The following is a 57671-nucleotide window of genomic DNA, read 5'->3' on the forward strand; positions in this document are numbered from 1 at the left end:
CGTCGACGCGGCGCGCGGCCCCCACCCCGACGCGCTCTCGTCGTTCGTCGACGCGGCGCGCGCCGCCGCCGACCGCTCCGGCCTCCGCACGCCGCCGCCGCCGTGGCTGCCTGCGCTGCCGGCACGCGTGCGCGCCGCCGAGCTCGGCCCGCGGTCGCGCGACGACCGGCCCGGCACGCTCCCGTCGCGCTCGGGGACGACCCGGCGCACCAGCGGCGCGCCGTCGTGCGGTGGGACCCCGCCGACGGTCACCTCGCCGTGCTCGGCGCGCGCGCTCCGGGCGCACCACGGTGCTGCGCGCCGTCGCGCGGGCCGCCCTCGAGCGGGGCTGGCACGTGCACGCGATCGGCGCGGGCCTCGCCGACCTGGCCGACCACCCCGGCACGGGCACGGTGGTGGACCGCACCGACGCGCGCCGCACCGCCCGGCTCCTGCGGCTCCTCGCCGGGCACGACGACGGCCAGGCACGCCCCGGCGGGCTGCCGGCGGCGACCGGCCGGCGCACGCTCGTGGTCGTCGACGACGTCGAGGCGGTGCGCGCGGCGCTCTCGGCGCTGGGCAACGGCGCAGGAGGAGACGTCCTCGCCGACACCCTCGCGGACTCGCCCGTCGCGTTCGCGCTCGCGGGCTCCGGCCCGACGGTCGCCGGCCTCGCCGCCCACGTCGGCGTGCGCGCCGTCCTCGCGTCGCGCGACCGGCACGACGACGTGTCGCTCGGCGTGCCGACCGGGCTCGCCGGGCAGGGCGGGCCGCCCGGGCGGGCCGTGTGGCTCGGGCCGGGCGAGCCCGTGCTCTGCCAGGTCGTCCTGCCGGACGACGACCCCGGCGTGCCCGCCGACGCCGCCGCGGCCGAGCAGCCGGCTGACGCGCCGGTCCGCCTCGCGGCGGTCCCGGAGCGGGTCGCGGGCGAGGCGCTGCCGCAGGGAGCAGGAGCCGTCGTGGTCGGCGCGGGCGGCGACGACGCCGGACCGGTCGCCCTCGCGCCGGGCGGGGGCGTCCTCGTCGTCGGGCCACCGGGCAGCGGGCGGTCCACGACCCTGCGCCTGCTGGCGCGCCACGCGGCCGCGGCGGGGGCGCTGCGCGGGGTCATCGCCCGGGACGGGTCGGTGGGCGACGCGGTCCGCGCGGTGGCCGGTGCCCGCGTGACGGTCGTGCGGCGGTTCACGCCCGCCGACGTGACCGCGCTGCTCGACGAGGTGGCCGGCACCGTGCCGGCCGCCGCGGGCGGCGAGCGACCCGTCGTCGTCGTCGACGACCTCGACCAGCTCGCACAGCTGTGCGTCCTCGAGGCGGAGCGGCTCGCGGCGCTGTGCCGCGACGACGTCGCGCTCGTGGCGAGCTCCACGACCGCGTCGGCCGCCATGGCGCTGCGCGGCCCGCTCGCCGAGCTGCGCGCGCTGCGGCGCGGGGTCGTGCTCGCACCGGCCGAGCGGGGCAGCGCCGACGTGTTCGGCCACGAGCTCGCGTGGCTCACGGACCCGGGCCGGCCCCGCGCGGGTCGCGGCGTCGTCGTGGAGGGCGCGCGCCTCGTGCCCGTGCAGGTCGCGAGGGCGCCGTGACCCGCCGGGCGGGTGGCGTCAGCCCGTAGGTCGTGCGTCGCGCGTCGTCGCCTCCACGACCGGGCGCAGCATGAGCAGCACGAGCACGACGACGGCGAGCACGAGCGCGACGACGACCCACGGCGTGGCGCCGACCTGGAGAGAGCTGACGGCGACGACGCCCTGGAGTATCTGCCAGGTCGCGACCGGCGAGCGCGCCCAGCGCCGCCCCTGGAGCAGGCCGCGCACGGCCGCGGCGAGCAGCGCCGCGACACCGAGCGCGAAGACCACGATGAACAGGCTCACGCCGACCGACCCGGAGCCGCCGGAGAAGAGCTCGACAAGGAGGACGACGGCACCGACGACGAGAGCGACCACCTCGATCGCGACACCGGCGACGACAGCCGTCAGCGCGACCGGAGGCCGTGCACCGGGAGCGGGTTCCCGTCCCTCCGGGACGGGCTCGGACGGGGGCACGGAAGCGCTGCGGGACGGCACGGTCACCCAGGGTACGCCGCCACCTGCGGCTTCACACCTGTGTGACGAAGGCCTCACGATTCACCCCGGGGAAACTTTCCCGTAACCACTTGTGCGGCGGTTCACGAGGTGTGACGCTGGTTCAAGCATCAATCATTCCCCCGTCCGAGCCTGGTCCCGCGCGCCCGTCGCGCCGCACCACGACCCGATGCACCAGGCTCCATCCTCGTGCCAAGGAGATCATCATGGACTGGCGTCACCGCGCAGCCTGCCTGGACGAAGACCCCGAGCTGTTCTTCCCGATCGGGAACACGGGCCCGGCCCTCCTGCAGATCGAGGAGGCGAAGGCCGTGTGCCGCCGCTGCGACGTCGTCGACACGTGCCTGAAGTGGGCGATCGAGTCCGGCCAGGACGCGGGCGTCTGGGGCGGCCTGTCCGAGGACGAGCGCCGCGCGCTCAAGCGCCGCACGGCGCGCGCACGCCGCGCCGGCTGACTCGCCGCACGGGCGGCACGGCCGCCCGCCGCGACCTCACGAAGGGCCTCCACCCACCCGGGCGGGGGCCCTTCGCTCACCCCTGGCGCGTACCCGCGCCGTCGCGCAGGACGAGCTGGAGCACCACCTGCGTGCCGCCGCCGGGCCGCGGCTCCCAGGTGATCGTCCCGCCGAGCTCGTTCGTCACGAGCGTCTGGACGATCTGCGTGCCGAGCCCGCTCTTCGACGCGCGGCCCGCGCTCGCGACGTCGCCGTCGGGCATCCCCACGCCGTCGTCGGCGACGACCACGCGCACCGCGGACCCGTCGCGCTCCGCCGCCACCTCGACCGTCCCGGCCTCGCGCTTGGCGAGGCCGTGCTCGACGGCGTTCGTCACCAGCTCGGTGAGCACGAGCGCGAGGGGCGTCGCGTCCTCGGCCGGGACGAGCCCGAAGGTCCCGGTACGCACCGTGCGGACGCTGGTGTCCGCCGAGGCGACGTCGGCCGCGAGCCGCAGCGCCCGCCCGACCATGTCGTCGAACTCGACCTCCTCGTCGAGGGTCTGGGAGAGGCTCTCGTGCACGAGCGCGATCGTGGCGACGCGACGCATCGCCTCCTCGAGCGCGGCGCGCGCCTCGGGCACGTCCATGCGCCGGGCCTGGAGGCGCAGGAGGGCGGCGACGGTCTGGAGGTTGTTCTTGACGCGGTGGTGGATCTCGCGGATCGTCGCGTCCTTGGTGATGAGCTCGCGCTCGCGGCGACGCAGCTCCGACACGTCGCGGCACAGCAGCACCGCGCCGATGCGCTGGCCCGACTCGGTGAGCGGCAGCGCGCGCAGCGACAGGGCGGTGCGCTGGGCCTCGATGTCCGTGCGCCACGGCGCCCGGCCCATGACGACGAGCGGGAGCGACTCGTCGACCGGCGTCTGGTGCTCGACGAGGTCCGCCGTGACCTCGATGAGCGAGCGGCCGACGAGCGGCCCGATCACGCCGAGGCGGTGGAAGCAGCTCAGGGCGTTCGGGCTCGCGTACAGCACCTCGCCCTCGGAGTTCAGCCGGATGAGCCCGTCGCCCACGCGCGGCGCGCCCCGCCGCGGCCCGGTCGCCGCGTTGGGGAACGGGAACTCCCCGCGCGAGATCATGGCGACGAGGTCGTCGGCCGCCTCGACGTAGTTGAGCTCGAGCCGGCTCGGCGTGCGACCGCTGCCGAGGTTCGTCTGCCGCGCGACCACGGCGACGGCCCGTCCCTCGTGCACGACCGGGATCGCCTCCTCGCGCACGGCGTACGCGCCGAACCACCGGGGCTCGCGCGAGCGCTGCGACCGCGCCTCGGCGAGCGCGCGCTCGAGCTGCGGGCGCTGCCCCTCCGGCGCGAACGACCCGACGATGTCGTCGTAGTGCACCGTCGCCCCGGTCGAGGGCCGGCACTGCGACAGGGCGACGAAGTTGCCGTCCTGCGTCGGGAGCCAGAGCACGAGGTCCGCGAACGCGAGGTCGGAGATCACCTGCCAGTCGCCCACGAGCAGGTGGAGCCACTCGTTGTCCGCGGCGCTGAGGTCGGCGTGGCGGGAGATGAGGTCACTCATGGCAGACACACCCCCCAGGGTAGAGGGATGCCGCTCGTGGGCGTGCCCGTTAGAGTCCGGCGTGAGCGCTCCACGACCGGGGCGCACCCGAGGAGGTCCCGTGCACCTGCGCGTCGAGCTGCGTTTCCCCGCGTCCGTCCAGGACGTCGGCGCGATGCTCGCCGACGAGTCGTTCGTCCGCTGGCGCGCCGAGCGGTCGGGAGGGCCGGGCGGCGAGGTCCAGCAGGTCGACGTGACGGGTGACGCCGACGGCGCCTTCACCGTCGCGGTGCGCCGCACGCTGCCGACCGACCAGATCCCCGCGCACGTGCGCTCGTTCGTCGGCGGGGGGCTCGAGATCCGCCAGGCGGAGGCCTGGGAGGCCGAGCACGACGCGTCCGCCGGGGCACCGTCTCGCTCGAGATCGCGGGCGCGCCGGTGCGTCTGACGGGCACCGTCCTGCTCGCGCCGGGCGGCACGTCCGGCAGCACGGGGGGCGGCACAGGGGGCGCCACCGTCCAGACCTACGAGGGCGAGGTCCGTGCCTCGGTACCGCTCTTCGGGAGCGCGATCGAGGAGGCGGCGGCCGACGCCGTGCGCACCGCGCTCGCCGCGGAGGAGCGCGCGGGGCGCGAGTGGCTCGCCCGCTGAGCCGACGACCGGTCTCGAACCGGTAACGATTCGACCCCTCAGCACTACCCTCGTCACGCAGCGACAACGCTGTGACCTGCGAAAACGTGGCGATGGGAGCGCGGCCACGCGTCCGGCGGCATCGCGGCGGCTTGACACCTCCGCGCGCTCGCCGCCACCATCTGAGCACTTTATGGAAGCGCTACCACTTGCGGGTGGGAGCGCTGCCACCGTCACGACAAGGGAGTCACCGTGCAGAGCAGCACCCGTACGACCCGCCGGTCCCGCCAGGCGATGTCCGCCGCCGCGGGCCTGGCGGCCATCACCCTCGCCCTGACCGCGTGCTCGAGCGGGTCCGGGTCCGACGACGAGACGACGACCGGGGACGAGAAGATCACCCTCACCGTCGCGACGTTCAACGACTTCGGCTACACCGACGAGCTGCTCGCGCGGTACACCGAGGAGCACCCGAACGTGGAGGTCAAGCAGACCAAGGCCGCCAAGTCGGAGGACGCCCGCACCAACCTCACGACCAAGCTCGCCGCCGGCGGCGAGGGCCTCGCCGACATCGAGGCGATCGAGGTGGACTGGCTGCCCGAGCTCATGCAGTACCCCGACCTCTTCACCGACCTGAGCGACCCCGAGCTCGAGGGCCGCTGGGTCGACTGGAAGGTCCAGCAGGCGACGACGCCCGACGGCATGGTCATCGGCTACGGCACCGACATCGGCCCGAGCGCCATCTGCTACCGCCAGGACCTGCTCGAGGCGGCCGGGCTGCCGAGCGACCCCGCCGGGGTGGCCGAGCTCCTCGGCGGCGAGGACGCGACGTGGGACGACTACTTCGCGGCCGGCGCCACGTTCACCGAGGCGAGCGACGCCGCCTGGTACGACTCCGCCATGGCCCTGTCGCAGGCGATGGTCAACCAGATCGACAACGCCTACGAGGAGTCCGACGGCACGCCGAAGGACCTCGCCTCGAACGCCGAGATCAAGGACATCTACGACACCGTCCTCGAGCAGTCGACGACCAACGGCCTCTCCGCAGGTCTCGAGCAGTGGTCGGGCGACTGGGACGCCGCGTTCCAGAACGACGGCTTCGCGACGATGATCTGCCCGGCGTGGATGACGGGCCCGATCGAGGAGCGCTCGGGCGGCGTCGCCGGCTGGAACGTGGCCGACGTCTTCCCCGGCGGCGGTCTGAACTGGGGCGGTTCGTTCCTCACCGTCCCGGCGTCCGGCCCGAACGTCGAGGCGGCGCAGGAGCTGGCCGCGTGGCTGACCGACCCGGCCCAGCAGACCGAGGCGTTCGAGAACGCCGGCACCTTCCCCTCGCAGGTCGAGGCGCAGGAGTCCGAAGCCGTCCAGTCGTTCACGAACGAGTTCTTCAACGCGGCCCCGGTGGGCGAGATCTTCGTCAACCGCGCGCTCGCGATCGAGGGCGCCCCGTTCAAGGGCGCGAACTACTTCGCGATCCACACCACGGTGCAGGACGGCATCAAGCGTGTCGACGTCGAGAAGACCGACGACGCCGCGTCCTCCTGGGACAAGACGATCCAGGCCTACCAGGACCTGGGCCTGTGAGCTGACGGGGCCGGGCCGGCGCGCGAGCGTCGGCCCGGCCCCCGCCGTGCCCCCGCCGCGCCGCTGCCGTGCCGGCGGCACGGCCCCGTCCACCGCCCGGCGTCGCCCGGACCGCGACCCGCGCCGACGCACCTGAAGACCAGGAATCCACATGGCCGTCCTCACGCCCACCCAGCCCCCGCCGGGGCTCGAGGGACCGACCGAGCGCACCCCCCGCCGCGTCGGCCTCACCCAGCGCCTGAGCCGCTGGGACGTCAAGGTCTCCCCCTACCTCTACATCTCGCCGTTCTTCGTCCTCTTCGCGATCACCGGCCTGTTCCCGCTCGTCTACACCGCCGTCGTGTCGGTGTACGACTGGAACCTGCTGGGCGGCCAGGGCGACTTCGTGGGCCTCCAGAACTACACGGACGTCCTCGCCCAGCCGACGTTCTGGAAGTCGCTGCGCAACACGCTGTCGATCTTCGTCCTGTCGTCGGTGCCGCAGGTGATCGTCGCGATCACCATCGCCGCCCTGCTGGACCAGAACCTGCGCGCCGCGACGTTCTGGCGCATGGGCGTGCTGCTGCCGTACGTCGTGGCGCCGGTCGCGGTGTCGATGATCTTCGGTCGCCTCTTCGCCGACCAGTACGGACTGATCAACGAGCTGCTCGGCGTGGTCGGCATCGAGCCGATCCGCTGGCACGCCGACACCTTCGCGAGCCACGTCGCCATCTCCAGCATGGTGAACTTCCGCTGGACGGGCTACAACGCCCTGATCTTCCTCGCGGCGATGCAGGCGGTGCCGCGCGAGCTGTACGAGGCCGCGATCATCGACGGCGCCGGGCGCGTGCGCCAGTTCTTCTCCGTCACCGTCCCGCAGATCCGCGCGACGATCATCTTCGTCGTCATCACGTCGACGATCGGTGGCCTGCAGATCTTCGACGAGCCGCGCATGTTCGACGCGCAGGGCCTCGGCGGAGCCGACCGCCAGTGGATGACCACCGTGCTCTACCTCTACGACGTCGCGTGGGGCAACCAGAAGAACTTCGGGCGGGCAGCGGCCGTCGCCTGGCTCCTGTTCCTCATCATCCTCGCGATCGGCATGGTCAACTTCCTCGTCACCCGGCGGATCTCGACGTCCTCGACCCGGCCCGGCCCGTCCCGCCGTGCACGGCGGCACGTCCGCTCCCGCCGGCGTGCCGGGGCCGGCAGGGCGATGGCGGTCCGCCCGCCCGCCGCCGGCGACAACGCCGCCGTGCCGATGCCCAGCTCCACCGATCGGAGGAAGCGATGAGCTCCGTCCCCGTCGCCGCCCAGACCGCCGGCACGGGTGCGGCCCGCGCCGCCGCCCGCCGCCGCAACGCGGGCAAGAACGTCGGCGGCACGCAGCGCCGGCCCCGCTGGGTCACCTACACGATCCTCGGCGTCGCCCTGCTCGTGTCGGTGTTCCCGCTGTACTTCACCCTGATCCTCGGGTCCTCGACGCCCGACGAGATCTCGCGCAGCGCGCTGCCCCAGCTCCTGCCCGACGCGAGCCTGTTCGACCGGTTCGCCGACGTGATGAGCTCGGACGCCATCAACTTCTGGAAGGCCGCGTTCAACTCGGTCGTCATCTCGGTGGTGACCGCCGCGTCGGTCGTGCTCTTCTCGACGCTCGCCGGGTTCTCGTTCGCCAAGCTCCGGTTCCGGGGCCGGGGGCCGCTGCTCGTGTTCGTCATCGCGACGATGGCGGTGCCGACCCAGCTCGGCGTCATCCCGCTGTACATCCTCATGTCGGACATCGGCTGGATCGGCAAGCTCCAGGCAGTGATCGTGCCCGCGCTCGTCACCGCGTTCGGCGTGTTCTGGATGACGCAGTACCTGGGTGAGGCGCTGCCGTACGAGCTCATCGAGGCGGCCCGCGTGGACGGCGCGTCGATGTTCCGCACGTTCTGGTCGATCGCTCTGCCCGCGGCGCGGCCCGCCGCGGCCATGCTCGGGCTGTTCACGTTCGTGCAGCAGTGGACGAACTTCTTCTGGCCGTCGATCGTGCTCAACCAGAACAACCCGACGCTGCCGCTCGTCGTGCGGTCCCTGCAGTCCAACTACTTCGTCGACTACTCGCTCGTCATGGCGGGGGTCTTCCTCGTGACGCTGCCGCTCATCGTGATCTTCCTGTTCACCGGCCGCCAGCTCGTCGCGGGCATCATGCAGGGCGCCGTGAAGGGCTGACGCCCTGCCCCGGGGTGCCCGGGGCGGCCGCGCTCGTGCCCGGCCGCCCCCGCCCGACCATGCCACCGCACCACCTTCGAAGGACAATCGACCCATGAGCATCTTCGTCCCGTCCACGCCGCTCGCGCCGAACCCCGAGACCGCCACCGGTCGCGTGGAGATGCCGCGAGGCTTCCTGTGGGGTGCCGCCACCGCGGCGTTCCAGGTGGAGGGCGCGGGGCACACCGACGGCCGCACGGACTCGATCTGGGACACGTTCTGCCGCGTCCCGGGCGCGGTCGTGAACGGCGACGACGGCGAGGTCGCCTGCGACCACTACCACCGGTACCGCGACGACGTCGCCCTGATGCGCGAGCTGAACCTCGGGGCGTACCGCTTCTCCAGCTCGTGGGCGCGCGTGCGGCCCGACGGCGGCGCGGTGAACCCGGCCGGCGTCGCGTTCTACGACCGGCTCGTCGACGAGCTTCTCGCGGCCGAGATCCTGCCGTGGATCACGCTCTACCACTGGGACCTGCCCCAGGCGCTCGAGGAGAAGGGCGGGTGGACGAACCGCGACACCGCGTTCCGGTTCGCCGACTACGCGGTGTCGATGCACGAGGCGCTCGGCGACCGCGTGGGCGTGTGGACCACGCTCAACGAGCCGTGGTGCTCGGCGTTCCTCGGCTACACCGCGGGCGTGCACGCGCCCGGCCGGCAGTCGCGCGAGGACGGCCTCGCCGCCGCCCACCACCTGCTCCTCGGGCACGGGCTCGCCGTGCAGGCGCTGCGCGAGCGCGCCCCGCAGGCGAACCTCGGCATCACGCTGAACTTCACGGTGTCCGACCCGGTCGACCCCGCCGACCCGGCCGACGTCGACGCGGCGCGCCGGATCGACGGGCAGTTCAACCGGATCTTCCTCGACCCGCTGCTGCGGGGCGAATACCCGCAGGACGTCCTGGACGACGTCGCGCCATACGGCCTGCTCGACCACGTGCGGGACGGCGACCTCGAGATCGTCTCCACCCCGATCGACACGCTCGGCGTGAACTACTACAACGGCGGCGCCGTCACCGGCCACGCCCCGGCACCGACCGAGGACGAGGCCGGGGGTACCGACGGCGGCACGCGCCCGGAGGGCGTGCGCGAGGGCGAGGGCGACGACGCGCCCGTGCGCGCGACGTCGTCCCCGTACCCGGCCGCCGACGACGCCCACGGCCGCTCGCGCGGCCTGCCCACCACGGACATGGGCTGGGAGGTGCAGCCGGAGGGGCTGACCCGGCTCCTCACGCGCTGCAGGAGGACTACACCGGGCCGCGCGGCATGGCCATGTACGTCACCGAGAACGGCGCGGCCTACCCCGACGCGGTGGCGGCGGACGGCTCGGTCGACGACCAGGACCGGCTCGCCTTCCTCGACGCGCACCTGCGGGCGACGAAGGACGCGATCGACGCCGGCGCGGACGTGCGGGGCTACTTCGCGTGGTCGCTCATGGACAACTTCGAGTGGGCGCTCGGGTACACGAAGCGCTTCGGGATCGTCCGGGTCGACTACGCGACGCAGGAGCGGACCGTCAAGGCCAGCGGGCGCTGGTACGCGCAGGTCGCGCGCGACAACGTCGTGCCGGCCCGTGACGGCGCGCAGGACGACGCCGCGCGCTGATGAGCACCGCGACACCGCCGGTCCCCGTGCCCCACCGGTCGAGGCGGCCGTCGCCGCGGCCCCGGGGGCAGCGGGCCGGGACCGGTGCGCGCGATGCCGGGCGGGCAGGAACGGGTGGGGCGATACTGGGAGGATGACCATCCCGAGCCCCGCACCCACCCTGGACGAGGTCGCCCAGGCGGCGGGTGTCTCGCGCTCGACCGCGTCCCGCGCGATCAACGGCGGGCTGCGCGTCTCGCCCGAGGCGCAGGCGGCCGTGGACGCGGCCGTCGCGACGCTCGGCTACACGCCCAACCGCGCGGCGCGCTCCCTCGTCACGCGGCGTACGGACTCGATCGCGCTCGTCGTGCCGGAGCCGGACGAGCGCATCCTCACGGACCCGTTCCTCGCGGGGACGATGCGCGGCGTCAGCGCGGCCCTCGTGGGCACGGACCTGCAGCTCGTGCTGCTGTTCGCCCGGCCGGACGAGAAGCCGGGCCGGATCGTGCGCTACCTGCGCAGCGGGCACGTGGACGGGGCGATCGTCGCCTCGCACCACCGGGACGACGAGCTCGAGGACGCGCTGCTCGCGACGCGCCTGCCCGCCGTCTTCGTCGGCCGCCCGTTCCATCCGACGCCGGACCTGCTGTACGTCGACGTGGACAACGTCGAGGGCGGCCGGCTCGCCGCCCGCCGCCTCGTCGACGCGGGGTGCCGGCGGGTCGCGACGATCGCGGGACCGCAGGACATGACGGCGGGCGTCGACCGGCTCGCTGGCTGGCGCGAGGTGCTCGAGGAGGCGGGCCTGCCCCACGACGCGGTGGCCGTGGGCGACTTCGCCGTCTCGGGCGGTGCCGCGGCGATGGAAACCATCCTCGCCGAGCACCCCGACGTGGACGGGCTGTTCGCCGCGTCCGACCTCATGGCCGAGGGCGCGATGCGCGTCCTGGCGCAGCACGGCCGCCGCGTGCCGGGCGACGTCGCCGTCGTCGGGTTCGACGACCTCGCGACCGCCGCGACGTCGTCTCCCCCGCTGACGACCGTGCAGAACCCGATGATCGAGATGGTGCGCGACGCGACCGACATGCTGCTCGACCTCGTCGCGCACGGCCGCGCCGACGTCACCTCCCGCGTGCTCGCGCCCCGGCTCGTCGAGCGCGACTCGGTCTGAGCCCCTCCCTGGCAGCTCGGCACCGGCCCGGCGGCTCGGCGCCGGCGCACGGTCAGCGGCGCACGTGCCCGTACCGGTGGGTCGTGCGGCTCACGGCCTGCTCGTGCAGGACGGCGAGCAGCTCGCGCCGCCCGCTCGCGACGACCTCGTGGTCGAGGACCGTCACGTCCCCCACCCGCTCGGCCGCGGCCTCGAGGAGCCCCGGCGAGGAGCCGACGACCCGGACCCGGCCGCGGACCCGGCCGTCGCGCACGCGCGCGGCGAGCTCGGCGTCGTCGACGGTCTCCGGGTCCTCGCCGGCGGCCCCGGCGACCGCGCGCAGCCCGGCGGGAGCACCCGGTGCCGGCACGACGACGACCGGCACGCCCGCCGTGCGCGCCGCGTGCAGGACGCGCTCGACCTCGACGGGTCGCGCGTCGGCGCCCGCGCGCACGGTGAGCAGGTCGACCGGCCGGTAGCGGAAGACGTTCGCCTCCGCGTGCAGCCCGGACGGGTCGTGCTCGCGCGAGAACTCCCGCTCCCACCACCGGGCGTCGTCGGCCCGCGCCCACGCGAGCCACTGCTCGGGCGAGGTGTCGCGCGCGGGCGGGCCGTCGCCGTCGGGCCGCGCGCCCGCGTCGGCGGCGTCCCCGGCGGCGGCCGCGTCCCCGCCACCGGCCACCACGTCGTCGCGCCACCGCCCGAGCTGCGCCACGTAGCTCGGGCCGCCGGCCTTGGAGCCCGGTCCGACCACGGACTGCTTCCACCCGCCGAAGGACTGCCGCTGCACGATCGCGCCGGTGATGTGGCGGTTGACGTAGCGTTGCCGACCTCGACGGCGTCGAGCCAGCGCGCCACCTCGTCGTCGTCGAGGCTGTGGATGCCGCCGGTGAGACCGAACGGCACGGCGTTCTGGAGCGCGACCGCCTCGTCGAGCGTCGCCGCGGTCATGATCCCGAGCACGGGGCCGAAGTACTCGGTGAGGTGGAACGCCGAGCCGGGGCGCACGCCCTCCTTGAGGCCCGGGCTCCACAGGCGACCGGTGCCGTCCGGCCCGGCGTCGAGGCAGCGCGGCTCGACGAGCCACGACTCGCCCTCCTCGAGCGTCGTCAGCGCGCGCAGCAGCTTGCCCGACGCCGGCTCGGTGAGCGGCCCCATGGTCGTGGACAGGTCCGTCGCCGGCCCGACCGCGAGCGAGCGCACCGCGTCGACCAGCTGGCGCCGCACGCGCCGGCCGGTCTCCGTGCGCGGGTCGCCCGCCGGCCCGACGAGGATCAGCAGCGACGCCGCGGAGCACTTCTGGCCCGCGTGGCCGAACGCCGAGCGCACGGCGTCCGCGACGGCGAGGTCGAGGTCGGCCGAGGGCGTCACGACGAGCGCGTTCTTGCCCGAGGTCTCGGCGAGGACCGGCCGCTCTGGCCGCCAGCGCGCGAACAGCTGCGCCGTCTCGATGGACCCGGTGAGCACGACGCGCGCGACGCCCTCGTGCGTGACGAGGTGGCGGCCGCGGTCGTCGTCGGGCACGCGCACGTACTGCACGACGTCGGTGACCTCGACGCCGGCGTCCGCGAGGGGGCGCAGGCCCTCGGCGTCCGCCGCGGCCGCGTCGCGCAGCCCGGCGTGCACCGCGTCGACCGCGACCTCGAGGCAGCGCGGGGTCGGCGGCGCGGGCTTGGCGACGACGGCCGAGCCCGCCGCGAGCGCCGCGAGCACCCCGCCGACGGGAATCGCGACGGGGAAGTTCCAGGGCGGGGTGACGAGCGTGACGCCGTCGGGCTCGAAGCGCGCCCCTGGCACAGCGCCCGGGGCGAGGTCGTCGGCGCGGTCGGCGTAGTAGCGCGCGAAGTCGACGGCCTCGCTGACCTCGGGGTCGGCCTCCGCGACGGTCTTGCCGGGCTCGTGCACCATGGCGGCGACGAGGTCGGTGCGCGCTTCCTCGAGCCGGCGGGCGACGGCGCGCAGCACCCGGCCGCGGGCGACCGGCGCGACCTGCGCCCACGCCGCGGTGGCGCGCCCGGCGCGCGCGACGACGTCGTCCACGTCCGCGGTGGAGGCGAGCTCGGGCGTGCGGACGGGGACGTACCCGCTGTCCGGGCCGGTGACGCGGCGCGCCCACGCGCGGTGGGCGGCGACGGCGGGGTCGGTGTCGGCGGCGTTGGCGAACCCGTGGTCGTCGACCGATCGGCTCCCGGACCGGTCGCCGACCCGGGGTTCGTCCGCTGCCGGCGACGTGGTCGGGGCGGTCGCCGGGAGGTCGGTGCGTGCCCGACGCCGCGGGGTCACGTCCTCCTCGGCGTACCGGACCCCGTGCCGCACGGAGGCGCGGAAGGCGTCCTCCTGGCGCTGCATGGCGGTGCGGCCGTCGCCCGCGAACATCGCGTGCAGGAAGTTCTGCTCGGCGGCGTTCTCCTCGAGGCGGCGCACGAGGTAGGAGATCGCGACGTCGAAGTCCTCGTCGCGCACCACGGGCGTGTAGAGCACGACGCGACCGCCGCGACCGGCGTGCGGCCCGTCGGCGGCGCGGTCGCGCGCGACCTCGTCGCGCACGGCGCGCGCCTCGCCGGGCGCCATGCCCTGGAGCATCTCGACGTCGAGCGCGTGGCTCACGCCACGGGCCCGGCCGAGGAGCACGGCGAGCGCGACGTGGAAGAGGTTGTGGCTCGCGACGCCGATCCGGACCGCGTCGGTGCGGGGCGCGCGCAGCGCGTGGTCGAGCAGGCGCACGTAGTTCGCGTCGACGTCGGGCTTCGTCGGGTACGGCGCCCGCGGCCAGCCGTGCACCTCGGCCTCGACCGCCTCCATCGCGAGGTTCGCGCCCTTGACGAGCCGGACCTTGACCGGCGCCCCGCCGGCCGCGACACGTTCGGCGGCGAACGCGGTGAGCTCGTCGAGCGCGCCGAGCGCGTCCGGGAGGTACGCCTGGAGCACGATCCCGGCCTCGAGCCCGCGGAGCTCGTCGTGCGCGAGGACGGCGCGGAAGACCTCGGTGGTGAGCGCGAGGTCGCGGTACTCCTCCATGTCGAGGTTGAGGAACACGCCGTGGTCGCGTGCCGCGCGGTACAGCGGCAGGAGCCGCTCGACGACGCGGTCGCGCGACCCCTCGAGGTCCCACGTGACGAGCTGCGACGCGACCGAGGACACCTTGACCGAGACGTAGTCGACGTCGGGCCGCTCGACCAGCGCGATCGTCCGCTCGAGCCGCGCGCGGGCCTCGTCCTCGCCGAGCACCGCCTCGCCGAGCAGGTTGACGTTGAGCGCGTAGCCCTCGGCCCGCGTCCGGGCGAGGTGCGCGCCGAGCCCGGCACCGGCGTCGGCCACGAGGTGCCCGACGAGCTGGCGCAGGCGCACGCGCGCGGCCGGCACGACCACGCGCGGCAGCACGGGAGCGACCCCCGCGCCGACGCGCAGGAGCGCGCGGTCGACCGGGCCGAGGAACGAGCCCGCGCGTCCCGCGAGGCCGCCGAGCCGGCCGAGGGCGCGCGCGGCCACGTGCGGGTCCTGGGGGCGGGCGACGTCGTCGACGAACCGCACGGCGAGCTCCAGCCCCGCCGGGTCGGAGACGAGGGAGCCGAGCCGCTCCGCCGTACGGCGCTCCCGGGACTGCGCACGCCCGCTTCCCGCGCCGTCGCTCGCGGCGAGCCAGCGGCGCGCGAGGTCGGCGGCCTCGTCGACGAGGTCCTCGTCGACGAGGTCCTCGGGGACGGGGTGCGTCTCGGTGGCGGCGGCTCCGGGGGTGGGGAGAGGCCGCGCGGTGGCGTCGTCGCTCATCCCCCCAGCGTGCCTCGCCGCGCGCGACCTGTCTTGTACGATCCGGGTCGACATGGCAGCCGTTCGCGACAACTCGTGGCCCGAGGCCGAGGCGCTGCTCGCGGCGCTCAGCCCCGCGATGGTGGCCCTCATGGACGAGCTGCCCGGCACGATGTTCTGCGCGAAGGACGTCACGGGGCGGTACGTCGCGGTCAACCCGGTGTTCGTGGCACGCACCACGGAGCGCTCGCGCCGGGCCGTGGTCGGGCGACGCGCCGGCGACCTCTTCGTCCCCCAGCTCGCGGAGCGCTACGAGCAGCAGGACGCGGAGGTGCTGCGCACCGGCCGGCCGCTGCGCGGGGAGCTCGAGCGCATCCGGCGCCTCGGGGGCACGGCGGGCTGGTTCCTCACGGCGAAGCTCCCCGTGCACGACGACGCGGGCCGCCTCCTCGGGCTCGTGTCCGTGTCGCACGACCTGCGGGCCGGCGAGGCCGACGACGCGACGATGGCGTCGGTGTCCGCGCTCGTCGCGGCGCTCGAGGCCGACCCCGCGGCGCGGTGGACGACGGGACTGCTCGCGGACGCCGCCGGCTGCTCGTCCGCGACGCTCGAGCGGCGCGTGCGCCGCGTGTACGGCGTCACCCCGCGCCAGCTCGTGCTGCGCACGCGGGTGGACCGCGCGACCCGGCTGCTCGCCGCGGGCGAGGGCACGCTCGCGCACGTGGCGGCGGCGTCGGGGTTCTACGACCAGCCGTCGTTCACGCGCACGTTCGCGCGCCTGACCGGCGAGACGCCGGCGCAGTACCGCCGTCGCACCGCCCGCTGAGCCTCCCGCGCCGCCCGCAGCACGGACCGACGGGGTCCACCGGTGGCGAGGGTCGGCGTCGGGCACGAAGACTGGTGCCCATGACCACTGCACCCGGAACCCCCGGACCCGACACCTCCGGCATCCCCACCGCGACGCTCCCCGGCGGCGCCATCCCGCTGCTCGGCATCGGCACGTGGCAGTCCGAGGGCGACGACTGCTACCGCGCCGTGCGGCACGCGCTCGACGTCGGCTACCGCCACGTCGACACCGCGACCGGCTACGGCAACGAGTCGCAGGTGGGACGCGCTCTCGCCGACTCGGGCGTCGACCGCGACGACGTGTTCGTCACGACGAAGCTCCCGCCGGACGCGGCGGGCAAGGAGCGCGAGACGCTCGAGGCCTCGCTGCGCGACCTCGGCACCGACCACGTCGACCTCTGGCTCATCCACTGGCCGCCGTCCGGCGAGGCGTCCCCGTGGGTGTGGGAGCGGTTCGTCGAGCTGCGCGACGAGGGCAAGGTCCGCTCGATCGGCGTGAGCAACTACTCCGTCGAGCAGGTCGACATCCTCTCCGAGCAGGTCGGCGAGACGCCCGCGGTGGACCAGATCCCGTGGAGCCCCGCGGACTACGACGCGAAGACCGCGTCCGAGCTCGCGCGGCGCGGCGTCGTGCTCGAGGGGTACAGCCCGTTCAAGCGCACCGACCTCGACGCGCCCGTGCTCGCCGAGGTCGCGTCCGCACACGGGGTCACCCCGACGCAGGTCGTGCTGCGCTGGCACCTCGACCACGGCTTCGTCGTCATCCCCAAGTCGGTGACGCCCTCGCGCATCGAGGAGAACTTCCGCGTCACGGGGTTCTCCCTCACCGAGGACGAGCGCGCGGCGGTCGACGGCCTCGCCGGCTGACGACGGTTCCTCCCGCCGGTCCGCGGGGCGCGCCGCTGCGCGCCCCGCGGACCGCGGTACGTTGTGGTCCGGGCACGGCACACCCCCGCCGCGCCCGGACCACCTCGGACCGGAGGACCCGTGACGACGACGTCAGCACCCCAGACGACCCCACCCACCCCGACCGACGCGAGCACCCCGGCGCCTACCGACGCGACCGCCCCAGCGCCTGCCGACGCGATGCCCGTCGGCCGCGAGCCGGACCCCGGCTCACCGCTCGCCACCGCGCACGCCCAGCTCGCCGGTGCCGCCGCGTTCCTCGGCTACGACGACGGCCTGCACCGCATGCTCGCGACCCCGCGCCGCGAGGTGCACGTCGCCGTGCCGCTGCGCCGCGACGACGGCACGACCGTGCTCTTCCACGGCTACCGCGTGCAGCACAACGTCTCGCGCGGCCCCGGCAAGGGCGGCCTGCGCTACGCCCCCTCGGTCGACATCGACGAGGTCCGGGCGCTCGCCATGTGGATGACCTGGAAGTGCGCCGTCGTCGACCTGCCCTACGGCGGGGCGAAGGGCGGCGTGGCGATCGACCCGCGCGCGCACACCGACGCCGAGCTCGAGCGCGTCACCCGCCGCTACACGTCCGAGATCATGCCGGTCGTCGGCCCGGAGCGGGACATCATGGCGCCCGACATGGGGACCGACGAGCGCACCATGGCCTGGGTCATGGACACGTACTCGGTCAACCAGGGCTACACGATCCCCGCCGTCGTGACGGGCAAGCCCATCACCGTGGGCGGATCGCTCGGCCGCACGACGCGACGTCCGCCGGCGTCGTGCACGTCACCGCCGCCGCGCTCGCCGAGGCGGGTGCCGACCTGTCGGAGGTGACCGTCGCCATCCAGGGCTTCGGGAAGGTCGGGTCCCACGCGGCGGCGATCTTCGCGGCGCGCGGGGCGCGGGTCGTCGCCGTCTCCGACCAGTACGGCGGGGTCCGCGACCCGGGCGGCCTCGACGTGCGCGGCCTGCTCGAGCACGCGGAGCGCACGGGCAGCGTCGTGGGCTTCGAGCGCGCCGAGCCGATCGCGAACGACGACCTCCTCGCGCTCGACGTGGACGTCCTCGTCCCGGCCGCGGTCGGCGGCGTGCTCGACGGCGCGTCCGCCGCGCGCGTGCGGGCCCGGTGGGTCGTCGAGGGAGCGAACGGGCCGACGACCGCCGACGGCGACCGCGTCCTGGCCGAGCGCGGCGTGACCGTGGTGCCGGACGTCGTCGCCAACGCGGGCGGCGTCGTCGTGTCGTACTTCGAGTGGGTCCAGGCCAACCAGGCCTACTGGTGGACCGCGCAGGAGATCGACGAGAAGCTCGAGCACCGCATGCAGCACGCGTACGACGAGGTGTCGGGCCTCGCGCGCCGCGAGGGGCTGAGCCTGCGCGACGCCGCGCTGGTCATCGGCGTGCAGCGCGTCGCGGAGGCCCACCAGATCCGGGGCCTGTACCCCTGAGCCACCGCTGACCCACGTCCCCGGCAGCATCACCGCGTCCAACCGAGCGAGCGGCCGTGCGCACGGGCACCCTGGTGCCATGACGAAGGACGTGCACGAGGACGCGGACCAGATCCGGCACGACTTCTCCGAGGCCGTCACCATGACGGCCTCGGAGCTCGAGTCGTGGCTCGAGACCGACGAGTCGCGGTCGGTGGGGCAGAAGTCGTCGGACGGGTCGGAGAGCACCGGCCACGCGTCCGGCCGGCGGATCGTCGAGCTGCTGCGCACGAAGAAGGACGACCTGAGCGAGTCGGACCTTGAGCACATGCGGAAGGTCACCGGCTACGTCGCCCGGCACTCCGCCCAGCGGCCCGACGGCGACGTCCGCGACACCGCGTGGCGGTACTCCCTCATGAACTGGGGTCACGACCCGCTCGCGACGGACTGAACGCCCCGCGGCACCGAGACGCCCGGCTGCGTCCGAGCGTGCTCAGGCGCTCCGACGGCGCAGGACGGCGACGAGGCCGGCCGTGAGCGCGACCGCCGACGCCGCCGCGGCCGCCCACGCGACCGTCGTGTCCTCGAGCGGACCGGCGAACCGCCCCACCGCGACCCAGGCCAGCCCCCACGACATCGCGAGCGCGATCCCGAGCGCCACGCCGCGACGCCGGCCCGCGAAGGCGGCCCACGCGACGGACAGCGCGGCCGCGAGCGCCACGACGACGACGCCCCAGCCGGTCGCGCCGAGACCGAGGCCGCCCACCCCGGCGTCCGCGAGCACCGCGGCGACGTTCGCGAGCGTCGCGACGCTCACCCAGCCCGTGTACAGCCCGACGGTGCCGTCGAGCACGACGGCCTGCGCCGCGCCGTCGGGCACCGACCGCACGAGTCGCACGACGAGGACCGCGAGCACGGCGAGCAGCGCGGCGATCACGACGACGCTCGCGACGAGCCAGCCCGCCTGCACGACGCCGATCCAGGCGGCGTTGAGCACCATCGAAGCGAGCACCCACCACGCCGTGGCCCGCAGGCGGGGCGTCGCGGCGTGCCGCGGCAGCACCTGGTACACCGCGAACGCGAAGAGCCCCAGGTAGATGACCGACCAGATGCGGAAGGCCGGGTTGTCGGGGGCCACGGGGGTGGCCGTCGCGGACAGCGCTCCCCCGGCGGTCTGCTCGACGGCGGTGCCGCCGAACGCGCCGGCGCCGTAGGCGGCGGCGCCGGCGGCGACGAGCGAGCCGATCAGGACCACGACCTGCCGGACGCGGTCGCCCGACGTCGGCGGGACGGCGAGGTGCGGGGAGGCGGCTGCGGTCGTCATGCCCCCACCATGACATCGCTCAGCATGCTGAGCATCCCGGGGCGCCGGCCGGGCACGAAGAACGCGGCCCGGAGGGACCCGGGTCAGGCGACCGGCTGGCGGTCCGCCCAGGCGGTCAGGCTCGTGCGCGGGCCCGTGAAGAAGGGGACCTCCTCGCGCACGTGGCGCCGGGCCTCGGTGTTCCGCAGCTCGCGCATGAGGTCGACGATGCGGTGCAGCTCGTCGGCCTCGAACGCGAGGATCCACTCGTAGTCGCCGAGCGCGAACGACGAGACGGTGTTCGCCCGGACGTCGGGGTAGTCCTTGGCGGCGAGACCGTGGTCGCGCAGCATCGTGCGACGCTCGGCGTCCGGGAGCAGGTACCACTCGTAGGACCGCACGAACGGGTACACGCACAGGTAGCCGCGCGGGTCCTCCCCCGCGAGGAACGCCGGGACGTGGCCGCGGTTGAACTCCGCGGGGCGGTGCAGCGCCGCGTTGGACCACACGGGCTCGAGGTGCGCGCCGAGACCGCTGCGGCGCAGCCGCTGGTAGGCGCCCTGCACCGACTCGATCGTCGGTCCGTGCCACCACACCATGAGGTCCGCGTCCGAGCGCAGGCCCGCGACGTCGTACCAGCCGCGCACGACGAGCTCGCCGTCGGTGGCGGCCGGGGCGTCGCCACCGCCCACCGCGTCGAGGGCCTCCGTGACGAGCGCGGCCCGCTCGTCGGCGTTCGCGGGCAGCGGGGCGGCCGTCGCGAACACCGACCACATCGCGTAGCGGATGGTGGCGTTGATCTGCTCGTGGTCGGCGGGGACGCGGGCGGCGCCGGGTCCGTGCTCCTCGGTCATCGGGTCCAGGGCTCCTCGTGCGGGGTCGGTGCGGGACGTCGTGCGTCGTCGGGTCCGGGACGACGCAGGGTCACGAGTACAGGTCGGTGCTGCACAGCGCGGGGACGCCGCTCGGCTCGCCGTCGCGGCGCAGGCAGCAGCCGGGCGCGCACACCGAGCGGAACGGGGGCAGGTCGCCCACGGTCGCCTGCGCGACGTCCTCGCCGCGGGCCAGCGCGGCGCGCTCGAGCAGCAGGTCGACGAGACCGCGGACGAACGGCTCGCGCGTGCTCACCGTGCCCGCCCGGACGGCCGTCATGCCGAGCTCCCCGGCCGTCTCGAGCGCCTCCGTGTCGAGGTCGTAGGCGACCTCCATGTGGTCCGAGATGAACCCGATGGGCGCTAGCACGACGTCGCGCACACCGTCCCCGGCGAGCGCCTCGAGGTGGTCGTTGACGTCGGGCTCGAGCCACGGCTGGCTCGGCGGCCCGGAGCGCGAGCAGTACGCGAGGTCCCACGCGACGTCGTGCCCGAGCCGCGCGGAGACCTCGGCGACGATCACGCGCGCCAGGTCGAGGTGCTGCTCGGAGTAGGTCGCCATCGCGACGCGCGAGGCCGCCTCCATCGTGTCCGGGATCGAGTGCGTGACGAACACGAGACGCGCGGCCGCGCCGTCGCCGCCCCGCTCCGCGAGCGCCGCGTACCCGTCGAGGACGGCGTCGACGTTCGCCTGCGCGAAGCCGGGGTGGTTGAAGTAGGAGCGGATCTTGTCGAACTGCACGCCCGTGGAACCGGTCGCCCCGAGCTGGCCGCGCTTCTCGAGCACGACCGCGAGGTCCTCGCGGTACTGGCGGCAGCCGGAGTACGACGAGTACGCGGACGTCACCAGGCGACGGCACGCTGCGCGCCGAGGGCCTCGAGCTCGCTGATCGCGTCGTCGGTGTACGGCTCCCAGTTCCGGTTGCCCCACACCACCGGCAGCTCGACGCCCCGGCGTGCGAGCTCGGCCTCGAGCGCCGCCTTGAGCGCGAGGTTCTGCTCGTTGATCGGGCTCCTGCCGCCGAACCCGTAGTAGTGCTCCCCGACCTCCTCGAGGCGCGCGTCCGGGATCCCCTTGCCGGCGGTCACGTTCCGCAGGACGGCACGACGTCCTCGGGCTCGTTCGGGCCGCCGAACGAGTAGAGGAACAGCGCGTCGTAGGGGCGGACGTCAGGCGTGTCGCGGACGGCGTGGGCGTCGTGGGCCGCGGGGGCGACGTCGGCAGCGGTGTCCTGGGGGGAGAACGGGGGCATGGTCTCGATGATGTCACCACCGCGGGCACGCACCAGCCGCGAACGCGACGCCGCGGACGTGACATCGAACGGACACTGTGTCACCTCCCTCGGTCCACGCCGACTGGTGAGGCCGGGCACCCGTCCTAGCGTGGTGAGGTCGGCGGCATCGGCGCCGCCGTCGGGTCTCGAAGGAGGACTCATGGACGCACGACGCACCACATGGAGGTCGGGAGCGGCCGGGGCCGCCGCCGCCGCGGCGCTCGCGGCGCTCCTGCCGCTGGGCGGCTGGGGGCAGGGCGGCGACGGCGGGGACGGCCACGGCCGTCCTGACGACCGCGGCCGGGGCGACCGCGCCAGGAACGTCATCTTCATCCAGGGGGACGGCCTCGGGCTGTCCCACCGCGAGGTCGTCCGCCTCGCCACCGTCGGCAAGGACGGGCAGCTCGCCATGGACTCGCTCGAGCACGCGGGCTGGACCACCACCGACTCCGCCGACCCCGAGGAGGCCGTCACCGACTCCGCCGCGGGCGCGACCGCGTTCGCGTCCGGCGTCCGGACCTACAACGGGGCGGTCGGCGTCGACGCCGCGGGGAACCCCGTGCCGACGCTCCTCGAGCGGGCGCGCGGAGCGGGCAAGGCCACCGGTCTCGTCACGACGGCGCAGGTCACCGACGCGACGCCCGGTGCGTTCGGGGCGCACGTGCCCGACCGCGGGGACCAGAGCGAGATCGCCCGCCAGTTCCTCGAGAGCTCGCGGCCGGACGTCGTCCTGGGCGGCGGCGAGGACTGGTGGTACCCCGAGGGAGACCCGGGCGCGTGGCCGGACAACCCGGCCAAGGACCCGACCGAGCAGAGCCGCGGCACCGCCGGCAACCTCGTCGAGCGGGCGCAAGAGCTCGGCTACACGTACGTGACCGACGCCGAGGGCCTCGCCGCCGCCGGCCGCGGGCGCCTGCTCGGGCTGTTCGCCAACGAGGAGATGTTCGAGCAGCGCAACGAGGGCGAGGGCGACCTGTACGAGCCGGAGGTGCCGCTCGTCGACATGACGGCCAAGGCGCTCGACGTGCTCTCGCGCGACCGCGACGGGTTCTTCCTGCTGGTCGAGGAGGAGGCCGTCGACGAGTTCGCGCACCGCAGCAACGCCACACGCACCATCCAGGCGGGCCAGGCGCTCGACGAGACGGTCGCGCTCGCGCTCGACTTCGCGTCGCGCCACCGGGGCACGCTCGTGCTCGTCGTCGGCGACCACGCGACGGGCGGCCTCGCGATCGAGAACGTCGACGACGAGGACGAGTCCGGCGAGGGCGCGACGACCGAGGACGGCCCGTTCGACCTCGCGGGTTCCGACCTGCAGTTCACGGTGGACTGGACCACGGGCGGCCACACCGGCGAGGCGACGCCGCTGACCGCGCAGGGGCCCGGCGCCGAGGACCTCACCGGGGCGCAGCGCAACACCGACGTCCACGACGTCGTGCTGCGGGCGATGCTGGGCCGCGGACGCGGCTGAGCGCCGACCGGTCCGGCGGCCGACGCGCACGGCGCGGCCGCCGGACCGCGGGGGCCGGCCCGTCACCGGACGGACGGGGTGCCACGTGCAGCGGGGGCGTCCGTCCTCAGCCGGCGAGCCGGCCGGCGAGGATCCGCTTGCCCTGCTCGGCGCCCTTCTGGCTCTCGTGCTGCGCGCGCCGGAAGAAGTCCGCGAGCTCCGCGTCGCCGTCGCGCTCCGCGTCCTGGACGTACTCCTCCAGGCGCAGCACGTTGCTCAGGCACTGCTCGACGAACCAGATGATGTCGTAGTCCTTGTCCTTCGTGCCGGTGACCCCACCGGTCTCCTCGTTCTGCGCCACGTCGGTCTCCTCCACTTCGGTCCAGCGTTCCGTCGGGTCGGGCGATCCGCGGCCCTGCCGGGTCGCGGCGCTGTCCCCAGGCCGTGCCGGCACGAGTCGTAGCACCCACGCTCCGCCGGTCCGGGCGGGATCGCAACCGCCCGCGGCCGTGACCGTCGGCACCGGGTGAGGGGGGCGAGATCGACGACGAGGTCGAGTCGTGCTGCAACCGTGACGAGCGATCGGCGGTGGACGATGCTGCGTCCCGAGCGCGCGGGCCGCTCAGGCCGAGGAACGCTCCCGGGCGTCGTCGGAGGGCTCCACCGGAGCCGGCGGGAGGTGCGGGCGCGACGCCAGCACGAGGCTCGTCACGGTCGCGGCGAGGTCGGTCAGGCGCGGCCGGGTCCGCCCCATGAGCTCCTCGAGCTCGACCGGGCCGGGGGCGATGCTGAACGCCGCGGCGATGCCCGCGGCGCGCGCCCGCTCCGCGGGTAGCAGCACGCGCCCTGCGAGCACGACGACGGGCGGGCGGTGCGGCGCCTGCGCCGCGAGCGCCCCGACGGCGTCCGCGACCTTCCCCTCGACCGACTGCGAGTCGAACGAGCCCTCGCCCGTGATGACGAGGTCGGCGCGCTCCAGCGCGTCCCGCAGGCCGATCGCGTCGGCCACCAGGCGTGCGCCGGGCTCGAGCTGCGCCCCGAGCACCGCGACGAGCCCGGCGGGGACGCCGCCGGCGGCGCCGGCACCGGGGACGTGCGCGACGGCGACCCCGGCCTCGCGCTCGAGCAGCCCCGCCCAGCGCTGCAGCGCGTCGTCGAGGAACGCGACGTCCGCCGGGGCCGCGCCCTTCTGCGGGCCGAACACGTGCGCGGCACCGCGCTCGCCGTGCAGGGGGTTCGTCACGTCGACCGCGAGCCGCCAGGACACGTCGCGCGCCCGCGGGTGCAGCCCCGCCAGGTCGAGGTGCGCGACGCGCGCGAGGCCCTCGCCGCCGTCGGGCACCGGCTCGCCGCGGTCGTCGAGGAGGCGCACGCCCAGCCCCGTGAGGATGCCCGAACCGCCGTCCGTCGAGGCGGAGCCGCCGAGGCACACGAGCACCTCGTCGACCCCCGCGTCGAGGACCGCCGCGGCCACCTCGCCCGTTCCGCGCGTGTGCGCGCGCAGCGGCTGGGGTGCCACGTCGCTCACGTGGGGCAGCCCGCTCGCCTCGGCGAGCTCGACCACGCCGAGCCGGCCGTCGGGCGAGACGCCGTAGCGGGCGGTGCGCGGACGGCCGATCGCGTCGACCGTGACGACGTCGCGCGCCGGGACGCCCCAGACGGCGAGCAGCGCGTCGAGCGTGCCCTCGCCGCCGTCGGCCATGGGCAGCTCGCTGACGTGCGCGTCCGGGACGACGGCGCGGACCCCGGCGGCGACGGCGCTCGCGACCTCCGCGGCGCTCAGGCTGCCCTTGAACGAGTCGGGGCGACGACGACGCGCAGCGGGTCGCCGCTCGGCCGGGCCGTCGGGAGGTCCGTCGGCAGAGACGTGGGCGCGGTGGTGCTCGACGATGAGGACACGGCGCGATCCTAGTGGTGGCTCCCCGGGAGACGGCGCTGCCCGACGGGGTCCTGCGCGGCGCGGAGCCGGTCGAGGAGCGCCCCGAGCGTGGCCAGCTCCGTCTCGTCCAGCACTCCCCCGACGTGCCGCGCGATGGTCCGCGCGTGGGCACGGCCGATGTCGCGCTGCACGCGCGCGCCCTCGTCGGTGAGGCGCACGAGGACGCCGCGCGCGTCGTCCGTCGCGACGGTCCGCTCCACGAGGCCGCGCTGCGCGAGCCGGTCGACCATCCGGCTGAGCGACGGCTGGCTGAGGAGGATGAGCGCGTTGAGGTCGCGCAGCCGCATCCCGTCCGCGGGCCCTTCGTCAGCGAGAACAGCACGTCGTACTCGCGCATCGTCAGCTCGTCCCAGATCGGGTCGGCCTGGAACCGGCGCATGAGCGCCACCTGGGTACGGAACAGCGACTCCCACGTCTCGACGGCGAGACGGGCGCCGGCGCCGTGCGGGCGGGCCACGTCCCCGCCGCCCACGTCCCCGCCGGGCGAGTCGTCACCGGGCGCGTCGTCGCCCTCGGGCGTCCTCGCGTCGTCGGCCATGCGCCCTCCCGTCGCTGCGTCGCGGTCGACTGTAGTGCCGGCGACTCGTGGGCCGCGCGTGCTGGACGCGAGCGCCTCAGCGGCCGAGGCGCCGCTCGCGCTGCGAGTACGCGCGCAGCGCGCGCAGGTAGTCGACGCGCCGGAAGTCCGGCCAGTACGCCTCGCAGAAGTAGAACTCCGAGTGCGCGCTCTGCCACAGCAGGAACCCGCCGAGCCGCTGCTCGCCCGACGTGCGGATGACGAGCTCCGGGTCCGGCTGCCCCTTCGTGTACAGGTGCTCCTCGATGTGCTCGACGTCGAGGTTCTCCGCGAGGTCCTCCAGCCGCGCGCCCGCGTCGGCCTGCTCGCGCAGGTAGGACCGCACGGCGTCGGCGATCTCGTGCCGGCCCCCGTACCCGATCGCGACGTTCACCTGCAGGCCGTCGACGGCGGCCGTGCGCTGCTGCGCGTCGCGCAGGGCACCGGCGAGGCGCTCGGGCAGCAGGTCGAGGCGACCCATGACACGCAGCCGCCAGCGGCCGGTCTCCGCGAGGTCGCGCACGGCGTCCTCGATGATGTCGAGCAGCGCCGCGAGCTCCTCCTGGGAGCGCGCCAGGTTGTCGGTGGACAGCATCCACAGCGTCACGACCTCGACGCCGAGATCCTCGCTCCAGCCGAGGAACTCGTCGATCTTGTCGGCCCCACGGCGGTGCCCGGTCGCGGCGGTCTCCCCGAAGGACCGGGCCCAGCGACGGTTGCCGTCCAGGATGACGCCCACGTGCCGCGGGATGCCCTCGTGCGAGAGCGACGCGGCCAGGCGACGCTCGTAGAGCCGGTAGACGGGGTGGGGCAGGCGCACGACTCTTCCTCGGCGGTGGCTCGGCGACGGGTTCGACGGCGGCGGGCGCGGGCGCGCCTGCGCCCCGGCCGGACCGGCCTGCCACACCGTACTCCCACCGCCACCGCGGACGGGCCCGTCGTGCGAGCCGCGCAGCGCTCTGCCCAGGATCTTCACAGCGCTCGACACCGTCGACGCGCAGACCTACGCCCGCGTAACCTACGATGGCGTAGGTTCGCGACCGGGCCGCCCCCGCCTCGCGACCACGACCGTGCGAGCACCCCAGGAGGACCGGTGGCAGGACCGACGCCCGAGCGACCGCACGCGCACGCGACGGGCGCGGAGCCACGTCACGACGCGTCGACGACGGAGGACGGTTCCCACGCCCTCGACGCGGTCCGCGGCACCCTGACCGACGCGGTGACGCACGTCGCCGACGCCGTCAAGCCGCGGCTGCGCGGCTGGATCCACGCCGGCACGTTCCCCGTCGTGCTCGTCGCCAGCATCGTCCTCGTCGTGATCGCCCCGCCGGTCGCGGGCAAGGTCTCGTGCGCGATCTTCGGACTCACCGCGTGCCTGCTCTTCGGCACGAGCGCGGTGTACCACCGCGGCAGGTGGTCGCCCCGGGTCGCCGGCATCCTGCGCCGCGCCGACCACGCGAACATCTTCCTCATCATCGCGGGGACCTACACGCCGCTCGCGGTGCTCCTGCTGCCGCAGCGCACGGCCACGACCCTCCTGCTGGTCGTGTGGGGCGGCGCCCTGCTCGGCCTGCTCGCCCGCATCCTGTGGCTCCACGCGCCGCGGTGGGTCTACGTGCCGGTCTACGTCGCGCTCGGCTGGGTCGCCGTGGGCTACATGCCCCAGTTCTGGACCACCACGAACGGCCCGGCGATCGTGTGGCTCGTCGCCGCGGGCGGCCTGGCCTACACGCTCGGCGCCGTCGTCTACGGCATCAAGCGCCCGAACCCGAGCCCGCGCTGGTTCGGGTTCCACGAGATCTTCCACGTGCTCACCGTCATCGGGTTCGCGTGCCACTTCGTCGCGATCACCCTCGCGGCCGTCGCCGCGCGCTGACTCCCCTGCCCCCGGCGCGGGCGGGGTCCGCGCGGTCGGGTGCCACGGCGAACCCCGGCTTGTGCGCCTCTCAGGGTCGGATTCGGCAGACAACCCGGGGTTCGGCAACGCCCCCGGCGCACAATCCGGGCTCGGCGGCTCGACCGTCGACCGGCACCTCGAACCCCGGCTTGTGTACCTCTCAGGGTCGAGTTCGGCAGCCAACCCGGGGTTCGGAAACGCCCCCGGCGCACAACCCCGGGTTCGGCGGTCGACGGCGCCCGCGGCCGGTCAGTCCCGGGGGACGACGACGTAGCGGCGGTTCGCGAGGGACGGGTTCTGCTCCCGCACGGCGGCGAGCGCCGCGGGATCGAGGTCGGCCGTGCGCAGCTCGGCGCGCTCGCCGAGCTCGATCCCGACCTGACCGTCGGGGCCGACGAGGAGGGAGCGGCCGGTCACGCCCCGGCCCGCCTGCCCGACGGCCAGGACGACCGCGGTGTTCTCGATCGCGCGGGCGCGGGCGAGCGTGCGCCAGTGGTCGGCCTTCAGCGGGCCCGCGGCCCACGCCGCCGGGACGACGAGGACGTCGGCCCCCGCGTCGACGAGCCGGCGGGCGCTCTCCGGGAAGCGCAGGTCGTAGCACGTCATGACGCCGAAGGTGAGCCCGCCGACGTCGAGCACGAGCGGCGGCGCCGCCGGGTCGCCCGGCTCGAGCCGTTCGGACTCGCGGTGGCCGAACGCGTCGTAGAGGTGGACCTTGCGGTAGACGCCGACGAGACCGCCGTCGGCGTCGACCCCGACGACGGCGTTCACCGCGCGCGCCGGGTCGGACCCCGGCAGCAGGGTCCCGGCGACCGCCGCCACCCCGTGCTGCCGGGCCAGCCGGCGCAGCGTCGTGACGAACGGTCCGTCGAGGGGCTCGGCATTCTCGGGGCCGGTGCCGTGCGGGTCGAAGGCCGCGGCGTACTCGGGCAGCACGAGGAGGTCGGTGCCGACGCGGGCCGCGTCGCGGAAGACCGCGCCGACGGCGACGAGGTTCGCGGCGTGGTCCGCCGAGACCTCGACCTGGCCGATCGTGACCCGCACGCCACCCGTCACGTCAGCGTCCGCGGCCGGTGGACGTGCCCTCGCCGGGGTCGGCGTCGCCGGGCGCGTCGCCCGCCGGGCCTGCGTCGTCGGCGGGCCCCGCACCGCCGGGCCTCCGGGCGCCGCGCCGGTCCTCGACCGGGATGCCCCGGTCCTCGGCGTTGCGCCGCATGCGGCGCAGCTGGCGCGACAGCCCGAAGAACAGCGCGACGGCGGCCAGCGCGACGGCGAAGATCGCGAGGAAGCCCGCGAGCCCCGGCGAGACGTCGGTGGGCTCGAGCTCGGGGCGCAGCGGGTCCTCGGACGGGCTCGGGGCGGGCGTCGCGGTCTCGGCGACGACGTCCGCGGCCCAGCCGGGGCCGCCCGCGCCGGTGGACGCGTCGAGCTGCCCGCCGAGCAGCGGGACGGCGCCCGCCGCCGGGCTCACGCGGCGCTCCCGGAGCCCGTGGCGACGAGCTCCCGCACGCCCGCGAACAGGTCGTCCTCGGGCAGCTCGGTCGGGACGCGCGACTCCGCGAGCTCGTACTCCTCGAAGGGCCACACCTGGGCCTCGAGGTCGCGCGGGATGGCGAAGAAGAACCCCTCGGGGTCGATCTGCGAGGCGTGCGCGACGAGCGCGGCGTCGCGCTGGGGGTAGTACCGCGCCACCTCGACGCGCGTGGTGACCTCGCGCTCGGGGATCTCGCGCGCCGAGCGGGACTCGACCCAGTCGCCGAAGGGCGACTCGAGGCCGGCGCCCTGCATCGCCTCGTGCAGCGTGCGGATCCGGTTCATCGAGAAGTCGTGGTTGTAGTAGAGCTTGAGCGGCGACCAGGGCGCCGCGCCGCCGTCGCGGCGGTAGCGCTCGGGGTCGCCCGCGGCGTGGAACGCCTCGTACGCGACGCGGTGGCACATGACGTGGTCGGGGTGCGGGTAGCCGCCGGACGGGTCGTACGTCGTCACGACGTGGGGCCGGAACTCGCGCACCAGCTCGACGAGGGGCGCGGCCGCCTCCTCGAGCGGGACGAGACCGAACGAGCCCTCGGGCAGCGGGGGCAGCGGGTCGCCCTCCGGCAGGCCCGAGTCCACGAAGCCGATCCACTGCTGGCGCACGCCGAGCGCCCGCGCCGCGGCCGCCATCTCCTCCCGGCGCAGCGCCCGCATGCCCTCGACGTCCTGCGGCCCCTGCCCGAAGCTCGGGTTGAGGATGTCGCCGCGCTCCCCGCCGGTGCACGTCGCGACGAGCACGTCGACGCCCTCCGCCGCGTACCGCGCCGTCGTCGCGGCACCCTTGCTCGACTCGTCGTCGGGGTGCGCGTGGACGGCGAGGAGCCGCAGGCGCTCCGGCCCCTGCTCGCGGACGGGCGTCGGTCCGGCCGTGGGTTCGGCCACTGGTCCTCCCGGGTAGGTCGTGCGTCGCCGCACGGGCCCGCGCGCGCGGGCAGCGGCCTGTCGCGGCCGTGCCCCGGCACCCGCCGGGCTCTGCGAAGATGGTCGTGGACCATGATCCCTCACCCCGCCCACCGCTGACGAACCCCGGCCGCCGCCCCGAGCCGACGGTCGTCGCACCGGCCCCGACCCTGGACCGCACCGTGACGAACGAGACCACCGCCCCGCAGCCCGCACCGGGCGCCCCCGCGCGTCCGCCCGCGGGCCGCTACGGCCCGGAGCCGTCGGCGGCACGACGACGGCTCGCCGTCGTCGCGATCGCAGCCGCGGCGGTCGTGGGCCTGGCCGTGGTCGTCGTCATCGGCCTGCGCCTCGCCAGCGAGCCCGTGCGGCACGACATGGTCGGGTTCGACGTCGAGGGGCCCGAGCGCATCGAGGTGACCTTCGACGTGTCGATGGCCCCGGGCACCACGGCGCGCTGCACGATCGACGCGCTGGCCGAGAGCTATGCGCAGGTGGGCACGGTGGACGTCACCGTCGGGCCCGTCGAGACGCTCGAGTCGCGCTGGACGGTGGGGGTCGCCACGTCGGAGCTCGCCACGACAGGGGTCGTCGAGTCCTGCCGCGTCGTGGAGTGACCCGACGGGGCGGCTCGTGGCGTGACCCGTCCGGTCGCGGCCGGTGGCGCCGCCCCGGCGCGACGGCCCGGGACGCCGCCCGCCCTTTGCTATCCTGAGGGATTCCTGCGCAGGACCGCGCCCCGGACGCGCTCGGAACCGTCGTGACGACACCGTCGTGGCGGCGCCCGGCGTCCCGGCGTCCCCGGCGTCCAGGACCAGCCACGACGCGCTGCCACCCGGGCAGCGTCACCGACCCGGGCAGGCAGGCGCACCGCGAACCGCACGCGCCCTGGCTGCCCGCACCTGCACGGCCGCCCTGGCGCGGTCGTCGACCACGCAAGGAAGGAGCGGACCGTGACCGACACCTCTGTCACCTGGCTGACCCAGGAGGCGTACGACAGGCTGCAGGCGGAGCTGACCCACCTGTCCGGCGAGGGCCGCACCGAGATCGCCGAGCGCATCGCCGCGGCGCGCGACGAGGGCGACCTCAAGGAGAACGGCGGCTACCACGCGGCCCGCGAGGAGCAGGCGAAGAACGAGGCCCGCATCCGCGAGCTGACCGAGAAGCTGCGCAACGTGCAGATCGGCACGCCCCCGGACGACGGCAAGGTCGAGCCCGGCATGGTCGTCACCGCGCTCATCGCGGGCGACGAGATGACGTTCCTGCTCGGCTCGCGGGAGATCGCGGACACCACGGACCTCGACGTGTACTCCCCCACCTCGCCGCTCGGTTCCGCCATCGACGGCAGGTCGGTCGGCGAGGAGACGAGCTACACGGCGCCCAACGGCAACGAGATCGCCGTGAAGATCACGGACGCGAAGCCCTTCGAGGGCTGACGCCCGGCGCATGACGCCCGGCACCCGCTGCGGGTGCCGGGCCGTCGTGCGTCCCGGCCGGCTACGGTCCCGGTCGCTACGCCCCGGGCGCGCGACCGGACCGCTCGACGCGGTACCCGTCCGTCCGCAGGCGCGCCAGGAGCTCGTCGCAGTGCTCCGGCCCCTTGGTCTCGACCTGCATGCGCACCCACGCCTCGCCGAACCCCAGGCCGACGTCGGTGCGGTCGTGGTGGATGTGCATGACGTTGCCGCGCAGCGCGGAGATGACCTCGAGCAGGCCGGCGAGCGCGCCCGGGCGGTCGTCGAGCAGCACCTGGAGCTGGACGTACCGCCCGGCGGCGGTGAGGCCGTGGCGCACGACCCGCAGCAGGACGAGCGGGTCCACGTTCCCGCCCGAGAGCACGACGACGACCGGCCCCTCGAGCGGGCGGGGCACGTCCGGCGCGGGGGCCGGGTCCGTGGCGTCGAGCGCACGGGACGCCGCGAGCAGCGCCGCCACGCCCGCCGCCCCGGCGGGCTCGACGAGGAGCTTCGCGCGCTCGGCGACCATGAGCAGGGAGCGCGAGATGTCGTCCTCGCTCACCGTGCGCACCTCGACCCCGAGGCGTCGCAGGATGCCGAACGGCACCGCGCCCGGGGTGCCCACCGCGATCCCGTCGGCCATCGTGGCGGCGGCCCGGGACGTCGTCGGCTCGCCGGCGGCGAGGGACACCGGGTAGGCCGCGGCCCGCTCGGCCTGGACGCCGACGACGCGCACGTGCGGAGCCGCCTCGGCGAGCGTCGCGGCGAGGCCTGCGACGAGGCCGCCGCCGCCCAGCGGGGCGACCACGGTGCGCACGTCCGGGACCTGCTCGAGGATCTCCAGGGCGATCGTGCCCTGGCCCGCGACGACATCCGGGTGGTCGAACGGGTGCACGACGACCGCCCCGGTGCGCGCGGCCTCGGCGTGCGCGGCGGCGAGGGTCTCGTCGACGTCCTCGCCCACGAGGCGCACCTCGGCGCCGTACTGCCGTGTCGCCGCCACCTTCGGCAGCGCCGCGTCCACGGGCATGTAGACCACGGCACGGATGCCGAGCAGACCGGCGGCGAGCGCCACGCCCTGCGCGTGGTTGCCCGCGCTCGCGGCGACGACCCCGCGGGCCCGCTCGGCGGCGGACAGCCGGGCCATGCGCACGTACGCGCCGCGCACCTTGAACGACCCCGCGCGCTGGAGGTTCTCGCACTTGAGCAGCACCTCGACGCCGGCGGCCTCGCTGACCGCGCGCGACGTCTGGACGGGCGTCACCGTGGCGACGCCGTCGAGCAGCCGTGCCGCGTCGCGGACGTCGTCGAGCGCCGTCGGGGCGAGGGGTCCGCCGTCGGTCACGACGGGACGTCCTCGTCCGGCGCCTCGCCGGGCAGCGCGTCGCGACGCGCCGCCGCGGCGTCGCGCCAGCGGTAGCGGCGGCGCAGCACGGGCCCGGCCAGGTCGTCCTCCGCGCTCTCGACCACGGGTGGCTGGGGACTCCCCCGCACGACGACGCGGTCGTCGGTGCCGAGCTCGGGGAACTTGTCGTGGCCGTGCAGGTAGAGGACCACGGTGTTGAGGACCGCGGCGATCGGCACGGCGAAGAGCGCGCCCACGATGCCGGCGGCGAAGCTGCCGGCGGCGACCACGAGGATGACGGCGACGGGGTGCAGCGACACCGCGTGGCCCATGAGGAAAGGCTGCAGCACGTGCCCCTCGATCTGCTGGACGAGCAGCACGATGGCGAGCATGATCAGCGCCTGCGCCCAGCCCTGCGCCACGAGCACGACCAGCACCGCGATGGAGCCGGTGACGATGGCGCCGACGATCGGGATGAACGACCCGACGAACACGAGGATCCCGAGCGGCAGCGCGAGGCTCGGCACGAAGAACGCGGCGCCGACGCCGATGCCGACGGCGTCCACGGCGGCGACGAGGATCTGCGTGCGCGCGTAGGCGGACAGCGTGACGACCCCGCGACGGCCCGCCTGGTGCACGCGGTCGCGGGCGCGCAGCGGCAGGACGCCGACCACCCAGGACCAGATGCGCTTGCCGTCGAGCAGGAAGAAGAACGTGCAGAACAGCGCGATGAGCGCCCCCGCGAGCACGTGCCCGATGGTCGTGGCCGCGCCGAGCGCGCCGGACACGATGCTGTCCTGGTTCTCGGTGAGCGCCGACTGCGCCTGGTCGAGGTATGAGTTCAGCGTCACCGAGTCGACGCTCAGGGGTCCGTCGGCGAGCCAGTCGGTGAACTGCTCGAAGCCCTGCACGGCCTGGTCGCGCAGGTCCTGGAAGCCGCCGACGATCGACCGTCCGGCGACGGTCACGAGCGCCGCGACGACGACGACCAGCCCGAGGAGCGACAGCCCCGAGGCCCACCCGCGCGACATCCGCAGGCGCCGCTGGAGGACGCGCTGGACGGGCGTGAGCAGCACCGTCAGCAGCAGCGCGACGGCGACCGGGACGACGATGACCTTGAGCTGCACGACGAGCCAGCCGCCCGCCGCGATGGCGCCCCCGACGAGGAGCAGCCGCCACGACCACGACGCCGCGGAGCGGACCGACTCGGGGACCGTCACGGTGTCCGGACCGGCGGGCGGCAGCGGGGCGGGTTCGTCGTGCGGGCCGTTCTGCGAGGTCACAGCCACACCCTACGGGGAGGGCGGGGACGACCGCCCCGGCCCGCGGCGACGCGCCGTCGCCGCCACCGTCAGGACAGGGCGCGGTCGAGGTCCGCGAGGAGGTCGTCCACGTCCTCGATCCCCACCGAGAGGCGCACCAGGTCGTCGGGCACCTCGAGCGCGGACCCGGCGACCGACGCGTGCGTCATGCGGCCCGGGTGCTCGACGAGCGACTCCACCCCTCCGAGCGACTCCGCGAGCGTGAACACGCGCGTGCGCGAGCACACCTCGAGGGCCTTCGCCTCGCCGCCGGTGCGGAACGACACCATGCCGCCGAACCCGCTCATCTGGCGCGCGGCGGTCTCGTGCCCGGGGTGCGACGCGAGCCCGGGGTAGATCACCTGCGTCACCCCCGGGTGCTCGTCGAGGAACGCGGCGACGGCGGCGGCGTTCGCCTGGTGTCGGTCCATGCGCACGGCGAGCGTCTTGAGCCCCCGCAGGGTGAGCCACGCGTCGAAGGGGCCGGCGACAGCGCCCGACGAGTTCTGGTGGAAGCCGACGGCACCCGCCACGTCCGTCCCGCCCGCGGGCGAGCCCAGGCCGCCGGGGAGCTGTGCACCCGTGGCGACGACGAGGGCCCCGCCGACCACGTCGCTGTGCCCGCCGACGTATTTGGTCGTCGAGTGCACGACGACGTCCGCGCCGAGCGCGAGCGGCTGCTGGAGGTACGGCGTGGCGAACGTGTTGTCGACGACGAGCAGCGCCCCGGCGTCGTGCGCGAGGTCCGCGAGCGCCGAGATGTCGCTGATGCCGAGGAGCGGGTTGGTCGGCGTCTCGACCCACACGACCTTGGTCGCGCCGGGCCGCACGGCGGCCCGCACGCCGGACAGCGCCGCCTGCGCGTCTCCGGTGCCCGTCATGTCGACGGGCGTGTGCTCGACGCCCCACGGGCCGAAGACGCGGTGGACGAGCCGGTACGTGCCGCCGTACGCGTCGCCGGGGAACACGACGTGGTCGCCGGGCCGCAGCACGGCGCGCAGCAGCGTGTCCTCCGCGGCGAGGCCCGAGGCGAAGGCGAACCCGCGCGCAGGGGGCGTCCCGTCCGCGGCCGGGCGCAGCCCGCCGGACTCGGCGGCGGCGAGCGCCTCCTCGAGAGCGGTGCGCGTGGGGTTGGCCGAGCGGGAGTACTCGTAGCCGCCGCGCAGGCCGCCGACGCGTCCTGCTTGTACGTCGAGACCTGGTGGATGGGCGGCACGACGGCGCCCGTCGTCGGGTCCGGGTCCTGGCCGGCGTGGATCGCGCGCGTCGAGAAGCCGGTGGTGGTCCAGTCGGGGTGCTCGCTGCTCACCCGTCCAGCCTACGTGCCGTCCGGTCGCCTCCCGGGTGGGGGCCGCCGGCCTGGGCGGGACGGTGGGCCGACGGCACCGTGGGCCGCCGGGACGGACGGAGGCAGGCATGAGGATCGACCTCGAGGGCAGGACGGCGCTGGTCACGGGCTCGGCGCAGGGCATCGGGCTGGCGATCGCGCGCACGCTCGCCGCGTGCGGGGCGAGCGTTGTCGTGAACGGGCGGTCGGCCGGGACGGCGCAGCGCGCCGCGCGGGACGTGCGCGCGCACGTGCCGGGCGCGCAGGTCACCGGGATCGCCGCGGACCTCGCCACCGACGACGGTTCGGCCGCGATGCTCGACGCGGTGCCCGACGTCGACGTGCTGGTCAACAACCTGGGGATCTTCGCGAGCGAGGACCCGCTGGAGATCGACGACGACACGTGGCGCCGGTACCTGGAGGTGAACGTGCTCGCGGGCGTGCGGCTGACCCGCGCGTACCTGCCGGGGATGATGGAGCGCGGCTGGGGCCGGGTGCAGTTCATCGGCAGCGACTCGGCGGTCGCGATCCCCGCGGAGATGATCCACTACGGCGTGACGAAGACGGCGCTCCTCGCGTCTCGCGCGGGTTCGCGAAGGCGGCCGCCGGGACGGGCGTCACGGTGAACAGCGTGCTCGCCGGTCCGACGCACACCGGTGGCGTCGAGACGTTCGCGCGCGAGCTCGTCGGCGACGACCTGCCGTGGGACGAGGCGCAGCGCGTGTTCATGCGCGAGCACCGGCCGCAGTCGCTGCTGCAGCGGCTCATCGAGCCCGAGGAGATCGCCCACATGGTCGCCTACCTCGCGTCGCCGCTCGCGTCCGCGACGACGGGCGCCGCCGTGCGCGTCGACGGCGGCTACGTCGACGCGATCGTCCCGTAGCGTCCCGTCCCCGGGGACGGAACACCCCGGGGCCCCCGGGCGTTCACCCTGGTGCCGGCCGATGCGTCGTGGGCCCGGATCCGCGAGACGCTCGTCGAGGTCCCCCGTCACCGCCCCGGTCGACCGGCACCCCGTGGAGGAAGGTAAGCGATGAACTCGATCTTCGACGCCCTGTTCGGCGGCTCGGCCAAGACCACCATGGTCGCGCCGGAGGACACGCTCCCCGGCCGCCAGTCCCCCGTGCTGCACAACCCCGCCCCGCACACCGTGCTCGGCACGTCGATCACCGGCCCGTGGCCGGAGGGCACGCGCGTGCTGTACCTCGCGATGGGCTGCTTCTGGGGCGCGGAGGAGATCTACTGGCAGGTCCCGGGCGTGGTGAGCACCGCCGTCGGCTACATGGGCGGCACGACGCCGAACCCCACCTACGAGGAGGCGTGCTCCGCCCGCACGGGCCACACCGAGACGGCGCTCGTGGCGTACGACCCGACGAAGGTCTCGGAGGAGGAGCTGCTCAAGATCTTCTGGGAGCGCCACGACCCGACCCAGGCTACCGCCAGGGCAACGACGTCGGCACGCAGTACCGGTCCGCCGTGTACTGGACGACGCCCGAGCAGGAGCAGGCGGTCCGCGAGACGGCCGAGCGCTACGGCGAGGTGCTCGCCGCGAAGGGCTACGACCCGATCACGACGGAGATGAAGCCCGCCGCCGAGGCCGGCCCGTTCTACTACGCCGAGGACTACCACCAGCAGTACCTCGACAAGAACCCGAACGGCTACCGCTGCCACGCGACGACGGGCGTGCCGTTCCCGGACGCCGCCTGACCGCGACGGCCGGCCCGCCCGACGTGGCGCCTCAGCCGGGCCGGCCGTCGCGCGGGCCGAACACGCGCAGCGCCTCGGCGTCGCTCGCGGCGGACCGCACGAAGTACGCGGCCCACTCCGCGACGTCCGGGTAGCGGCTCCCGGCGACGACCTCGGCGACCGCCGCGTCGACGTCGACCTCGGTGTGCCGCAGCGACACCTGCCCGTCGTGCAGGAGCGCCCACGCACCGCCGGCACGCCCGTACGGCATCCCGACGCTGCCCGGGTTGACGACGAGGCGCCGGTCGACGAGCCGCACGAACGGCATGTGCGTGTGGCCGCACACGACCGTCCGGACGTCGGGGTCCAGGTCGGCGAGGACCTCGGCCCACCGGTCGAGCGAGGAGTCGACGAGGACCACCTCCTCGTCGTCGCGCGGCGTGCCGTGGCACACCACCACCCGCCCGAACCCGCGCACCGTGATCTCGACCGGGTGCGGCAGACAGGCGAGGAGCTCGACCTGGTCCGGCCGCAGCTGCGCCGCCGCCCACGGCACGACCGGGTCCGGGGCCGCCCCCGCGCCGTCGCGCGCCCACGCGACGAGCTCGCGGTCGGCGTTGCCGCGCACGAGCAGCGCGCGGTCGCCGAGCCCGACGAGCCGGTCCAGCACCTCGACCGGCTGCGGGCCCGCCGCGTGGTCGCCGGCGACCACGACGAGGTCCGCGCGCTGCACGTCGGGCTCGGCCAGCACGGCGTCGAGCACGGGCAGGACGCCGTGCACGTCCGACAGCACCGCGACCGTGCCGGCGTCGGCCACGTCGTCGCCGACGCCGGTGCTCGCGTCCCCGTGACGTCCCGTGCCCACGTCCACCACCTCCGGCCACACCGTCGCACGTGCGGCGCGCCACGACCAGAGGCCGGGTGGGCCGGGCCCTCGTCCCGCCCGTGGCGTCGCGACGTGGCACGGTGTGCGGGTGACGTCCTCTCCCGCTGCCGGTCCCCCGTCCACCGTGCCCGACGCCGGGCTCCCGCCGTGGGCGGTCGGCTCCCCCGTGCGCCTGCTCGCCGCGGCGCTCGTCGCGGGGTCCGCGGTGCTGCTGTTCGCGGTGCACGTGCGCCCGGTCGGCTACGTCCCGCTCGTCGCCGGGGTGGCGATCGGGTGGGCGGTCGACCGTGCGCTCGGGCGCGACCTCGCCCTGATCGGCCTGGGGATGGCGATCATCTCGGCGATCTCGCTCGAGGCCGACCTGTCGGACGCCGGCATGCTGCGCTTCGCGGTCGCGCTCTCCTCGGCGGTGCTCGTGCCGTGGGCGCTGTCGCGCTTCGCCTTCCGCGACCCGACCATCACGTTCCCGGTCGCGACGGGGCGGCGCTGGACGCGCGGGCAGCTCGTCTACCTCGCCGTGGTCGTCGTCGCGGGCTACCTGATCCTGCCGTTCTACTTCATCGGGTCGGGGGCGTACCGCAACTGGCCGGAGGTCACGGGCGGCCAGGAGATCGCGCGGCTCTTCGTCGGCGTCAACGCGGTCGGCATCTGGGACGAGCTGTTCTTCGTCTGCGTCGTCTTCGCCCTGCTGCGCAAGCACTTCGGGCTGTGGACCGCGAACCTGCTGCAGGCCACGGTCTTCGTCTCGTTCCTGTGGGAGCTCGGGTACCGCGAGTGGGGCCCGCTGCTGACGATCCCGTTCGCCCTGGTGCAGGGCTGGATCTTCTCGTGGAGCAAGTCCTTCACCTACGTGGTGGCGGTGCACCTGCTGTTCGACCTCGTGGTCTTCGGCGTGCTCGTGCACGCGCACCACCCCGAGCTGTTCGACGTGTTCGTCACCGCGCCGCGATGACGGGACGCTCCTAGCCTGGCCCCATGGAGCAGGTCCGGCGGGACGCGCGGCGTGCACGGGCGAGCGGCGAGGCGCACGGCCTCGACCGTGTGCTCGCGTTCGGCGACGCCGTCGTCGCGATCGCGATCACGCTCGTCGTGCTCCCCGTCGTCGACCGCGCGCTGGACGCCGGCTCGGCGCGCGAGTTCTTCGCCGAGAGCTGGGGCACGCTCGCGCCAGCCGGGATCAGCTTCGTCGTCATCGCGCTCTTCTGGCGCGTCCACCACTGGCTCTTCCTGCCCGCGACCGGCTACTCCGGCACCGTGCTCCAGCTCGAGATGCTCTGGCTCGCGTCGATCGTCGCGCTGCCCGTCGCGACGGTGCTCGACTTCACGTCCGGGGGCGGCGACCGGCTCGCGCTCGGCGTCTACATCGGGCTCATGCTCGTCAGCTCGCTGACGCTGCGCGCGGAGCGCGCGGTGCTCGTCCACCAGGGCTTCCTCGACGACGACCCGACCGAGACCGTGGTGGACCGCTGGGTCGGCGCCGTGCTGCTCGCCGTCGCGCTGGTGCTCGCCGTCCTCTTCCCGGACCAGGGTGCGGCCTGGCTGCTGGTCCTCCTGCTCGAGCGCCCGATCCGCGCGGTCGGCGGCCGGCGACGTCAGCCCGCGGCGCCGTCGCCGTCGAGCGGGGGGACGTAGAACGCCGTCGTCGCGGCGACGCGCGCCGCGACCGTCTCCGCGTCGAGGCCGTCGGACGCCGCGAGCGCCGCACCCCACGCCTCGCTGCTCGCCGTGTTGAACGCCCGCACCGCAGGGTCGGCCGCGACCTCCTCGGGCGTGCCCGGCAGGCCGCCGCCCCCGAGGTGCAGCGCGAGGCCGAGGAGCGCGCCGTCCCAGCCCACGCCGACGGCACCGGGTCCGAACTGGTCCCACATCTCCGGGGGCGTGACGGCGGTGTGCTCGAGCGTCAGCCGCGAGCCGTCGCCCGCGGGCTCGAGCCGCACGTCCACGACGGACGAGTCCTCCGGGCCCTGCGGGCCCATGCCCCACGTGACCTGCAGGTGCCGCGGGGCGTCGCAGACGCGGATCTCGCCGCTCGCGTTGCCCTCGACCTGGTAGGAGCCGCCCACGCGGAGCTCGCCCGTCACGGGCAGGAACCAGCGCGGGAGGCGCTCAGGGTTCGTCACGGCGTCCCACACGTCCTCGACGGCGGCGGGGTACGTCCGCGACAGCGTCACGACGCGCGCCTCGCCCGCCGGGAGCGTCCCGCTCCCGACCGCGCGCTGCACGGCCTCCAGCTCGGCGATGAGGTCCTTCATCCTGTCCTCCGTCCCGCCGGCCCCGTGCCGGTGGCCGGCTCCTCGTCGGTGGCCGACGGCGAGGCGCCGCCCGCCCCTGCCCTGCTGCCCGTGGTGGTCGCCTCGTCACGCCCGGCGAGGCGCCGCTCGCGCGCGCCCGGACGAGCTCGGTCCCGAGCGCGTCGAGCCGCTGCTCCCAGAACGTGCGGAGCCCGGCCGCCCAGTCCTCGACCTCGCCGAGCGGCGTCGGGTCGAGGGCGTAGAGACGACGCGTGCCCTCCGCACGGACCGTCGTGAACCCGTGCGTCCGCAGCACCTTGAGGTGCTGCGAGACCGCGGGCTGGCTGATGCCGAACTCCGCGCCGACGTCCGCCGCGATCTCCCCCGCGGCCCGCTCCCCCGCCGCGAGGACCTCGAGGATCCGCCGCCGGACCGGGTCGCCGAGGACGTCGAACGCTTCCACGTCTCCATCATGGAGCCTCGGCTTATATAAGTCAACAGTGATTCTACCGCGCAACGTCAGCGCGACCCCCCGTGAGCGCTGCACCCGTGCACGGACGCAGCGCTCGAGCGGCCGCACCCGCCCGACGCCCTCGCGTCGACGGCGACGGTCCGGCCGTGGCGTCAGCGGCGCCGGCCCCGTCCACGGCCGCCCGGCGCGCCACCCTTGCCGCCCTTTCCGCCCTTGCCGCCCTGACTGCCCTTGCCGCCCTTGCCGCCCTTGCCGTTCTTGCTGCCGCGAGCCGACCCGCGACCGCCCGACCCTCGCCGCCGGCACGGTCGCCGTCGCGCGGGGCCCTCGACGACCGCGCCGGACGCCCCGTCGCGGCGTCGCCGCCCGCACCCGCGCCGCCGGACGTCGCGGCGCGCCCGCGCGAGCTGTTGACCGTGCGCCCCCGCACGATCCCCACCATCTCCTCGACGAGGTCGTCGGCTCCGTCCGCGACCCACGCGAGCGCGACGGGGGCGGTCGGGGCTCCCTCGACCCGGCGGTGGACCACGTCCTTGCGGTGGTGCAGCCGCGCGAGCGACTGCGGCGCGACGAGGACGCCGACACCCGCCGCGACGAGGACGACGGCGTCGGCGGTCGTGGCCGGGCGCTCGACGGCGGGCCGGCCGGGCGGCACGGGCGCGTCGTCCGCGGCACCCGGCACACCCGGCGCACCCGCCCACGCGAGGACGTCGTCGACCGGGCGTAGGAGGACGTCGTCGGCGAGGTCGGCGAGCGCGACCGTCTCGTCCGGCTCGAGCGCGGCCAGCAGGTGGTCGCGCGGGACGAGGACGACGGGCGTCTCCTCGTAGAGCGGGATCGCGGCGAGCACGTCGCGGTCGACCGGCAGGCGCAGGATCGCGGCGTCGGCCTCGCCGTCGCGCAGCGCGCGCTCGGCGTCGGCGGCCTCGGTGGCGACGAGCTCGAGCGGGACGTCGGGGAGCCGCTCGCGCCACGTGCGCACCCACTTCGCCGGGGTCGCACCGGGCACGTACGCGAGCCGGAACACCCGCGCCCCGCCCCGGACGTCCTCGCCGTCGCGCCCCTGCTCGGGCGCCGACCGGTCACGCCCGGCATGCCCGAGGGCCGGTTCGGCCCCCGCCTCGTGCGGCACCGGTCCGCGCTCGTCCTCCACTCCCCCACCCTAGGCGGACCGCGCGGGCGCGCGCCCGCGCCACGACCGCGCGGGACCTGCCGGAGCGCCGCGAGCAACTACCCTGACCTCATGAGCCCCCAGCAGTCCGCGCAGTCGATGAAGCCCGCCACGGCGGCGAAGAAGCTCGGGGTGTACCTGCCCGCGACGCCGGAGGAGTTCCGGGCGGACACCGTGACGCGCGCGGAGCTCGACGAGCTCGAGAAGCACCCGCCGCAGTGGCTCAGCGACCTGCGCCGCAACGGACCGCACCCGCGGCCCGTGGTCGCCGGCCGCCTCGGCATCTCGATCTCCGGCCTCGCGCGCGGCGGCGTCACGGAGCCGCTGACGACCGAGCAGATCAACGAGCTCCGCGAGGACCCGCCCGAGTGGCTCGTGCGCGAGCGCGAGACGCAGGCGAAGGTCCGCGCCGAGGAGGACAGGGTCGCGGCGGAACGGGCGAAGAAGGCCTGACCGTCGGCGACCTCCGCGACGTCGGCGCTCGTCAGCCGGCGGACCCGGCGGCCCGATCGGTGTGGCCGAGCGACAGGTCGGGCGCGACGGCGTCGCGCACGCGCCGCTTGAGGTCGGGGATCTCGGGGAACCCGCCGTCGGTCCTGCGGTCCCACAGGAGCACCGGGCCGCTGCCCGCGTCGAGCGTGACGCGGAAGACGCCGTCCGTCCCCGGCACGAGCGCGACCTCGCCGAGCCGCGTGCGGAACGTCTGGAGCAGCTCCTGAGCCACCCAGGCCGCGCGCAGCAGCCACCGGCACTGCGTGCAGTACTCCACGGCCACGCGGGCGTCCCCGCGCGGCACGGTCGCGTCGGGCGCGGTGCTCCCGGCGGGGTGCGGTGGAGGGGCGGAGGGCGGGGCGTCGTCGGTCATGACGCCCAGCCTAGGCAGGGCGCGGGCTCTCCCGCTGCGCCTCACGCGTCGCGCTCGGCGGGCAGCCGGCCGCTCGCGACCGCCGCCTCCAGCAGCGCGTGGTCGTTCTCCACGACGTCCGCGTACGCGCGGGCCCATGCGGCGACGGCGTCGTCGAACGCGTCGGACCGCCCGAGGTACCCGTGGACGACGCGCGCGCCCGGCGACTGGCTGTGCGCGCGAGCGAGCACCCGGCCGCAGAAGCCGCCGAACCGCGCGAGCTGCACGGGCGTGAGACGGTCCAGCTCCACCGCGCCCTTCATGTCGCGGAACTGCCGCCAGTAGTAGTCGACCCGGCGCCCGAGCGGGCTCTCGTCGGCCTCGACGGTCGTCCACCCGAGGAACGGGTCCGAGTGCGCCTGGAGGATGCGCTGCGCGGCGACGACGCGCCGACCTGCGCGGGGACGCCTCCGACCGGGACGAGCCCCGACGGCAGCGCGTCGGCCGTCCCGCCGTACGTCGCGAGCACGGACGGCACCGCCTCCTTGACCTGGAGCACCAGCGGCTCCCCCGCCGGCCCCTCGAGCAGCACGATGTAGCACCGGGTCCCGACGCTGCCGACACCGACGACGCGCAGCACGTGGTCGACGAGCGTGAACTGCCCGAGGAGCAGGCGCACGTCCGCGCGCAGCGGCTCGCGGTAGCGCTCGAACAGCGTCGTGAGCTGCTCGACCGTGGCGTGCTCGACGTGCTGGGTGACCGGCGGCTGGTCGACGATCCGGGTCCGGCCGTCGGCGGTGCGCGTCGTGATCCGGCGGACCACGCGCTCGGACGTGCGCCGTCGCGCCTTGCGCACGGTGCGCCGCAGCTCCTCGCGGCCGGCCTCCTCGAGCATCGGCGCGACCGCCTCGACCTCGACCTGGAACGCGAAGCGCTCGACGGCGCTCAGGGAGAGCAGCTCGTCCAGGGCCTCGCGGTACCCGCGCACCGCGAGGCGCGCCGCCGCGCCGCACTGCTCCTCCGTCATGCCCTTGTCGCGCCCGGCGACGTGCATGCTCGCGGCGAGGCGCTTGACGTCCCACTCCCACGGCGCGTCGCCGGCCTCGTCGAAGTCGTTGAGGTCGAAGACGACGCGCCGCTCGGGCGAGGCGAACAGGCCGAAGTTCGCCACGTGCGCGTCACCGCACGCCACGACGGCGACCCCGGTCCGCGGAGCTCCCCGCAGGTCGGCCGCCATGATCGCGGCGACCCGCGGTACCAGGCGAACGGCGACTCCAGCATGCGCCCGACGCGCAGCGGCACGAGCTCGGGGAGCCGCTCCGCGTTCTGCGCGGCGACGACCGCGACGGGGTCGCGCGCGGGGAGCGCCAGCTCCGCGTGGCTGCGTCGCGGCACGCGGTCGCGCAGCGCACGCCCGGCGGCTCGCGACGCCGCGAGCGTCCTCGGGACCTCCATCGCCCCACCTCCCCGCACCTGGTCGCAGGCTAGCGCCCGGCGCCCCGTGGTGCAGGGCCGTCGCGCGGGGTCGGGGAGACTGGTCCGGTGACCAGCAGCCCTGCCGACCTCGCCGACGTCCTCGACCGGCTCGGGACGGGCGACCCCGGGCCCCGGCGGGAGGACTCCCCCGTCGCCGTGGACGCCGCCGACCGGCTCCTGCTCCGCGAGGCGGCCGGACACCTCGCCGACGCCGGTGCGGGCGCGGTCGCGGTCGTCGACGACCGGTACGGCGCGCTGACGCTGGGTGCCGTCGCGCTCGTCGGCGTGCGCGACGGACGCCGGGGCGCGGACACCGACCGGGCCCTCGTCCGGGTGCACCAGGACGCCTGCACGGCCGCGGCCGCGCTCGACGCGAACGCCGTCGCGCTCGACCTCCGCGGCACGTACACCCGGCACGGTCTCGGCCCCGACCTCCTCGCCGGGGCCCGCGTCGTCCTGCTGCGGCTCCCCCGCGGCCTGGCGGCGCTGCGCGACGTCGCGGAGCACGTCGCGCGGGACGCGGACCCGGGCGTCGTCCTGCTCGCCGTCGGGCGGGTGAAGCACATGACGCCGGCGATGAACGACGTGCTGGGCGAGTCGTTCGCCGACGTGCGGGCGAGCCGCGGGAGCGGCAAGTCGCGCGTGCTCGTGGCGCGCTCGCCGCGTACGGGCCGGCCGCTCACGTACCCGGTCACGGCCTCGCTGCCCGACGTCGGGCTGACGGTCGCCGCGTACGGCGCCGCGTTCGCCGGGGCGGGGCTCGACCTCGGCACCCGGTTCCTCGTCGAGACGATCGAGGGCGCCGGCGCGGGCGCCCTCGGTGGACCGGCGCCCGACGGACCGGGCGGGCCGGCGGCGTCGACGGACGTCGTCGACCTCGGGTGCGGGACCGGGATCCTCGCGACCTGGGCGGCGCGGCGGTGGCCGGCGGCGCGCGTGGTCGCGACCGACCGCTCGGACGCCGCCGTGCGTTCCGCCGCGCTCACGGCGCGGGTCAACGGCGCGTCGGGGCGCGTGCTCGTCGTGCAGGACGACGCCGGGGCGTCCCTCCCGGACGCGGGCGCCGACGTCGTCCTGCTCAACCCGCCGTTCCACGAGGCGCGGCGTTGCGCACCGGGACCGCGCCCCGGATGTTCGCCGCTGCCGGGCGGCTCCTGCGCCCCGGCGGCGAGCTGTGGTGCGTGTGGAACTCGCACCTGCGCTACCGGCCGGCGCTCGAGCGTGCGGTCGGCCCGACCGCCCAGGTCGGGCGCGACCGGCGCTTCACGGTGACGCGCAGCACGCGCCGCTGAGGGTCGTGGCCGCGCGTCCCGGTCGGTCAGGTGGAGCGCGCCGTCACTGCACGTCGACGACGTCGACCACGAAGACGAGGGTGTCCGTGCCGCCGATGCCGGCCTGCGGCACGCCGCGCTGGCCGTACCCGTGCTCCGGCGGGATCGAGAGCAGGACGCGCGAGCCGACGTTCTGCCCGACGAGGCCCTTGTCCCAGCCACCGATGACGGCGTTCACGCCGATCGGGAACGCGATGGTGTCGCCGCGGTCGTAGGAGTTGTCGAACACCTGGCCGCCCCACACCTGGCCGAGGTAGTGCACGACGATGTTGCGCCCGGCGGTGACCGCCGGCCCGGAGCCCTCGCTGAGCACGACGACCTGGAGGCCGTCGGGCGCCCCCGACTCGGGGAAGGTGAGGGCCGGCTTCTCGCCGAAGGACCCGGACGCGGTCGGGAGGGTGGGCTGGTCGGTCAACGAGGTTGCCTCTCGTCGATGTGCCGCGAGCGGGTTGCCCGGGCGCGGGCGCGGCGGACGCCGCGGCCCCTCACCCTACGCGGAGAGCGCGTTCCGCACCGGGGTCTTGCACTGCGTGGCTAATAGCATTAGCCTGTGGGCTATGACTCGATCACCGCTCTCGACGGACGTCCGGTTCCTCCCCCGGCCCGAGGGCCGCCTCGCGTACACCGACCAGGGCGCCGGCCCCCTCGTGGTCGCCGTCCCCGGCATGGGCGACGTGCGCTCGACGTGGGACGACGTCGTGCCCCCGCTCGTCGCGGCCGGCCACCGCGTCGTCGTCATGGACCTGCGCGGCCACGGCGACAGCGACACCACGTTCCGCACGCACGGCGACGAGGCGACGGCCTCGGACTACGTCGCGCTCGTCGAGCACCTCGGCGCCGGGCCGGCCGTCCTGATGGGCAGCTCGATGGCCGCGTCGGCCGCCGTCGTCGCCGCGGCCGACCGCCCCGATCTCGTGCGCGGCCTCGTGCTCGTCGACGGCTTCCTCCGCGCAAACGGCTCGGCCCTCGCGCAGCGCGCGATGCGCGTGCTCTTCCGGCTCGCGCTCGCCCGCCCCTGGGGCCCGGCGGTGTGGTCGGCGTTCTACGGGTCGCTCGCCAAGGGCCGCCGCCCGGCGCGGCTCGCGCAGCACCGGGCGGCCGTCCGCGCGAACCTGCGCGACCCCGCACGCCTGCGCTCGTTCCGGGACCTGACCCTGCAGCTCGACCACGCGGTCGTCGAGCCCCGCCTCGCTCACGTGCAGGCGCCCGCGCTCGCCGTGTTCGGCGCGCTCGACCCCGACTACGGCGACCCTGCCGCCGAGGCGGCGTTCGCCGAGCGGTCGGTCGGCGCGACGACGCTCGTCCTGCCCGACGTGGGTCACTACCCGCAGATCCAGGCCCCCGACGAGCTCGTCGCCGCGGTCCTCGCCCACCTGGCGACGCTCCCCGCGCACGTGCCGGGCGCGGGGTCCGAGGAGGGCGGACGTGCCTAGGGCGGGCCTGTCGCGCGGCGCCGTCGTGCGCGTCGCGCTGGACCTCGTGGACGGCGGCGGCCCCACCGGCTTCGCGGACCTCACGCTCGCGAAGGTCGCGGCCCAGGCGGGCGTCGCCACACCGAGCCTGTACAAGCACGTGGGCTCGCTCGCGGCGCTGCGGCGCGAGGTGTCGACCGTCGCGGTCGACGAGCTCAACGCCGCGATGACGGAGGCCACGGTCGGCCTCTCGGGGCCGGAGGCCGTCGAGGCGCTCGCCCACGCGATGCGGGGCTTCGCCCGGTCGCGGCCGGGCCGGTGGGCCGCCGCCCAGGCGGCGCCCGACCCGGACGACCCGGCCGACGCCGCGCTGTCGGCCGCCGCGGACCGCTCGGTCCGCACGGTGGCGGCCGTGCTGCGCGGCTTCGACCTGCCCGAGGCCCGCACGGTCGACGCGATCCGGTCCGTGCGGGCCGGCGTGCACGGCTTCGTCACGCTCGAGCTCGCGGGCGGGTTCCGGCTCCCGCAGGACCTCGACGCGAGCTTCGCGACCCACGTCGCGATGATGCTGGCCGGGCTCGAGCGGGTCGCGCAGGACTCGTGACGTCCGCGCCGGACCGCCGCACCTGCGGCAGCGTCGGTCCGGGCGGCGCCACCCCGGACGTCGTCAGCGCGCGAGGAACCCCAGGAGGTCGTGCCGGGTGAGCACCCCCACGGGGTCGCCGTCCTCCACGACCAGGAGCGCGTCGGCGTCGTGCAGGGCGGCGCGGATCGCCTCCACGCCCTCGCCGGCGCCGATCAGCGGGAACCGCTCCCCCATGTGCGCGTCGACGCGGTCGGCGAGCGACGCCGCGCCCGAGAACACGGCGTCGAGCAGCTCCCGCTCGCTCACGGAGCCCGCGACCTCACCGATCTTCACCGGCGGCTCCGCGCCGACGACGGGCATCTGCGAGACGCCGTACTCCCGCAGGATCTCGATGGCGTCCCGCACCGTCTCGCCCGGGTGGGTGTGCACCAGGTCGGGCAGGCGGCCGCCCTTGGCCCGCAGCACGTCGCCCGCGGTGACGCCCTCCTCGTCGGGCAGGAACCCGTACGACCGCATCCACGCGTCGTTGAAGATCTTCGAGAGGTAGCCACGACCGCCGTCCGGCAGGAGCACGACGATCACGGCACGCGCCGCGGCCTGCGGGTCCTCGTCCTCGAGGCGACGCGCGAGCCGCAGGGCCGCCTCGACCGCCATGCCGCACGACCCGCCGACGAGCAGACCCTCCTCGCGCGCGAGGCGCCGGGTCATCGCGAAGGAGTCGGCGTCGCTCACGGCGATGATCTCGTCGGGCACCGACGGGTCGTACGCGGCGGGCCAGAAGTCCTCCCCGACACCCTCGACGAGGTACGGCCGCCCGTCGCCCCCCGAGTAGACCGACCCCGCCGGGTCCGCCCCCACGACCCGCACCGGCCCACCGTCGGACGCCGCACGCCCGGCCGACGCCTCGTGCAGGTAGCGGCCCGTGCCCGTGATGGTGCCGCCCGTCCCGACGCCCGTGACGAAGTGCGTCACCCGGCCGTCGGTGTCGGCCCACACCTCCGGACCCGTCGTCTCGTAGTGCGAGAGGGGACCGTTGACGTTGGCGTACTGGTTGGGCTTCCAGGCACCGGGGATCTCCCGGGTGAGGCGGTCGGAGACCGAGTAGTAGGAGTCGGGGTGGTCGGGCGCGACGGCGGTGGGCGTCACGACGACGCGTGCCCCGTAGGCCGTCAGCACGTCCCGCTTGTCCTGGCTCACCTTGTCCGGGCAGACGAACACGCACTCGTAGCCCTTGCGCTGCGCGACGAGCGCGAGGCCGACGCCGGTGTTGCCCGACGTGGGCTCGACGATCGTCCCGCCGGGGCGCAGCTCGCCGGACGCCTCGGCGGCCTCGACCATCCTCAGCGCGATCCGGTCCTTCACCGAACCGCCGGGGTTCATGTACTCGACCTTGGCGAGGATCGTCGCCGACAGGCCTTCCGTGACGCGGGCGAGCCGGACGAGCGGGGTGCCGCCGACGAGCTCGGAGACGTGCTCTGCGTATCTCATCCCTCGATCATCCCCGATCGGCTCCGGCGCGGAGCCCCGCGCGGTGCGTCGCACGGCGCGAGCTCGCCCGGCGGGAATTCCCGTACGGTGTAGAGCGTTGGACCGTCCGACCGTTCCCCGACCGGAAGGCGTCCCCGTGCTCCCAACCGCCGCTCACGACGTGCCCGCGCGAACCGCCCTCGATCCCGGCCCCACCACGACGGCAGAGGCACCGGTGGTCCCCCCGCTGCCGCCGCTGACCGACCAGGCCGAGCGCCTCGTCGGACTCGGCGTCGTCGCGAGCGCCGGGCTCGCCGCCGACGCCGTGCGGGCCTCGGCGACGCGCTCGAGGCGGCCGCCCCGCCCGGATCGCTCCTCGTCGTCGACCCGGCCCTCGCGCCGCCGTCCACGCTGGCGCCGCTCCTGCGCCTCCCCGTCCGCGGCGCGCGAAGGAGGGCTTCGTCGTCGTCGACATGGACGACGTGGACCGCTTCGCCCCCGTCGACGGCCTCGCCGTCCCGCACGGCCCGCTCTACGCCGTGTCGGGCGTCGACCGCGGCGACGACCTGGCGAGCTGGTCGCCCGACGAGGCGCTGCCCGAGCTCACCGGCCGCGGCCGCACCCCGCTGCTCCTCGCCGAGGGCATCCACTGGGCGCTGCAGGTGCCGCAGGTCGTGGCGCGCAACCACTGCTTCATGACGGTCGGCTCGCGCCTGCGCCGGCCGGACGGTCGGCTCGACGCGCGGACCCCGGCGATCTGGGTCTCGAACGGCACGGGCCGCGACGGCCGGGAGCGCCGCGGTGCGCCGAAGGTCGGGTGGTGCTGGGCGGGCAACCGGCACACCTGGCTCGGCTTCGCGTCCGCCGCGGCACGTCACGGGACACCGGCCTGACACGACAGGACGGGCCCGGTCGAGACGCCTCGACCGGGCCCGTCCCGCGGGCTGGCTCGCTCAGCCGAGCAGGCCGAGGAGCGCCACGACGACCACGACGGCACCGAGCGCCACGACCACGGCGGGCCGGCCTGCTGCCTCGCGCGCCGCGGCCCGCCCCATGGCGGCTCCGAGGCGCCCGTGATCCCGGTGACGACCGCCGCGCCGAGGACCAGGCCGGCGCCGCCCGTCGCCCCGGCGTCCTCGAGCTGCGCCGCGAGGCCGCCCGCGAGGAGCGACCCCCACAGCGCGCCGGCGACCAGCCCGAGCGCGGCGAAGACGAGCGCGGCACGGCCCTCGGACGCACCGCGCGAGACCCGGGCGCCGAGCCACGCGACGGCGGTGCCCGCCGTCGGCACGCTGACGACGAGGAGCAGGGCGACGAACGGCAGCCACGCCGGCGGCGCACCGGAGAGGACCATGTAGAGGACCTGGACACCGAGCATGGCCGCCGCGGCGACCACGAGCCCGGCCACGACGACGGGCACCCGCGGCGGGAGGTCCTCCGCCGCGGGTGCCGGTTCGCGAGACGTGCGCGCCACCGTCAGTCGCTGCTCTGCAGGATGGCGAAGAGGCGCAGGAACTCGAGGTAGAGCCAGATGAGCGTGACCAGCAGGCCGAACGCGGCCGACCACGCGAACTTGGCCGGGACGCCGCCCTCGACGCCGCGCTTGATCGAGTCGAAGTCGACGATGAGCGACGCGGCCGCGAGGCCGACGGCGACGAGGCTGATGACGATGCCGAGCGTGCCGCCGCGCAGCCCCCAGCCGTCGAGCGCGCCGAACATGAGCAGCACGACGTTGACGAGCGAGAACGCGAGGTAGCCGACCATCGCGATGAGCAGCCAGCGCGTGAACTTCGGCGTGACCCGGACCTTGCCGGAGCGGAAGAGGAAGAGCGCCGCGGCGAAGGTGGCGACCGTTCCGACCACGGCGGACGGGACGACCCCGTCGTAGAAGCTCTCGTAGTAGGCGCTGATGCCACCGAGGAACACGCCCTGCGCGACGGTGTACAGCGTGATGAGCAGCGGGCTCGGGTTGCGCTTGAACGCGTTGACGAGACCGAGGACGAGGCCGACGATCGCGCCGATCGGCCAGATGCCCGGCACGGTGACCCAGGTCGCCGCCGCGACGACGACGAGCAGCGCGAGCAGCCCGCCGGTCTTCATGATCACGTCGTCGTACGTGAGGCGCTTGGTGTCCGCCGTCGTGGCCGACGGCGCGTCGTACATCTGGTTCAGGGTCGCGGCGTCGGCGGTCTGCGCGCCGTGCTGGCCCCACTGCGCCCCCTGCGGCGGCGTGCCGTAGGCCGGAGCCCCGGCCTGGCCCTGCGGCGGGGTGCCGTAGGCGGGCTGCTGCTGGGTGGCGGCACCTCCCCGCCGGTTGCGCGGGTCCCCGAAGACCGCACTGTTGTTGAAGACGGGGTTGCTCATGAGCTCCTCCTGGTCGCGGCGTCCACTCTTGCAGCGGGCCTCGTCATCGGCGTTCCTGCCTCGAGTCGGGTGTCGCTGGCCGTGCGTTCATCCTAGGGAACGTGCGACCCGTGGTCACTGTTCCCGGCCAGGCCGGGGCAGATCCGCCGCACGTCTCGCCCCGCCGGCGGACCCGACGGCGGCCGGCGCCCTCCGCGTGGCGCACGCCCGGGCCGCGGCGTACGCCGCGCGACGTACGGCCGGCCCTCCCGGCAGGCCCGCAGATACGCCGGAAGAGGGCTGCCCGGCGCCGGACCCCGCGCATAGGCTCGAGACGAACTCGGGAAAGAACCTGCGACGCACCCCGCGGAGCGCGAGCCCGCGGACATCCCACCCTGGAAGGGGCGAGCCATGATCGAAGCACGCGGCCTGACCAAGCGGTACGGGCCCAAGACGGCGGTGGACGGCGTCTCGTTCACCGTCCGCCCCGGCACCGTCACCGGATTCCTCGGCCCGAACGGGGCCGGCAAGTCCACCACCATGCGCATGATCATGGGGCTGGACCGGCCGACCGCCGGCACCGTCACCGTCAACGGACGCCCGTACGCGCAGCACCGCTCCCCCCTCACCGAGGTCGGCGCCCTGCTCGACGCGAAGGCCGTCCACACCGGGCGCACCGCCTACAACCACCTCCTCGCGATGGCCGCGACGCACGGCATCCCCACCAAGCGCGTCGACGAGGTCATCGACATGACCGGTCTGCAGTCCGTCGCGAAGAAGCGCGTCGGCGGCTTCTCGCTCGGCATGGGCCAGCGCCTGGGCATCGCGTCCGCACTCCTCGGCGACCCGAAGACGCTCATCCTCGACGAGCCGGTCAACGGCCTCGACCCCGAGGGCGTGCTGTGGGTCCGCAACCTCGCCAAGTACCTCGCGTCCGAGGGCCGCACGGTCTTCCTCTCGAGCCACCTCATGAGCGAGGTCGCGCTCACCGCCGACCACATCGTCGTCATCGGCAGGGGCCGCATCATCGCGGACGCCCCCGTGAGCGACATCGTCGACGGCGCGCAGCAGCGCACCGTGCGCGTGCGCACCCCGCACGCGACGCAGCTCGCCGAGCTCCTCACGCGCGACGGCGCCACCATCACGAGCGACGAGCCGAGCCTGCTCGTCGTCTCCGGGGCCGACGCGGCCGGCATCGGCGAGCTCGCGGCCGCGAAGGGCTTCGTGCTGCACGAGCTCACGCCGGTCACGTCCACGCTCGAGGACGCCTACATGGCGCTGACCGCCGACGCGTCGAGTACCAGACCGAGTCCGCGCAGGCCCACGTGGGCCACGGCGCCGCGGGCGCGGCCCCTGCCGCGGGTGCGCCCGCCCAGACCTTCGAAGGAGCACAGCGATGACCGCCACCGCCGTCGCCCAGGGTCCGGCCGCGACCCGCACCTCGCCCTACCGCCTCTCCTTCGGCCACGTGCTGCGGGCGGAGTGGATCAAGTTCCGCACGCTGCGCTCGACCGCGTGGACGCTCGCGATCACCGTCGTCGTCATGGCGGCGATCGCCCTGATGTTCGCGGCGCTCATGTCGTCCTCGCCGACGACCCCGAGCTGGCCGCGGGCTCCGGCGGCCTCATGCCGGGCGTGATGATCGTGACGTTCGGCTACTCGTTCGCCCAGCTCGTCGTCGCGGTGCTCGGGGCGCTGACCATCACCGGCGAGTACTCCACCGGCATGATCCGGTCGACGTTCAGCGCGGTACCGACGCGCCTCCCGGCGTTCGCCGCCAAGTCGATCGTGCTCGCCGTCGTGACGTTCGTCGTCTCCGCGCTCGGCGTCGTCGCCTCCTACCTCGTCGCCCTGCCCTTCCTGTCGGGCACCTCGCTCGAGGTCGACCTCGGGGCCGAGGGCACGATGCGCGCGTTCATCGGCACGCCGCTGTACCTGGCGGCGATCGCCGTGCTCTCCGTCGCGCTCGGCGCGATCATCCGCAACTCGGCCGGGACGATCTTCGGCCTCGTCGCGCTGCTGCTGGTGGTCCCGTCGATCCTGCAGGCGATCCCCACGGACTGGGTGCGCGACCTCGCGCAGTTCCTGCCCAGCACCGCCGGCGAGCGCCTCGTGATCGGCGACGCGATGAACGGCATGGGCACCGAGTTCATCCTCGGCCCGTGGCAGGGCTTCGCCGTCCTCGTCGGGTGGGTCGTCGTGGCCTGGGCCGTCGCGGCGGTCGTGCTCAAGCGCCGGGACGCGTGAGCCTGCCCGCCACCACCCCGCCGACGCCGGACGAGCAGGCCGCTCGTCCGGCGTCGGCCACGGCGCGCCCGGACACGCCCGCGCCCGCGACCGCGGGCGTCGACGCGCCGCACGACGTGCCGACCGACGCCGCGGACGGGGAGCCGACGGTCGCGACCGTCCTCCCGCCGCGCCGCGGACCCGAGCCCTTCACCGAGCTCGACGCGCGCCGTCTCGGTCCGGTCCGGCGCTACTTCGCGCGGCACCCGCGCGTCATGGACTGGGTCGTCGTCGCGGTGTTCGCGATCCCCGGCATCCTCTACGCCGTCCTCAGCCCGGAGGAGCGCGGGTCCGACCTCGCGATGCTCGCGTTCGTCCTCGCGGGCGGCACCGTGCTGCTCTGGCGACGCCGCCGCCCCGTCGCCGTCGCGCTCGCCACCGCAGGGCTCGGGGTCGCCGCGATCGCCGTCACCGGCGACACCGCCGGGTTCGAGGTCGCCGCCATGTTCGCGACGTACGCCGTCGCGGCCGCCCGCTCGCCGCGCGTCGCCTGGCCGGCGCTCGCCGCGCTCGTCCTGCCCCTGTCCGCCGCCACCCTCCTGTGGTACGACGTCATCACCACCGCGGACGGCGAGATGCTGCGCGAGAGCGTCACGCCGGGACAGCTCACCGTCGACCGCATGGTCAGCATGCTCATGACGGCGATCCTGTGCCTCGTCGCCATGGCCATCGGCTCCAACGTGCGCGCGCGCCGCCAGCACGTCGCCGACCTCGTCGAGCGCGCCAACTCCATCGCGCGCGACCGCGACCAGCAGGCGCAGCTCGCCGTCGCCGCCGAGCGCACCCGCATCGCGCGCGAGATGCACGACGTCGTCGCCCACTCCCTCACCGTGATGGTCGCGCTCGCCGACGGCGCCAAGGCGTCCGGCGCCAAGGACCCCGAGCTCGCCGGCCACGCGCTCGACGAGCTCACCGCCACCGGGCGCGCCGCGCTCGCGGACATGCGGCGCGTGCTCGGCGTCCTGCGCGACCCCGCGACCGGCGAACCGTCGGCCGCGCCGCTCGCGCCCACCGACGACGTCGAGGAGCTCGAGGACGTCGTCGAGCGCTTCCGGACGGCCGGCCTGCCCGTGCGGCTCGTCCGGCGCGGGCCGCAGCCGCGGCCCGGGCCCACCGTGCGCCAGGCCGCCTACCGCATCGTCCAGGAAGCCCTGACGAACGTGCTGCGGTACGCGCCCCTGTCCCCCGTCGTCCTCGTCGAGGTCGTCCGCTGGGATCGGAGCCCCTCCCGCGAGGGTGACTGGCTCGAGCTGCGCGTCGTCAACCGCTCCGGCCGTCGCCCCGGCGAGGGCGCCGACGCGGACGAACGCGCCCTGCCGCCGTCCGTCGCGGCGCACCACCCGGCAGGTGTCCCGATCGGCACCGGACGCGGCATCATCGGCATGCGCGAGAGGGCCGCCGTGCACGGAGGGACCGTGACGGCGGGGCCCGTCGGCGACGGCTGGGAGGTCGTCGCGCGGCTGCGCCTCGACAGGGAAGGACACCGATGACCGCCACGACCACGGGCGACGGGACGCACGACGGTCACGAGCCGCCCCGGGCGCCGATCCGCGTGCTGCTCGTCGACGACCAGGCGCTGCTGCGCATGGGCTTCCGCATGATCCTCGCCGCCGAGGACGACATCGAGGTGGTCGGCGAGGCGAGCGACGGCGAGACCGGCATCGCCCAGGCCTCCGCGCTGCGACCCGACGTCGTGCTCATGGACGTGCGCATGCCCGGCACCAACGGCATCGAGGCGACCGCGCGCATCGTCGACGCGCAGCCCTCCTCGCGCGTCGTCATCCTCACGACCTTCGACCTCGACGAGTACGCCTTCGCGGCCCTGCGCGCCGGGGCGAGCGGGTTCCTGCTCAAGGACGCCAAGCCCGGCGAGCTCGTCGGCGCGATCCGCGCCGTCGCGAGCGGGGACGCCGCCATGTCGCCGCGCATCACCCGCCGCATGCTCGAGATGTTCGCGGGCCAGCTTCCGGCCGACGGCGCCGGTCCCGCCGCCGCGGCGCCGAGCGGCCGCGACGACCCGCGTCTCGCCGAGCTCACGGCACGCGAGGTCGAGGTCTTCGAGGCCCTCGGCGAAGGTCTGACCAACGCCGAGATCGCGGAGCGGTTCGTCCTGTCCGAGGCGACCGTCAAGACGCACGTGGGCCGCGTGCTCGGCAAGCTGGGCCTGCGCGACCGGGTCCAGGCCGTCGTCCTCGCGTACGAGACGGGCGTGGCGCGCCCCTCCTGATCGGTCGCCTCGGGCGGCCTGTGGTTGCGTCCGGGTGGGCCGGGGCGGGGTCGTGCCGGGTCGCCTCGAGCGGCCTGTGGTTGCGTCCGGGTAGGCCGGGGCGGGGTGGTGCCGGGTCTACCATCCGCCGCTCGTGCCTCGCGGCTCCCGCCAGACCCGCCACGACCCGGCACCACCCCGCCCCACCCCACCCTCGTCCGTCGTGGCACCGCCCGCACCGCAGCACGGCCGTCCTGCCACGCCCATCGTCACCGTGGTCGGTGACCGGCGGCCAGCGCACCGGTCGTCGGGGTGACGGTCCGGACGAGCGGACGGTGCGGGGTCGGATGCGAAGGGCGTAGAGCCGCACGCGGGAACCGACGGCCGACCGCCCGGGGTGACGGTGCGGCAGCCCGAGCACCGACGGTGCACCGTCCGCGGACCTGACCAGCAGCGGCGCGCAGCCCGAGCACCGACGGCGCACCGTCCGCGGACCCGGCCACCGACAGACGGCGACCGGGTCCGCGGACAGGTCAGGCGGTCGGCTGGGCCGCGTGGCGGCCGACCGGGGTGGCGTCGTCGGTGTCGGTGGCGTCGCCGTCGGGCGTCATGGGCGTCGAGGACTCGAGCTCGCGGGCGGCGCGCTCGGCCCGGCGCGTGCGACGCCGCTCGCCGCGCCGCTCGACGAGCGTATAGATCACGGGGACCACCACGAGCGTGAGGAGCGTGGAGCTCACGAGCCCGCCGATGACGACGAGCGCGAGCGGCTGCGAGATGAAGGCGCCGCCGCCGGTGATGCCGAGCGCCATCGGGGTGAGGGCGAAGATCGTCGCGAGCGCCGTCATGACGATCGGGCGCAGGCGCTGCCGGGAGCCTTCCAGGACCGCGTCGTCGAGCGAGCGGCCCTGCTCGCGGTACTGGTTGATGAGGTCGATGAGCACGATCGCGTTCGACACCACGATGCCGACGAGCATGAGCATCCCGATGAGCGACGGCACGCCGAGCGGCGTCGAGGTCGCCAGCAGCAGGAGCAGGGCTCCGGTCGCGGCGAACGGCACCGAGACGAGCAGGATGAGCGGCTGCACCAGCGAGCGGAACGTCGCGACCATCACCACGTAGACGATGAGGATCGCGGCGAGGAGCGCGAGGCCGAGGTCGGCGAACGCCTCCTCCTGCTGCGCCGCGACACCGCCGATCTCCACGGTCGCGCCCGCCGGGAGGTCGAGCTCGTCGACGGTCTGCGTGAGCGCCGCCGTCAGCGCCCCGAGGTCCTGGCCCTCCGGCGTCACGGACACGGTCGCGCTGCGCTCGCCGCCCATCCGGGTGATCGACGTGGGCGACGCGACCTCCTCGACCGTCGCGACCTGCGTGAGCGGGACGGGGCCGGCGGCGGTCGGTACGACGAGCGCCTCGAGCTCGGCCACGGTGGCCGGACCCTCACCCTGCGAGACGACAACGTCGACCGGGCCGTCGCCGAGGTCGACCGTGCCGATCGGGCGCGGCGACATGACGGACGCGACGAGGCCGGAGAGCTGGGTCTCCGTCAGCCCCGCCGCCGTCGCGGCCTCGCGGTCCACGCTCACCTGGACGGTGCTCTGCTCCGCGGCGAGGTTGTTCGTCACCTCGAGCGCGCCGTCGGTCGCGGCCGCGGCGTCCTGGACCTGCTGCGCGGCGTCGGCGAGCGCGTCGGGGTCCGTCGTGCGGACGACGAGGTCGACGGTCGAGCTGCCCATGAGCGCCTCGCCGCCGGCGACCGTGATCTCGCTCGTGGCCTCGGTGCCCAGCCCGGCCACGGCGTCGCGCACGACGCCCTGCGCGGTCGTCCCGTCGGCGTCCTCCGCGAGCGTGACCGCGAACGTCGCCTGCGGCGTCGAGCCGCCACCGAGGAACGCCGCGCTCGCGGCGTCCGCCTGGCCCACGGTGGTCTGGACGGTCTCGACCTCGTCGAGCTCGAGCAGCGCGTCCTCGACCACGCGCGCG

At 75.3% G+C, this 57671-nt stretch carries 47 protein-coding genes and 12 pseudogenes (1 of these 59 running past the window's edge); 30 read left to right on the plus strand and 29 right to left on the minus strand.

What is annotated here, in order from left to right:
• Window positions 1–252 (minus strand): hypothetical protein (locus BJF88_RS20090; RefSeq protein WP_222843890.1); only part of this gene is annotated, 252 nt, incomplete at its 3' end.
• A 38-nt stretch (window positions 253–290) separates the two neighbouring features.
• On the opposite strand from BJF88_RS20090, the gene BJF88_RS00470 reads away from it, so the two are divergent.
• Window positions 291–1559 (plus strand): hypothetical protein, encoded by a 1269-nt coding sequence (locus tag BJF88_RS00470; RefSeq protein WP_075827351.1) that lies wholly within the window; start codon window positions 291–293, stop codon window positions 1557–1559.
• A gap of 18 nt (window positions 1560–1577) precedes the next feature.
• Here the strand turns inward: BJF88_RS00470 and BJF88_RS00475 are convergent, their stop codons facing one another.
• Entirely contained in the window at window positions 1578–1916 is a 339-nt protein-coding gene (locus tag BJF88_RS00475; protein WP_255371607.1) for a hypothetical protein, read from the minus strand.
• A gap of 344 nt (window positions 1917–2260) precedes the next feature.
• On the opposite strand from BJF88_RS00475, the gene BJF88_RS00480 reads away from it, so the two are divergent.
• The gene (locus BJF88_RS00480; RefSeq protein ID WP_021481972.1) at window positions 2261–2509 is read left to right on the plus strand and encodes a WhiB family transcriptional regulator; all 249 of its coding nucleotides are present in this window, start codon (window positions 2261–2263) and stop codon (window positions 2507–2509) included.
• Between the two features lie 76 nt (window positions 2510–2585).
• On the opposite strand, the gene BJF88_RS00485 is transcribed toward BJF88_RS00480, so the two are convergent.
• Window positions 2586–4073 (minus strand): sensor histidine kinase, encoded by a 1488-nt coding sequence (locus tag BJF88_RS00485; RefSeq protein ID WP_075827352.1) that lies wholly within the window; start codon window positions 4071–4073, stop codon window positions 2586–2588.
• Window positions 4074–4227: 154 nt separating this feature from the next.
• On the opposite strand from BJF88_RS00485, the pseudogene BJF88_RS00490 reads away from it, so the two are divergent.
• The 6 genes and pseudogenes from BJF88_RS00490 (at window position 4228) to BJF88_RS00515 (ending at window position 11241) form a co-directional block, all read left to right on the plus strand.
• Window positions 4228–4703: pseudogene (locus tag BJF88_RS00490) on the plus strand (DUF2505 domain-containing protein).
• Between the two features lie 231 nt (window positions 4704–4934).
• A complete protein-coding gene (locus BJF88_RS00495; protein ID WP_255371608.1) occupies window positions 4935–6263 on the plus strand; it encodes an ABC transporter substrate-binding protein in 1329 nt (442 codons plus the stop codon).
• A gap of 151 nt (window positions 6264–6414) precedes the next feature.
• A complete protein-coding gene (locus tag BJF88_RS00500; protein ID WP_075827354.1) occupies window positions 6415–7536 on the plus strand; it encodes a carbohydrate ABC transporter permease in 1122 nt (373 codons plus the stop codon).
• Window positions 7533–8453, plus strand: a complete 921-nt coding sequence (locus BJF88_RS00505) for a carbohydrate ABC transporter permease (protein WP_075827355.1) — start codon at window positions 7533–7535, stop codon at window positions 8451–8453. Before BJF88_RS00500 ends, BJF88_RS00505 begins: the two co-directional genes overlap by 4 nt.
• Before the next feature lie 94 nt (window positions 8454–8547).
• Window positions 8548–10091: pseudogene (locus BJF88_RS00510) on the plus strand (glycoside hydrolase family 1 protein).
• Window positions 10092–10224: 133 nt separating this feature from the next.
• Entirely contained in the window at window positions 10225–11241 is a 1017-nt protein-coding gene (locus BJF88_RS00515) for a LacI family DNA-binding transcriptional regulator (RefSeq protein WP_075827356.1), read from the plus strand.
• 52 nt (window positions 11242–11293) lie between these two features.
• Here BJF88_RS00515 and BJF88_RS00520 read toward each other — a convergent pair.
• Window positions 11294–14988 (minus strand): annotated as a pseudogene (locus BJF88_RS00520) (proline dehydrogenase family protein).
• Window positions 14989–15040: 52 nt separating this feature from the next.
• Between BJF88_RS00520 and BJF88_RS00525 the strand changes: the two are divergent.
• The 4 genes and pseudogenes from BJF88_RS00525 (at window position 15041) to BJF88_RS00540 (ending at window position 18594) form a co-directional block, all read left to right on the plus strand.
• Window positions 15041–15793, plus strand: coding sequence for an AraC family transcriptional regulator (locus BJF88_RS00525; RefSeq protein WP_075827357.1), 753 nt, complete (start codon window positions 15041–15043; stop codon window positions 15791–15793).
• Between the two features lie 80 nt (window positions 15794–15873).
• Complete coding sequence (locus BJF88_RS00530; protein WP_075827358.1) at window positions 15874–16680, plus strand: aldo/keto reductase; 807 nt, start codon at window positions 15874–15876, stop codon at window positions 16678–16680.
• A 219-nt stretch (window positions 16681–16899) separates the two neighbouring features.
• Window positions 16900–18164 (plus strand): annotated as a pseudogene (locus BJF88_RS00535) (Glu/Leu/Phe/Val dehydrogenase).
• 79 nt (window positions 18165–18243) lie between these two features.
• Complete coding sequence (locus tag BJF88_RS00540; RefSeq protein WP_075827359.1) at window positions 18244–18594, plus strand: DUF3140 domain-containing protein; 351 nt, start codon at window positions 18244–18246, stop codon at window positions 18592–18594.
• Between the two features lie 42 nt (window positions 18595–18636).
• Here the strand turns inward: BJF88_RS00540 and BJF88_RS00545 are convergent, their stop codons facing one another.
• The 3 genes and pseudogenes from BJF88_RS00545 to BJF88_RS00555 all read right to left on the minus strand — a co-directional run bounded on the left by BJF88_RS00545 (window position 18637) and on the right by BJF88_RS00555 (window position 21571).
• On the minus strand, window positions 18637–19467 hold the full coding sequence (locus BJF88_RS00545; protein WP_075827360.1) for a tryptophan-rich sensory protein: 831 nt from the start codon (window positions 19465–19467) through the stop codon (window positions 18637–18639).
• An 83-nt stretch (window positions 19468–19550) separates the two neighbouring features.
• On the minus strand, window positions 19551–20300 hold the full coding sequence (gene hemQ / locus BJF88_RS00550; RefSeq protein ID WP_075827361.1) for a hydrogen peroxide-dependent heme synthase: 750 nt from the start codon (window positions 20298–20300) through the stop codon (window positions 19551–19553).
• A gap of 70 nt (window positions 20301–20370) precedes the next feature.
• Window positions 20371–21571: pseudogene (locus BJF88_RS00555) on the minus strand (ferrochelatase).
• A 181-nt stretch (window positions 21572–21752) separates the two neighbouring features.
• Here BJF88_RS00555 and BJF88_RS00560 point away from each other — a divergent pair.
• Entirely contained in the window at window positions 21753–23060 is a 1308-nt protein-coding gene (locus BJF88_RS00560; RefSeq protein ID WP_075827362.1) for an alkaline phosphatase, read from the plus strand.
• A gap of 106 nt (window positions 23061–23166) precedes the next feature.
• Here BJF88_RS00560 and BJF88_RS00565 read toward each other — a convergent pair whose 3' ends face one another.
• The 4 genes from BJF88_RS00565 to BJF88_RS00580 all read right to left on the minus strand — a co-directional run bounded on the left by BJF88_RS00565 (window position 23167) and on the right by BJF88_RS00580 (window position 26354).
• The gene (locus tag BJF88_RS00565; protein ID WP_075827405.1) at window positions 23167–23400 is read right to left on the minus strand and encodes a hypothetical protein; all 234 of its coding nucleotides are present in this window, start codon (window positions 23398–23400) and stop codon (window positions 23167–23169) included.
• A gap of 261 nt (window positions 23401–23661) precedes the next feature.
• On the minus strand, window positions 23662–24822 hold the full coding sequence (locus tag BJF88_RS00570; protein ID WP_075827406.1) for a glycerate kinase: 1161 nt from the start codon (window positions 24820–24822) through the stop codon (window positions 23662–23664).
• 125 nt (window positions 24823–24947) lie between these two features.
• Window positions 24948–25265 (minus strand): MarR family winged helix-turn-helix transcriptional regulator, encoded by a 318-nt coding sequence (locus BJF88_RS00575; protein ID WP_369824426.1) that lies wholly within the window; start codon window positions 25263–25265, stop codon window positions 24948–24950.
• Between the two features lie 327 nt (window positions 25266–25592).
• Window positions 25593–26354 carry an isoprenyl transferase gene (locus BJF88_RS00580; protein ID WP_075827407.1) on the minus strand — a complete coding sequence of 254 codons (762 nt, stop codon included), beginning with the start codon at window positions 26352–26354 and terminating at the stop codon, window positions 25593–25595.
• A gap of 387 nt (window positions 26355–26741) precedes the next feature.
• On the opposite strand from BJF88_RS00580, the gene BJF88_RS00585 reads away from it, so the two are divergent.
• Window positions 26742–27410, plus strand: coding sequence for a hemolysin III family protein (locus tag BJF88_RS00585; protein WP_075827408.1), 669 nt, complete (start codon window positions 26742–26744; stop codon window positions 27408–27410).
• Window positions 27411–27680: 270 nt separating this feature from the next.
• Here BJF88_RS00585 and BJF88_RS00590 read toward each other — a convergent pair whose 3' ends face one another.
• Genes BJF88_RS00590 through mca form a run of 3 tightly spaced genes read right to left on the minus strand, consistent with a single transcriptional unit; the run spans window position 27681 to window position 29846 of the window.
• Window positions 27681–28475, minus strand: coding sequence for a carbon-nitrogen hydrolase family protein (locus BJF88_RS00590; protein ID WP_075827409.1), 795 nt, complete (start codon window positions 28473–28475; stop codon window positions 27681–27683).
• 13 nt (window positions 28476–28488) lie between these two features.
• Window positions 28489–28902, minus strand: coding sequence for a hypothetical protein (locus BJF88_RS00595; RefSeq protein ID WP_075827363.1), 414 nt, complete (start codon window positions 28900–28902; stop codon window positions 28489–28491).
• Window positions 28899–29846, minus strand: a complete 948-nt coding sequence (mca, locus tag BJF88_RS00600) for a mycothiol conjugate amidase Mca (protein ID WP_075827364.1) — start codon at window positions 29844–29846, stop codon at window positions 28899–28901. Before mca ends, BJF88_RS00595 begins: the two co-directional genes overlap by 4 nt.
• Window positions 29847–30046: 200 nt before the next feature.
• Between mca and BJF88_RS00605 the strand changes: the two genes are divergently transcribed.
• A complete protein-coding gene (locus BJF88_RS00605; protein ID WP_075827410.1) occupies window positions 30047–30481 on the plus strand; it encodes a DUF4307 domain-containing protein in 435 nt (144 codons plus the stop codon).
• Between the two features lie 336 nt (window positions 30482–30817).
• A complete protein-coding gene (gene greA / locus BJF88_RS00610) occupies window positions 30818–31300 on the plus strand; it encodes a transcription elongation factor GreA (protein ID WP_075827365.1) in 483 nt (160 codons plus the stop codon).
• 76 nt (window positions 31301–31376) lie between these two features.
• Here greA and ilvA read toward each other — a convergent pair whose 3' ends face one another.
• From ilvA to BJF88_RS00625, 3 genes and pseudogenes are all read right to left on the minus strand, one after another.
• Window positions 31377–32666 carry a threonine ammonia-lyase gene (gene ilvA, locus BJF88_RS00615; protein WP_075827366.1) on the minus strand — a complete coding sequence of 430 codons (1290 nt, stop codon included), beginning with the start codon at window positions 32664–32666 and terminating at the stop codon, window positions 31377–31379.
• Window positions 32663–33949, minus strand: coding sequence for an AI-2E family transporter (locus BJF88_RS00620; RefSeq protein WP_369824427.1), 1287 nt, complete (start codon window positions 33947–33949; stop codon window positions 32663–32665). Before BJF88_RS00620 ends, ilvA begins: the two co-directional genes overlap by 4 nt.
• Before the next feature lie 68 nt (window positions 33950–34017).
• A pseudogene (locus BJF88_RS00625) lies at window positions 34018–35276 on the minus strand (cystathionine gamma-synthase).
• A gap of 107 nt (window positions 35277–35383) precedes the next feature.
• Here BJF88_RS00625 and BJF88_RS00630 point away from each other — a divergent pair.
• Window positions 35384–36177: pseudogene (locus BJF88_RS00630) on the plus strand (SDR family NAD(P)-dependent oxidoreductase).
• A gap of 150 nt (window positions 36178–36327) precedes the next feature.
• Window positions 36328–37001: pseudogene (gene msrA, locus BJF88_RS00635) on the plus strand (peptide-methionine (S)-S-oxide reductase MsrA).
• Window positions 37002–37032: 31 nt separating this feature from the next.
• Here msrA and BJF88_RS00640 read toward each other — a convergent pair.
• Window positions 37033–37845, minus strand: coding sequence for a metallophosphoesterase (locus BJF88_RS00640; RefSeq protein WP_255371609.1), 813 nt, complete (start codon window positions 37843–37845; stop codon window positions 37033–37035).
• Between the two features lie 145 nt (window positions 37846–37990).
• Here BJF88_RS00640 and BJF88_RS00645 point away from each other — a divergent pair, with 145 nt between their 5' ends.
• Both BJF88_RS00645 and BJF88_RS00650 read left to right on the plus strand, forming a co-directional pair.
• Window positions 37991–38818, plus strand: a complete 828-nt coding sequence (locus BJF88_RS00645) for a CPBP family intramembrane glutamic endopeptidase (protein ID WP_075827367.1) — start codon at window positions 37991–37993, stop codon at window positions 38816–38818.
• Between the two features lie 23 nt (window positions 38819–38841).
• Window positions 38842–39498 carry a TMEM175 family protein gene (locus BJF88_RS00650; RefSeq protein WP_075827368.1) on the plus strand — a complete coding sequence of 219 codons (657 nt, stop codon included), beginning with the start codon at window positions 38842–38844 and terminating at the stop codon, window positions 39496–39498.
• On the opposite strand, the gene BJF88_RS00655 is transcribed toward BJF88_RS00650, so the two are convergent.
• From BJF88_RS00655 to BJF88_RS00665, 3 genes are read right to left on the minus strand one after another with little or no spacing between them, the layout of a single operon-like run.
• Complete coding sequence (locus BJF88_RS00655; RefSeq protein ID WP_369824430.1) at window positions 39459–40088, minus strand: SRPBCC family protein; 630 nt, start codon at window positions 40086–40088, stop codon at window positions 39459–39461. The two genes, BJF88_RS00650 and BJF88_RS00655, sit on opposite strands and share 40 nt — an antisense overlap.
• Window positions 39973–40677 (minus strand): ArsR/SmtB family transcription factor, encoded by a 705-nt coding sequence (locus tag BJF88_RS22775; RefSeq protein ID WP_369824428.1) that lies wholly within the window; start codon window positions 40675–40677, stop codon window positions 39973–39975. Before BJF88_RS22775 ends, BJF88_RS00655 begins: the two co-directional genes overlap by 116 nt.
• A complete protein-coding gene (locus BJF88_RS00665; protein WP_255371610.1) occupies window positions 40604–41722 on the minus strand; it encodes a LysR family transcriptional regulator substrate-binding protein in 1119 nt (372 codons plus the stop codon). The genes BJF88_RS22775 and BJF88_RS00665 overlap by 74 nt, the downstream gene beginning before the upstream one ends.
• A 90-nt stretch (window positions 41723–41812) precedes the next feature.
• On the opposite strand from BJF88_RS00665, the gene BJF88_RS00670 reads away from it, so the two are divergent.
• Window positions 41813–42193 (plus strand): DUF5997 family protein, encoded by a 381-nt coding sequence (locus tag BJF88_RS00670; RefSeq protein WP_075827370.1) that lies wholly within the window; start codon window positions 41813–41815, stop codon window positions 42191–42193.
• A 31-nt stretch (window positions 42194–42224) separates the two neighbouring features.
• On the opposite strand, the gene BJF88_RS00675 is transcribed toward BJF88_RS00670, so the two are convergent.
• From BJF88_RS00675 to BJF88_RS00680, 3 genes and pseudogenes are all read right to left on the minus strand, one after another.
• Entirely contained in the window at window positions 42225–42605 is a 381-nt protein-coding gene (locus BJF88_RS00675) for a SelT/SelW/SelH family protein (RefSeq protein ID WP_083648742.1), read from the minus strand.
• A 41-nt stretch (window positions 42606–42646) separates the two neighbouring features.
• A complete protein-coding gene (locus BJF88_RS20095; RefSeq protein WP_255371622.1) occupies window positions 42647–43012 on the minus strand; it encodes a DUF2252 family protein in 366 nt (121 codons plus the stop codon).
• Window positions 42904–44039: pseudogene (locus BJF88_RS00680) on the minus strand (DUF2252 domain-containing protein). The gene BJF88_RS20095 and the pseudogene BJF88_RS00680 overlap by 109 nt, the downstream one beginning before the upstream one ends.
• 597 nt (window positions 44040–44636) lie before the next feature.
• On the opposite strand from BJF88_RS00680, the pseudogene BJF88_RS22780 reads away from it, so the two are divergent.
• Window positions 44637–45352 (plus strand): annotated as a pseudogene (locus BJF88_RS22780) (class I SAM-dependent methyltransferase).
• Between the two features lie 43 nt (window positions 45353–45395).
• Here the strand turns inward: BJF88_RS22780 and BJF88_RS00690 are convergent.
• Window positions 45396–45806, minus strand: a complete 411-nt coding sequence (locus BJF88_RS00690) for an FKBP-type peptidyl-prolyl cis-trans isomerase (protein ID WP_075827371.1) — start codon at window positions 45804–45806, stop codon at window positions 45396–45398.
• Window positions 45807–45948: 142 nt separating this feature from the next.
• On the opposite strand from BJF88_RS00690, the gene BJF88_RS00695 reads away from it, so the two are divergent.
• A complete protein-coding gene (locus tag BJF88_RS00695) occupies window positions 45949–46824 on the plus strand; it encodes an alpha/beta fold hydrolase (protein ID WP_075827372.1) in 876 nt (291 codons plus the stop codon).
• Window positions 46817–47407: a TetR/AcrR family transcriptional regulator gene (locus tag BJF88_RS00700; RefSeq protein WP_075827373.1), complete on the plus strand. Its 591-nt coding sequence runs from the start codon at window positions 46817–46819 to the stop codon at window positions 47405–47407. The genes BJF88_RS00695 and BJF88_RS00700 overlap by 8 nt, the downstream gene beginning before the upstream one ends.
• Before the next feature lie 63 nt (window positions 47408–47470).
• Here the strand turns inward: BJF88_RS00700 and BJF88_RS00705 are convergent, their stop codons facing one another.
• Complete coding sequence (locus tag BJF88_RS00705; protein ID WP_075827374.1) at window positions 47471–48877, minus strand: cystathionine beta-synthase; 1407 nt, start codon at window positions 48875–48877, stop codon at window positions 47471–47473.
• A gap of 452 nt (window positions 48878–49329) precedes the next feature.
• Between BJF88_RS00705 and BJF88_RS00710 the strand changes: the two genes are divergently transcribed.
• Window positions 49330–49749, plus strand: coding sequence for a DUF5701 family protein (locus BJF88_RS00710; protein WP_255371611.1), 420 nt, complete (start codon window positions 49330–49332; stop codon window positions 49747–49749).
• Here BJF88_RS00710 and BJF88_RS00715 read toward each other — a convergent pair.
• Window positions 49731–50330, minus strand: coding sequence for a hypothetical protein (locus BJF88_RS00715; RefSeq protein ID WP_075827375.1), 600 nt, complete (start codon window positions 50328–50330; stop codon window positions 49731–49733). The two genes, BJF88_RS00710 and BJF88_RS00715, sit on opposite strands and share 19 nt — an antisense overlap.
• Before the next feature lie 2 nt (window positions 50331–50332).
• Entirely contained in the window at window positions 50333–51220 is an 888-nt protein-coding gene (locus tag BJF88_RS00720) for a Bax inhibitor-1/YccA family protein (RefSeq protein WP_075827376.1), read from the minus strand.
• 390 nt (window positions 51221–51610) lie between these two features.
• Here BJF88_RS00720 and BJF88_RS20705 point away from each other — a divergent pair.
• The 5 genes and pseudogenes from BJF88_RS20705 (at window position 51611) to BJF88_RS00745 (ending at window position 55712) form a co-directional block, all read left to right on the plus strand.
• Window positions 51611–52599: pseudogene (locus BJF88_RS20705) on the plus strand (ABC transporter ATP-binding protein).
• A complete protein-coding gene (locus BJF88_RS22785; RefSeq protein ID WP_369824429.1) occupies window positions 52596–52838 on the plus strand; it encodes a hypothetical protein in 243 nt (80 codons plus the stop codon). The pseudogene BJF88_RS20705 and the gene BJF88_RS22785 overlap by 4 nt, the downstream one beginning before the upstream one ends.
• A 23-nt stretch (window positions 52839–52861) precedes the next feature.
• Window positions 52862–53446, plus strand: a pseudogene (locus tag BJF88_RS22790) (ABC transporter permease subunit); the annotation flags it as partial.
• A complete protein-coding gene (locus tag BJF88_RS00740; RefSeq protein WP_083648743.1) occupies window positions 53443–54975 on the plus strand; it encodes a sensor histidine kinase in 1533 nt (510 codons plus the stop codon). The pseudogene BJF88_RS22790 and the gene BJF88_RS00740, both read left to right, overlap by 4 nt.
• Window positions 54972–55712 (plus strand): response regulator transcription factor, encoded by a 741-nt coding sequence (locus BJF88_RS00745; protein ID WP_075827378.1) that lies wholly within the window; start codon window positions 54972–54974, stop codon window positions 55710–55712. Before BJF88_RS00740 ends, BJF88_RS00745 begins: the two co-directional genes overlap by 4 nt.
• A 512-nt stretch (window positions 55713–56224) precedes the next feature.
• Here the strand turns inward: BJF88_RS00745 and BJF88_RS00750 are convergent.
• Window positions 56225–57671, minus strand: partial view of an efflux RND transporter permease subunit gene (locus BJF88_RS00750; protein WP_255371612.1) — the 3' portion only. It continues 1301 nt past the right edge of the window; 1447 of the gene's 2748 nt are visible here — the last part of the coding sequence; its start codon lies beyond the right edge, outside the window — the gene reads right to left on this strand; the stop codon is at window positions 56225–56227.

Source organism: Cellulosimicrobium sp. CUA-896, from assembly GCF_001942335.1.
In the GTDB taxonomy this organism is placed as follows: domain Bacteria; phylum Actinomycetota; class Actinomycetes; order Actinomycetales; family Cellulomonadaceae; genus Cellulosimicrobium.

Coding starts and splice junctions, on each gene's coding strand:
- BJF88_RS00480 (WP_021481972.1), top strand. CDS start 2,261: ATGGACTGGCGTCACCGCGCAGCCTGCCTGGACGAAGACCCCGAGCTG.
- BJF88_RS00485 (WP_075827352.1), bottom strand. CDS start 4,073: ATGAGTGACCTCATCTCCCGCCACGCCGACCTCAGCGCCGCGGACAAC.
- BJF88_RS00500 (WP_075827354.1), top strand. CDS start 6,415: ATGGCCGTCCTCACGCCCACCCAGCCCCCGCCGGGGCTCGAGGGACCG.
- BJF88_RS00505 (WP_075827355.1), top strand. CDS start 7,533: ATGAGCTCCGTCCCCGTCGCCGCCCAGACCGCCGGCACGGGTGCGGCC.
- BJF88_RS00515 (WP_075827356.1), top strand. CDS start 10,225: ATGACCATCCCGAGCCCCGCACCCACCCTGGACGAGGTCGCCCAGGCG.
- BJF88_RS00525 (WP_075827357.1), top strand. CDS start 15,041: ATGGCAGCCGTTCGCGACAACTCGTGGCCCGAGGCCGAGGCGCTGCTC.
- BJF88_RS00530 (WP_075827358.1), top strand. CDS start 15,874: ATGACCACTGCACCCGGAACCCCCGGACCCGACACCTCCGGCATCCCC.
- BJF88_RS00540 (WP_075827359.1), top strand. CDS start 18,244: ATGACGAAGGACGTGCACGAGGACGCGGACCAGATCCGGCACGACTTC.
- BJF88_RS00545 (WP_075827360.1), bottom strand. CDS start 19,467: ATGACGACCGCAGCCGCCTCCCCGCACCTCGCCGTCCCGCCGACGTCG.
- hemQ (WP_075827361.1), bottom strand. CDS start 20,300: ATGACCGAGGAGCACGGACCCGGCGCCGCCCGCGTCCCCGCCGACCAC.
- BJF88_RS00560 (WP_075827362.1), top strand. CDS start 21,753: ATGGACGCACGACGCACCACATGGAGGTCGGGAGCGGCCGGGGCCGCC.
- BJF88_RS00575 (WP_369824426.1), bottom strand. CDS start 25,265: ATGCGGCTGCGCGACCTCAACGCGCTCATCCTCCTCAGCCAGCCGTCG.
- BJF88_RS00650 (WP_075827368.1), top strand. CDS start 38,842: ATGGAGCAGGTCCGGCGGGACGCGCGGCGTGCACGGGCGAGCGGCGAG.
- BJF88_RS00670 (WP_075827370.1), top strand. CDS start 41,813: ATGAGCCCCCAGCAGTCCGCGCAGTCGATGAAGCCCGCCACGGCGGCG.
- BJF88_RS00675 (WP_083648742.1), bottom strand. CDS start 42,605: ATGACCGACGACGCCCCGCCCTCCGCCCCTCCACCGCACCCCGCCGGG.
- BJF88_RS00695 (WP_075827372.1), top strand. CDS start 45,949: ATGACTCGATCACCGCTCTCGACGGACGTCCGGTTCCTCCCCCGGCCC.
- BJF88_RS00705 (WP_075827374.1), bottom strand. CDS start 48,877: ATGAGATACGCAGAGCACGTCTCCGAGCTCGTCGGCGGCACCCCGCTC.
- BJF88_RS00710 (WP_255371611.1), top strand. CDS start 49,330: ATGGACGACGTGGACCGCTTCGCCCCCGTCGACGGCCTCGCCGTCCCG.
- BJF88_RS00720 (WP_075827376.1), bottom strand. CDS start 51,220: ATGAGCAACCCCGTCTTCAACAACAGTGCGGTCTTCGGGGACCCGCGC.
- BJF88_RS22785 (WP_369824429.1), top strand. CDS start 52,596: ATGACCGCCACCGCCGTCGCCCAGGGTCCGGCCGCGACCCGCACCTCG.
- BJF88_RS00745 (WP_075827378.1), top strand. CDS start 54,972: ATGACCGCCACGACCACGGGCGACGGGACGCACGACGGTCACGAGCCG.